This window comes from Bacillus sp. FSL W8-0519 (assembly GCF_038005585.1).
Lineage (GTDB): Bacteria > Bacillota > Bacilli > Bacillales > Bacillaceae_G > Bacillus_A > Bacillus_A paranthracis.
This window is the reverse complement of sequence record NZ_JBBOTL010000001.1, coordinates 4711011-4752500: the sequence shown is the minus strand read 5'-3', so window position 1 is coordinate 4752500 and position 41490 is coordinate 4711011. Positions and strand designations below refer to the sequence as shown.

At 35.5% G+C, this 41490-nt stretch carries 29 protein-coding genes, 22 tRNA genes, 2 rRNA genes and 2 pseudogenes (2 of these 55 running past the window's edge); 42 read left to right on the top strand and 13 right to left on the bottom strand.

Features of this window, described 5'->3' with window-relative positions; all coding sequences use genetic code 11:
• The 24 genes from NST14_RS25040 to NST14_RS24925 all read left to right on the top strand — a co-directional run.
• A 23S ribosomal RNA gene (locus NST14_RS25040) occupies positions 1-1469 on the top strand (it extends 1454 nt beyond the left edge of the window).
• Between the two features lie 103 nt (positions 1470-1572).
• Positions 1573-1688: ribosomal RNA gene (gene rrf, locus NST14_RS25035) — 5S ribosomal RNA — on the top strand.
• A gap of 4 nt (positions 1689-1692) precedes the next feature.
• Positions 1693-1768 (top strand) — tRNA-Val (locus NST14_RS25030).
• Positions 1769-1772: 4 nt separating this feature from the next.
• A tRNA-Thr gene (locus NST14_RS25025) sits at positions 1773-1848 on the top strand.
• A 9-nt stretch (positions 1849-1857) separates the two neighbouring features.
• Positions 1858-1933, top strand: a tRNA-His gene (locus NST14_RS25020).
• 22 nt (positions 1934-1955) lie between these two features.
• Positions 1956-2036: transfer RNA gene (locus NST14_RS25015), tRNA-Leu, on the top strand.
• Between the two features lie 29 nt (positions 2037-2065).
• Positions 2066-2140, top strand: a tRNA-Gly gene (locus tag NST14_RS25010).
• A 16-nt stretch (positions 2141-2156) separates the two neighbouring features.
• Positions 2157-2245: transfer RNA gene (locus NST14_RS25005), tRNA-Leu, on the top strand.
• A 3-nt stretch (positions 2246-2248) separates the two neighbouring features.
• A tRNA-Arg gene (locus NST14_RS25000) sits at positions 2249-2322 on the top strand.
• A 10-nt stretch (positions 2323-2332) separates the two neighbouring features.
• A tRNA-Pro gene (locus tag NST14_RS24995) sits at positions 2333-2406 on the top strand.
• Between the two features lie 16 nt (positions 2407-2422).
• A tRNA-Ala gene (locus tag NST14_RS24990) sits at positions 2423-2495 on the top strand.
• A gap of 20 nt (positions 2496-2515) precedes the next feature.
• A tRNA-Met gene (locus NST14_RS24985) sits at positions 2516-2592 on the top strand.
• Between the two features lie 4 nt (positions 2593-2596).
• A tRNA-Ile gene (locus tag NST14_RS24980) sits at positions 2597-2673 on the top strand.
• Between the two features lie 17 nt (positions 2674-2690).
• A tRNA-Ser gene (locus NST14_RS24975) sits at positions 2691-2783 on the top strand.
• Between the two features lie 27 nt (positions 2784-2810).
• A tRNA-Met gene (locus NST14_RS24970) sits at positions 2811-2887 on the top strand.
• Position 2888: 1 nt separating this feature from the next.
• Positions 2889-2964: transfer RNA gene (locus NST14_RS24965), tRNA-Asp, on the top strand.
• A 12-nt stretch (positions 2965-2976) separates the two neighbouring features.
• Positions 2977-3052, top strand: a tRNA-Phe gene (locus NST14_RS24960).
• Positions 3053-3066: 14 nt separating this feature from the next.
• Positions 3067-3142, top strand: a tRNA-Thr gene (locus tag NST14_RS24955).
• A 10-nt stretch (positions 3143-3152) separates the two neighbouring features.
• Positions 3153-3228: transfer RNA gene (locus tag NST14_RS24950), tRNA-Lys, on the top strand.
• Positions 3229-3241: 13 nt separating this feature from the next.
• Positions 3242-3312: transfer RNA gene (locus tag NST14_RS24945), tRNA-Gly, on the top strand.
• 10 nt (positions 3313-3322) lie between these two features.
• Positions 3323-3399 (top strand) — tRNA-Ile (locus NST14_RS24940).
• 7 nt (positions 3400-3406) lie between these two features.
• Positions 3407-3481: transfer RNA gene (locus NST14_RS24935), tRNA-Asn, on the top strand.
• A gap of 7 nt (positions 3482-3488) precedes the next feature.
• Positions 3489-3579: transfer RNA gene (locus NST14_RS24930), tRNA-Ser, on the top strand.
• Between the two features lie 5 nt (positions 3580-3584).
• Positions 3585-3656, top strand: a tRNA-Glu gene (locus NST14_RS24925).
• A 98-nt stretch (positions 3657-3754) separates the two neighbouring features.
• Here the strand turns inward: NST14_RS24925 and NST14_RS24920 are convergent.
• Positions 3755-3941 (bottom strand): annotated as a pseudogene (locus NST14_RS24920) (IS4 family transposase); the annotation flags it as partial.
• A 167-nt stretch (positions 3942-4108) separates the two neighbouring features.
• Between NST14_RS24920 and NST14_RS24915 the strand changes: the two are divergent.
• Both NST14_RS24915 and NST14_RS24910 read left to right on the top strand, forming a co-directional pair.
• Positions 4109-4585: a GyrI-like domain-containing protein gene (locus tag NST14_RS24915; RefSeq protein WP_061536578.1), complete on the top strand. Its 477-nt coding sequence runs from the start codon at positions 4109-4111 to the stop codon at positions 4583-4585.
• A 560-nt stretch (positions 4586-5145) separates the two neighbouring features.
• On the top strand, positions 5146-6090 hold the full coding sequence (locus NST14_RS24910) for an L-lactate dehydrogenase (RefSeq protein ID WP_229143068.1): 945 nt from the start codon (positions 5146-5148) through the stop codon (positions 6088-6090).
• Positions 6091-6269: 179 nt separating this feature from the next.
• Here the strand turns inward: NST14_RS24910 and NST14_RS24905 are convergent, their stop codons facing one another.
• Both NST14_RS24905 and NST14_RS24900 read right to left on the bottom strand, forming a co-directional pair.
• Positions 6270-10493 carry a S8 family serine peptidase gene (locus tag NST14_RS24905; protein ID WP_163258321.1) on the bottom strand — a complete coding sequence of 1408 codons (4224 nt, stop codon included), beginning with the start codon at positions 10491-10493 and terminating at the stop codon, positions 6270-6272.
• Between the two features lie 32 nt (positions 10494-10525).
• Positions 10526-11131, bottom strand: coding sequence for a CalY family protein (locus NST14_RS24900; RefSeq protein WP_163258320.1), 606 nt, complete (start codon positions 11129-11131; stop codon positions 10526-10528).
• 469 nt (positions 11132-11600) lie between these two features.
• Between NST14_RS24900 and glgB the strand changes: the two genes are divergently transcribed.
• From glgB to glgP, 5 genes are all read left to right on the top strand, one after another.
• Positions 11601-13538, top strand: a complete 1938-nt coding sequence (gene glgB / locus NST14_RS24895) for a 1,4-alpha-glucan branching protein GlgB (RefSeq protein ID WP_000111372.1) — start codon at positions 11601-11603, stop codon at positions 13536-13538.
• Entirely contained in the window at positions 13486-14616 is a 1131-nt protein-coding gene (glgC, locus tag NST14_RS24890) for a glucose-1-phosphate adenylyltransferase (RefSeq protein ID WP_000057612.1), read from the top strand. The genes glgB and glgC overlap by 53 nt, the downstream gene beginning before the upstream one ends.
• An 18-nt stretch (positions 14617-14634) precedes the next feature.
• Positions 14635-15669 (top strand): glucose-1-phosphate adenylyltransferase subunit GlgD, encoded by a 1035-nt coding sequence (glgD, locus tag NST14_RS24885; protein ID WP_000504157.1) that lies wholly within the window; start codon positions 14635-14637, stop codon positions 15667-15669.
• Between the two features lie 112 nt (positions 15670-15781).
• The gene (glgA, locus tag NST14_RS24880) at positions 15782-17212 is read left to right on the top strand and encodes a glycogen synthase GlgA (RefSeq protein WP_098946914.1); all 1431 of its coding nucleotides are present in this window, start codon (positions 15782-15784) and stop codon (positions 17210-17212) included.
• 18 nt (positions 17213-17230) lie between these two features.
• Entirely contained in the window at positions 17231-19639 is a 2409-nt protein-coding gene (gene glgP / locus NST14_RS24875) for a glycogen phosphorylase (RefSeq protein ID WP_000494087.1), read from the top strand.
• A 215-nt stretch (positions 19640-19854) separates the two neighbouring features.
• On the opposite strand, the gene NST14_RS24870 is transcribed toward glgP, so the two are convergent.
• From NST14_RS24870 to NST14_RS24860, 3 genes and pseudogenes are all read right to left on the bottom strand, one after another.
• Positions 19855-19989 carry a hypothetical protein gene (locus NST14_RS24870; RefSeq protein WP_000911070.1) on the bottom strand — a complete coding sequence of 45 codons (135 nt, stop codon included), beginning with the start codon at positions 19987-19989 and terminating at the stop codon, positions 19855-19857.
• 76 nt (positions 19990-20065) lie between these two features.
• Positions 20066-20788: a lipase family protein gene (locus tag NST14_RS24865; protein WP_001260123.1), complete on the bottom strand. Its 723-nt coding sequence runs from the start codon at positions 20786-20788 to the stop codon at positions 20066-20068.
• A gap of 278 nt (positions 20789-21066) precedes the next feature.
• Positions 21067-21417, bottom strand: a pseudogene (locus NST14_RS24860) (AIM24 family protein); the annotation flags it as partial.
• 988 nt (positions 21418-22405) lie between these two features.
• Between NST14_RS24860 and NST14_RS24855 the strand changes: the two are divergent.
• The 6 genes from NST14_RS24855 (at position 22406) to NST14_RS24830 (ending at position 27535) form a co-directional block, all read left to right on the top strand.
• The gene (locus tag NST14_RS24855) at positions 22406-23458 is read left to right on the top strand and encodes a hypothetical protein (protein WP_000725795.1); all 1053 of its coding nucleotides are present in this window, start codon (positions 22406-22408) and stop codon (positions 23456-23458) included.
• Positions 23459-23511: 53 nt separating this feature from the next.
• The gene (locus NST14_RS24850; protein ID WP_265096625.1) at positions 23512-23646 is read left to right on the top strand and encodes a hypothetical protein; all 135 of its coding nucleotides are present in this window, start codon (positions 23512-23514) and stop codon (positions 23644-23646) included.
• Between the two features lie 887 nt (positions 23647-24533).
• Complete coding sequence (locus tag NST14_RS24845) at positions 24534-24779, top strand: hypothetical protein (RefSeq protein WP_000605343.1); 246 nt, start codon at positions 24534-24536, stop codon at positions 24777-24779.
• Positions 24780-24863: 84 nt separating this feature from the next.
• Positions 24864-25232 (top strand): hypothetical protein, encoded by a 369-nt coding sequence (locus NST14_RS24840; protein WP_229143067.1) that lies wholly within the window; start codon positions 24864-24866, stop codon positions 25230-25232.
• Between the two features lie 290 nt (positions 25233-25522).
• Entirely contained in the window at positions 25523-26671 is a 1149-nt protein-coding gene (locus NST14_RS24835) for a type I restriction endonuclease (protein ID WP_000395714.1), read from the top strand.
• 132 nt (positions 26672-26803) lie between these two features.
• Positions 26804-27535, top strand: coding sequence for a hypothetical protein (locus tag NST14_RS24830; RefSeq protein ID WP_229143066.1), 732 nt, complete (start codon positions 26804-26806; stop codon positions 27533-27535).
• Positions 27536-27592: 57 nt separating this feature from the next.
• On the opposite strand, the gene NST14_RS24825 is transcribed toward NST14_RS24830, so the two are convergent.
• Complete coding sequence (locus tag NST14_RS24825) at positions 27593-28087, bottom strand: hypothetical protein (RefSeq protein WP_017561121.1); 495 nt, start codon at positions 28085-28087, stop codon at positions 27593-27595.
• A 444-nt stretch (positions 28088-28531) separates the two neighbouring features.
• Here NST14_RS24825 and NST14_RS24820 point away from each other — a divergent pair, with 444 nt between their 5' ends.
• Positions 28532-28846, top strand: coding sequence for a hypothetical protein (locus tag NST14_RS24820; RefSeq protein WP_000398120.1), 315 nt, complete (start codon positions 28532-28534; stop codon positions 28844-28846).
• 360 nt (positions 28847-29206) lie between these two features.
• Here NST14_RS24820 and NST14_RS24815 read toward each other — a convergent pair whose 3' ends face one another.
• Complete coding sequence (locus tag NST14_RS24815; RefSeq protein ID WP_000381928.1) at positions 29207-29587, bottom strand: hypothetical protein; 381 nt, start codon at positions 29585-29587, stop codon at positions 29207-29209.
• A gap of 337 nt (positions 29588-29924) precedes the next feature.
• On the opposite strand from NST14_RS24815, the gene NST14_RS24810 reads away from it, so the two are divergent.
• The 3 genes from NST14_RS24810 to NST14_RS24800 all read left to right on the top strand — a co-directional run bounded on the left by NST14_RS24810 (position 29925) and on the right by NST14_RS24800 (position 33247).
• Positions 29925-30770: a GIY-YIG nuclease family protein gene (locus NST14_RS24810; protein ID WP_000229986.1), complete on the top strand. Its 846-nt coding sequence runs from the start codon at positions 29925-29927 to the stop codon at positions 30768-30770.
• Between the two features lie 211 nt (positions 30771-30981).
• Positions 30982-31911 (top strand): DUF4238 domain-containing protein, encoded by a 930-nt coding sequence (locus tag NST14_RS24805; protein ID WP_000412632.1) that lies wholly within the window; start codon positions 30982-30984, stop codon positions 31909-31911.
• 442 nt (positions 31912-32353) lie between these two features.
• Positions 32354-33247 carry a nucleotidyltransferase domain-containing protein gene (locus NST14_RS24800; protein ID WP_000462437.1) on the top strand — a complete coding sequence of 298 codons (894 nt, stop codon included), beginning with the start codon at positions 32354-32356 and terminating at the stop codon, positions 33245-33247.
• A gap of 6 nt (positions 33248-33253) precedes the next feature.
• Here the strand turns inward: NST14_RS24800 and NST14_RS24795 are convergent, their stop codons facing one another.
• Positions 33254-33859 (bottom strand): Cap15 family cyclic dinucleotide receptor domain-containing protein, encoded by a 606-nt coding sequence (locus NST14_RS24795; protein ID WP_000272251.1) that lies wholly within the window; start codon positions 33857-33859, stop codon positions 33254-33256.
• A 550-nt stretch (positions 33860-34409) separates the two neighbouring features.
• On the opposite strand from NST14_RS24795, the gene NST14_RS24790 reads away from it, so the two are divergent.
• Positions 34410-35096, top strand: a complete 687-nt coding sequence (locus NST14_RS24790) for a hypothetical protein (RefSeq protein ID WP_001177512.1) — start codon at positions 34410-34412, stop codon at positions 35094-35096.
• 268 nt (positions 35097-35364) lie between these two features.
• Here NST14_RS24790 and NST14_RS24785 read toward each other — a convergent pair whose 3' ends face one another.
• The 4 genes in view from NST14_RS24785 to NST14_RS24770 are tightly spaced (each overlapping or abutting the next) and all read right to left on the bottom strand, a layout consistent with a single transcriptional unit that may run on beyond the window.
• Positions 35365-35925, bottom strand: coding sequence for a hypothetical protein (locus NST14_RS24785; RefSeq protein WP_000439122.1), 561 nt, complete (start codon positions 35923-35925; stop codon positions 35365-35367).
• Positions 35904-37778, bottom strand: a complete 1875-nt coding sequence (locus tag NST14_RS24780; RefSeq protein WP_000435834.1) for a tyrosine-type recombinase/integrase — start codon at positions 37776-37778, stop codon at positions 35904-35906. The genes NST14_RS24785 and NST14_RS24780 overlap by 22 nt, the downstream gene beginning before the upstream one ends.
• Positions 37762-41025: a tyrosine-type recombinase/integrase gene (locus NST14_RS24775; RefSeq protein WP_341119213.1), complete on the bottom strand. Its 3264-nt coding sequence runs from the start codon at positions 41023-41025 to the stop codon at positions 37762-37764. The genes NST14_RS24780 and NST14_RS24775 overlap by 17 nt, the downstream gene beginning before the upstream one ends.
• Positions 41022-41490, bottom strand: partial view of a tyrosine-type recombinase/integrase gene (locus NST14_RS24770; protein ID WP_000357774.1) — the final stretch only. The gene runs 872 nt beyond the window's last position; only the last 469 of its 1341 coding nucleotides appear in the window; its start codon lies beyond the right edge, outside the window; the stop codon is at positions 41022-41024. Before NST14_RS24770 ends, NST14_RS24775 begins: the two co-directional genes overlap by 4 nt.

Here is a 41490-nt window from a genome sequence, read left to right as displayed (position 1 = left end):
TTTATCGTTTGAGCAATGGAGGGACGCAGAAGGATAGAAGAAGCGTGCGATTGGTTGTGCACGTCCAAGCAGTTAGGCTGATAAGTAGGCAAATCCGCTTATCGTAAAGGCTGAGCTGTGATGGGGAAGCTCCTTATGGAGCGAAGTCTTTGATTCCCCGCTGCCAAGAAAAGCTTCTAGCGAGATAAAAGGTGCCTGTACCGCAAACCGACACAGGTAGGCGAGGAGAGAATCCTAAGGTGTGCGAGAGAACTCTGGTTAAGGAACTCGGCAAAATGACCCCGTAACTTCGGGAGAAGGGGTGCTTTCTTAACGGAAAGCCGCAGTGAATAGGCCCAAGCGACTGTTTAGCAAAAACACAGCTCTCTGCGAAGCCGTAAGGCGAAGTATAGGGGGTGACACCTGCCCGGTGCTGGAAGGTTAAGGAGAGGGGTTAGCGTAAGCGAAGCTCTGAACTGAAGCCCCAGTAAACGGCGGCCGTAACTATAACGGTCCTAAGGTAGCGAAATTCCTTGTCGGGTAAGTTCCGACCCGCACGAAAGGTGTAACGATTTGGGCACTGTCTCAACCAGAGACTCGGTGAAATTATAGTACCTGTGAAGATGCAGGTTACCCGCGACAGGACGGAAAGACCCCGTGGAGCTTTACTGTAGCCTGATATTGAATTTTGGTACAGTTTGTACAGGATAGGCGGGAGCCTTTGAAACCGGAGCGCTAGCTTCGGTGGAGGCGCTGGTGGGATACCGCCCTGACTGTATTGAAATTCTAACCTACGGGTCTTATCGACCCGGGAGACAGTGTCAGGTGGGCAGTTTGACTGGGGCGGTCGCCTCCTAAAGTGTAACGGAGGCGCCCAAAGGTTCCCTCAGAATGGTTGGAAATCATTCGTAGAGTGCAAAGGCATAAGGGAGCTTGACTGCGAGACCTACAAGTCGAGCAGGGACGAAAGTCGGGCTTAGTGATCCGGTGGTTCCGCATGGAAGGGCCATCGCTCAACGGATAAAAGCTACCCCGGGGATAACAGGCTTATCTCCCCCAAGAGTCCACATCGACGGGGAGGTTTGGCACCTCGATGTCGGCTCATCGCATCCTGGGGCTGTAGTCGGTCCCAAGGGTTGGGCTGTTCGCCCATTAAAGCGGTACGCGAGCTGGGTTCAGAACGTCGTGAGACAGTTCGGTCCCTATCCGTCGTGGGCGTAGGAAATTTGAGAGGAGCTGTCCTTAGTACGAGAGGACCGGGATGGACGCACCGCTGGTGTACCAGTTGTTCTGCCAAGGGCATAGCTGGGTAGCTATGTGCGGAAGGGATAAGTGCTGAAAGCATCTAAGCATGAAGCCCCCCTCAAGATGAGATTTCCCATAGCGTAAGCTAGTAAGATCCCTGAAAGATGATCAGGTTGATAGGTTCGAGGTGGAAGCATGGTGACATGTGGAGCTGACGAATACTAATAGATCGAGGACTTAACCATATAATATGTAGCAAATGTTATCTAGTTTTGAAGGAATATAAAAAAACTTGTTGACTTTCAAAGTTAAATGAGTTACAATAATTCTTGTCTTAAATGAATACAGTCTGGTAATGATGGCAGAGAGGTCACACCCGTTCCCATACCGAACACGGAAGTTAAGCTCTCTAGCGCCGATGGTAGTTGGGACCTTGTCCCTGTGAGAGTAGGACGTTGCCAGGCAAATGGAGGATTAGCTCAGCTGGGAGAGCACCTGCCTTACAAGCAGGGGGTCGGCGGTTCGATCCCGTCATCCTCCACCATTTAGCCGACTTAGCTCAATTGGTAGAGCAACTGACTTGTAATCAGTAGGTTGGGGGTTCAAGTCCTCTAGTCGGCACCAGAAATCATGGCGGTTGTGGCGAAGTGGTTAACGCACCGGATTGTGGCTCCGGCATTCGTGGGTTCGATTCCCATCAGTCGCCCCATTTTTCTTAAATAAATTAATATGCGGGTGTGGCGGAATTGGCAGACGCACCAGACTTAGGATCTGGCGCCTTTGGCGTGGGGGTTCGACTCCCTTCACCCGCACTTTTAATTAAATAACTCATACATGTCTTGCGGAAGTAGTTCAGTGGTAGAATACAACCTTGCCAAGGTTGGGGTCGCGGGTTCGAATCCCGTCTTCCGCTCCAATTTTCAATATGACATGCCGGGGTGGCGGAACAGGCAGACGCACAGGACTTAAAATCCTGCGGTGGGTGACCACCGTGCGGGTTCGACCCCCGCCCTCGGCACCATATGCGCCCGTAGCTCAATTGGATAGAGCGTTTGACTACGGATCAAGAGGTTAGGGGTTCGACTCCTCTCGGGCGCGCTTTTATTAACGGGAAGTGGCTCAGCTTGGTAGAGCACCTGGTTTGGGACCAGGGGGTCGCAGGTTCAAATCCTGTCTTCCCGATATTCCCAAAAAACATGGGGCCTTAGCTCAGCTGGGAGAGCGCCTGCCTTGCACGCAGGAGGTCAGCGGTTCGATCCCGCTAGGCTCCACTTATTTTAATATCATTTATGGCGGTGTAGCTCAGCTGGCTAGAGCGTACGGTTCATACCCGTGAGGTCGGGGGTTCGATCCCCTCCGCCGCTACCATAAAGGACCTTTAGCTCAGCTGGTTAGAGCAGACGGCTCATAACCGTCCGGTCGTAGGTTCGAGTCCTACAAGGTCCACCATTAGAAGTTTATATCTCGGAGGTATACCCAAGTTCGGCTGAAGGGATCGGTCTTGAAAACCGACAGGCGGCGAGAGTCGCGCGGGGGTTCGAATCCCTCTACCTCCTCCATTTTTTCTTAATTAAATATTTTATCGTCGCGGGGTGGAGCAGTCTGGTAGCTCGTCGGGCTCATAACCCGAAGGTCGCAGGTTCAAATCCTGTCCCCGCAACCAAGGTCCCGTGGTGTAGTGGTTAACATGCCTGCCTGTCACGCAGGAGATCGCCGGTTCGACCCCGGTCGGGACCGCCATTTTTACATAAAGGCTCGGTAGCTCAGTCGGTAGAGCAGAGGACTGAAAATCCTCGTGTCGGCGGTTCGATTCCGTCCCGAGCCACCATTTTGAAGTCGCAAGCCGGCTTAGCTCAATTGGTAGAGCAACTGACTTGTAATCAGTAGGTTGGGGGTTCAAGTCCTCTAGCCGGCACCACTTTCAAAATGAGCCATTAGCTCAGTTGGTAGAGCATCTGACTTTTAATCAGAGGGTCGAAGGTTCGAGTCCTTCATGGCTCACCATTTACAATTTAATGCGGGTGTAGTTTAGTGGTAAAACAAGAGCCTTCCAAGCTCTGGTCGAGAGTTCGATTCTCTTCACCCGCTTTTCAATTATGGGCCTATAGCTCAGCTGGTTAGAGCGCACGCCTGATAAGCGTGAGGTCGATGGTTCGAGTCCATTTAGGCCCACCATAATTGTTCCGCAGTAGCTCAGTGGTAGAGCTATCGGCTGTTAACCGATCGGTCGTAGGTTCGAGTCCTACCTGCGGAGCCATATTTATAGAGAAGTACCCAAGTGGCTCAAGGGGCTCCCCTGCTAAGGGAGTAGATCGCGAACGCGGTGCGAGGGTTCGAATCCCTTCTTCTCTGCCAGAACTGGCCCGTTGGTCAAGTGGTTAAGACACCGCCCTTTCACGGCGGTAACACGGGTTCGAATCCCGTACGGGTCATATTAAAAGAGATAGCATAATCTGCTATCTCTTTTTTGTTGTGTAAAAGTGGACTTTGGATAGTCTGCTTTTTTTATGGAATAAAAGCAGGATGAAGTATTCGCTGTTATAGTTGGGAATACAGAGAGCCGTAAGTATAATCATATTGTTTACCTTGACCTGTATGAATATGAGGGAATGTTCACTTAACAAATCATACTCAAGTTGAATTTTTATCTCAGCCGTATGGCTACAACCTCCTACACTTGGATACACCGATAAAAATACATCTGGGAGTCGAAATGCTTATTAGATACAGAAACGCTATCCTTTCCTATGATTTTACAGAAAGAATAGCGTATTTTTTATTTTAGGGAATATTTTGTTGGATAAGAGAAATGAAACATAAAAAGGAAAATAAAAAAATTTGCTGAAAGTAATAGGTAACTAGAAGAATGAGGAGGTTTACTGTTATGTCTGAACAATTACTACAAAATATGGCGGTTAAGGAATTGGATGAGATGAAGTTAGTAGGATTTCGAGTATTATGCCCAGAAGACCAATTTATAAAAGAAATACCTAAAACATCAATGCTTTTGAATAAACGTATTAACGAAATTAAACAGGTAATGAATCCATCTATTCAAGTTGGAGCTTTTGTTGTAAATGAATGTTCTAATGAAAAAGAAGGTTATTGGGTTTGTGTTCAGGTTAAAGGGTATAAAGATATTCCGAAGGGGATGGTAATGTTAACGGTTCCTCCCCAAAAGTATGCCGTATTAAAGTATAAGGGTCCAAATACTAATATCATGAGTGCTTATAATGATTTACATAAATGGATAGAAAAAAAGGGATACTCAAGGTCATTAACGAAATGGCACTTAGAAATATATCATAGCTGGGAAGATCCTAAGAAATTAGTTGTAGAGTTATTAGATACAGTTGAATAATAAAAATTGAAATATGGGGCGCTCAACTAAAGGATGCTTTAATTGAGCTTTTTAATATTGAAATTGCTGTATTAGGCGCTACCACGGAAAACAAATAGTATAAATAGAAGAAGCTGTCTTTCAATAGATGATCTACTGGAGACAGCTTTTTTATGATGCTAACGTTGTCGAGTTTTGTCGGTAAGTCGATATATTGCAAAAATCGCCGATATAATTTGAGTTACGGTCGATAAATTTCAATAATCGCTGATATATTTGGAGTTACAGTCGATATATTCTAAAAATCGCCGATATAATTTCACTTACTGACAAAAACATAAGAAAATCCCTTTCACAATCTAAAGAAAACGCCTCCATTGAAATGGATTCCACACCTATTCCAATAACTTTACACTCTATGTGAAAAAGTTCACAAATAGGTCATAATTTGTGAAGTAATTCACAATAATACGTGCTACAATATGAGTGTAAAGAAGTTAAACAACATTAAATTAGTATTTTAATTAATTACTTAAACAATCATAAAAAATATATGTGAACAATAGAGAGGGGAAATTACCATGAAAAAAGGTATCAATCGTGTAGTATTAGTAGGAACAGGAGCTGTAGGTTGTAGTTACGCTTACTCAATGATCAACCAAGGTGTAGCTGAAGAATTCGTATTAGTAGATGTTAATGAAGCAAAAGCAGAAGGGGAAGCAATGGACTTAAGCCATGCGGTACCATTCTCTCCATCACCAACAAAAGTTTGGAGCGGTAGCTATGCAGATTGTAAAGATGCAGATTTAGTAGTTATCACTGCTGGATTACCACAAAAGCCAGGTGAAACTCGTTTAGACTTAGTTGAGAAAAATACAAAGATCTTTAAACAAATCGTTCGCGGTATTATGGATAGCGGATTCGATGGAATCTTCTTAATCGCAACTAACCCAGTTGATATTTTAACTTACGTAACTTGGAAAGAATCTGGTCTACCAAAAGAGCGCGTAATTGGTTCTGGTACTACTTTAGACTCTGCTCGTTTCCGTTACATGTTAGGTGACTACTTAGATGTAGATCCACGTAACGTTCATGCTTACATCGTTGGTGAACACGGTGACACTGAACTTCCAGTATGGAGTCACGCTACTATCGGTGTACAAAAACTAGAAACAATCTTAGCTAACAACGAACAGTACAAACAAGAAGACTTAGACAAAATCTTCGAAAACGTACGTGATGCAGCTTACCATATCATCGAGCGTAAAGGTGCAACTTATTACGGAATCGGTATGTCACTACTTCGTGTAACTAAAGCAATCTTAAACAACGAGAACAGCGTATTAACTGTATCTGCATACCTTGAAGGTCAATACGGTGAGAAAGATGCTTACGTAGGTGTTCCAGCTGTAATTAACCGTGAAGGTGTACGTGAAATCGTAGAGCTTGAGTTAAATGAGGATGAAAAAGCGAAATTTACTCATTCTGTAAAAGTATTAAAAGAAACAATGGCACCAGTACTATAATAATAATTGCTAAATAATCCAGAAGTGGGGAACTACTTCTTACTTCTGGATTTATATATAATTTAATATAAATTCCTTTTCCAGTTTCCCTTGTATATCCCCAATATACCCCTTTTGCTGGATCAGGGTCGTTTATAGAAAAGAGCACTCTACTTTGCGTAGAGTGCTCTTTATTATTATCATTTTTTAGGCGTTAATCCCAATTTCTTTAAAATATCTGCCAGTGTACCGCTTTTTGATTTTTCAACAGGTGTTTGTGATTTAGATGCATCGGGACCTTTTTTCAAGAAGTTCTTTTCAACGAAGCGAATATCTTTTTCGTCAACAATACCATCTTTATTTAGGTCACCGTCTTTCACAGATACTCCTTTTTTACCATAGTTGCTAGCGATAATTTCAGCATCTTTTATATCAATTACTTTATCGCCATTTACATCACCTGCAAGGTTTTCATCAAGGCGTGCATAATAATATTGGCCAATTAGCTTACCGTCTTTTTCAGTACCAAGTTTCGTTGTTAGTCGGCTTGTTAAATGCCCTGGTACTTCTACATATAAGTTATAGTCGCGTTTATTAACAGGAAGTCCATTTAGTTTGAAGTATCCGTATTTATCTAGTGAGCCTTCAAACTTATGACGGTAAGAATCTGTTGCATATACTTTTACGCCAAGCTTTGTATAATCGAATTTCTCATCTAAATAGCCACGTTCATTTAAGAATGCACCAGGTTTAATATTTCCTTCTACTAGTGAGTTTAAAGACATAACTGAGAATGTTTGATCTTGAAGGACACGCATTCTATTTGGCTCTGATTCACCTTGTTTCCAGTAAGCGAACACTGATAAATCGAATTGAGCATTTGCTTCATAAAACTCATCGTTTTCTACTTTGAACGTTACATCAATGAACGGGAAATCACCATCTAATCCAGCGAAGTTTTTATCATCAATAGCCCCGCCTACTGTAACAGAACCTTCTTCTAGTTTTGATTCATTTATTTTTGCGGTTACCCCTTTTTCAGAAAGGAGTTTTTCAAAAGCAGGATTCAATTTTACATTTGCAAATTTGAAGTTCTTCTCTAGGAATTTTACGTTAAATGCCCCAGCAACGAATTGTTTTACGTGTTTCGCGTTTAGGGTTACTGTGAACTCGTCCCCTTTATATACTTCTTTTTTATCATAACTAGCCTTTGCATATTGAGCTCCTTGCGGGATAAACCAATAATTATTTACACCGCTTGGATAGTCAGGACCTGCAGTTGCATAATCGAAAATATATACGCCTGTGTTCATTGGACCTTCCACTTTAAAGGATTCAGGAGTAATGCCAACTTTAAAGTCTCCGTTTGCATTAATAGGTAAAAACTTATGCAAGTATGGAGAATAGTCATAATACATAACGCCATTCGCTTCTTGCGTAATGTTTAATCCTTTTCCTTTTAAGTAGTCAACGTTTGAATCATACACATTTCCTTTAATCCATAACGCTTTTTTACCATCTTCTACTGTGTAATTTTCTTCATTTAATTCATAAATACCAGGTTTTAATCCAGTTAATTTTACTTCTGGCGGTGTATTATCAATTACGACATAATCACCTTTCACACGTGCTTTCCCAGCTTTATCATAGCCAACAAACTCAATTGTGTAGTCTCCTTCTGGTAAGTTGATTTTCTCATCACCAATTGGTTTTGCAGGGTCATTTGTGAAAGGATACACTTTTCCGTTAAAGAATGAATCTAAGTAGTAATACACATCCGTTTTTAGTCCAGTTGTGTTTAATGTCCCAATGAAGCCGAGTGCTTTATTTGTTTTCGAATCTTTCACGATAAGGTCTAACGTTTCAAGTTCGCTATTTAATTGGAATGCCCCGTGAACATATGATTCACCATATGGATTAAACTTTGATGTATCAGTTGAAATTGCTTTTCTTGATAATATTGCATTTTCAATACCAGGTTCTGATACACGAATAGAGAACGGAATTTGGTACGTTTCTTCTTTATTTTTCGTATTTGTAATATGAATATATCCTTCATATCGGCCTTGTTTTACACCGGCTGGAACATTAATTTTTGCTTCAATTTCATCTGCTTTCCCAGCATCAAGTGTAATTGTTTCTGGAACAGAAACTTTTACACCGTTTGCGGTAGCATCGTTAATAGAAGAAGATGCTGGTGTATAAGAAATTTCTGTTTTAAATTCTTTTTTCTCTTGTTTATTATGGTTTTCCACTTTTATATTTCGTTTTTGTTCAAGAGCTTCACCGTCTTTTTGATAGAACTTCCCGAATGCAATGGATCCAGTTTCTTCAGGGACTTCAATTACTTCATCATTTACAACTGTTTTTGTTGTATCTAGCACTTTAAAACTAGTTTCCGTATGAACGGCGTTGTACGCATCTACTCGTCCAGCTCCAACTTCATATACGGAATACTTTTCTTTTAAATCATCAGCTGTGTTCATAAGAGACGCCTTTACATCGAATGGAGAGTATTCTGGGTGTTCTTGTAAAATAAGAGCAGCAACGCCCGCGATATGAGGAGAAGCCATAGATGTTCCTTGCATACGCTCATAGGAAACGTCATAGTTTTCGCCCTCTTGTGGGTCGTTAATATATTCAGGTACTGTTGAAAGTACAGCAACACCAGGCGCTGTAATATCTGGTTTAATATCATCATTTGATGTAACAGGGCCGCGTGAGCTAAAGTCTGCAAGATGATCGCCTTCTGTTTGAATATAACTAAGTTCGTCAAAAGTAAAGGATGTATTACCTTGTTCGATTTGAGCTTTTAGTTTTTCACCGTCTTCTTTCGTTAGGCGGAATGCGGGAATGTATTTTGTACTTTCGCCAACGTAGAAAGGAATTTCTCCGTCCACATTGTTATAAATAATAACGGCTTTTGCACCAGCTTGTTTTGCGTTCGCAATTTTTTCATCAAATGAGAGTGTACCGCGTGCAACGAGAGCGATTTTTCCTTTTACATCTTTTTTACTAAATTCATCAGGCGTACCGATTCCTACCGATTCGATAGATAACGTTTGTCCCTTGAAATCTTCTATTTTATCAGTGAAGTTTTTGCCAAATAAAATTAAGTTAGGGAATTGCACTTGTCCAGCATGACTTGATAGTTTCGGTAAGGAAATAGAGCTATCACTTGCTCCAACCGTAATTGCAAAGGGAGAAGCACCTGGTGATCCGAGTGTTGCTGGATTTGGACCAGAGTTTCCAGCGGCAACGACTGTAACAACACCGGAAAGCATTGCGTTGTTAACAGCGATAGACGTTGGATCAAGCGGATTGTTGCTCTCGTCACCTAACGATAAGTTAATAACGTTCATACCGTCAGAAATAGATTTATCGATTGCAGCAATAATACCTGAACTATCGCCACTTCCGTATGGACCGAGTACACGATAGTTATACAGTTCAATGTCAGGTGCAACACCTTTTACTGCGGAATCTGATTTGTTTTTCTTTTGCGCAGAAACGATACCTGCTACGTGAGTACCGTGGGCTGTGTAGAAGGAAGAGCCACGATCATCAAATTCAGGAGCGCCAGATTGTTGCCACTCTGTATAAGTTGTTTCCATCGGATCTGCATCGTTATTAATAAAGTCCCAACCTTTTACTGAGTTTGGATCTACCTTGCTAGAGTCTTCGCCAGGTTTTGCGCGATAGCCCTTATACACGTCTTTTAGGTCAGGATGATTGTAATCAATACCTGTATCTAATACACCAACTTTAATTCCTTTTCCGGTAATGCCTTCGCTATGTAACTTATCGACCCCAATTTGCGGAATACTATCTGTTAGTTTTTGAGGTGCTTTCTGCTCTGCTTGTTTTGGTAAATTTAGTTTCACTTCATAATCTTTCCAAATACGCTTTACAACGCCAATTCGTAACAATTCTTCTACTGTATTTGCAGGTAACGTCAGCGCAACACCATTTATCGCATGTTTATAAGAACGTTTAATTTGTACAGACTGGAAATTCCCTGACTTTACTGATGGGCTAAATTGATAAAGACGTTTTAGTCCTTTTTGAAATTCCTCATGCTCTTGATCAATACGCGCTTTTATATTTTCAGGAGCAGCTTGTAATCCTTTTTCTTTTTGTTTTAATTCATTAATCTTTACTGGAGCTGTTTGAAATTCTACAATGATATTTACTGGTTCAGAACTACTTGTATTAATATCTGGAGAGATAGTAAAACCAGGGTTGGCATCTAACGTTTGTAATGCCTGACGCTGTTCTTTAGAAAGTTTTGATAGTAAAGACTGGGCGTTTGAAGAGTCAATTTGGTTAATAGGATTTTCAGCAAGTACATTGAACGGAAGGGCAGTTGAAAGCAGAACGCCAGCCGTTACAATTCCGGTAACAAAACGATTTTTCTTTTTCATGTATAAGCCTCCGATAATTTATATTTTAAAAATTATTTTTCCGTGCCTGGTGTTTGCTCTGCATGGAATGTCCAGTTTAGCTGTAAGGAATCACCCTGGAATTTATTTTGATCTTGTTCGTTGTCTTCGAAGGAGAAGAGCACGTGTAAATAATCTGTTTCACCAGATTTAATACCGTCTATTAAGTTATGACGTTCTAGAGAAGTAGCCACATCTTCAGGTTTCATAGTTTTTAATTCTGATAGTTTTGTTTCCCACAAAATTTCATGATCATCGTTTGGATTAGATGGCTTTCCATCATTCACTAAAAATTTGACGATGATGTGATCGCCTAAATCTTCACCATCATTATTTTTCTTTGCATCTGTAATTTCATAGGATGTTTCAAGTGCTACTTTTGCAATATCCAATGACCCTTTATTTTCAAGCGTGAAATTTTTTTCAATAAAGTCGCCTGGTTTTAAATCTTTCACATTAACAATTACACTTGGATTAATAGAAAGGTCTAGTGTTCCAGTTTGAAATGAGTTACTAGATGTTTCTGAATCACTGAAGTAGGCGAATACACCGCCGAATGTAAGGGATAAGCCAAGCGTTGCGGTGACAACTCCCATTCCAACCTTTTGTTTTAATGACATAAGAAAGCCCCCTAATTAAATTTTTATAGCGACTGTTCGTAACAAGGATAAATAAGTAAACATAGTAGTCCGCTATGAATTGTAGTTACGAAAAGTCTTTGTTCTTTATTGAGAACAAGTATATGCTTATCAATTTTCCATTTCAATACAATTGTGACGAAAAATGTTGAGAAACATTTTTTTATGACAGATTATTTTGTTGCGATTTTAAGTGGAAAATAGGATGAAAAAGAGGATGAAGCTAATAAAATAGAGGTTGAGAAATAAATAGTAAGATGAAAGACTAGTGAAAAATGAAGCGTTTTCAATGAATATTCGTCAAAATTCGATATTTTATATAGAAATGTGAAAAAAATTCAACATTTTTAAGAAAAAAACGTATATTTTTTATAAATTAACAAGGATATTTCAGTTTTTCGCAGAATTGGTAAAGTATAAAAAATTCTGTCATCTTAGTGAGGTGAGCATATTGAGTGTAATAAATTGTGAAGAAGTGAAACGAGATGAGTTTCATACAGAAAAGTACTATGACAGTTATAACATCTTTGGCGCACATATTGTGACGGAAGATGAGATGCGAGGTGTACGATTTACAGTATGGGCTCCTCATGCGAAAGCAATGAGTGTTGTTGGAGATTTTAATGAATGGGATTATGAGCAACATAAGATGCTGCAAGTGACAGAAGAGGGAATTTGGTCCCTATTTATACCGCATATAGAAGAAAGAGAAATATATAAATATGCGATTGAAACGATGGCTGGTGATGTCATTCTTAAGGCAGATCCGTATGCTGTGTATGCAGAAGTAAGACCGAATACGGCATCTGTAGTTTTTGATATAAAGGGATACGAATGGAATGATAAAAACTGGAGTCGTAAGAAAAAGAAAAAATCGGTTTATAAAGAAGCGATGACAGTTTATGAATTACATTTCGGTTCTTGGAAAAAGAAAGAAGATGGAACACTGTACTCTTACAGGGAAATGGCAGAAGAACTCATTCCTTATGTGGTGGAACATCAATTTACACATATTGAAATTATGCCGCTTGTTGAGCATCCATATGATCGTTCTTGGGGATATCAAGGAACGGGATATTATGCAGCAACGAGTAGATTCGGCACACCACATGATTTGATGCATTTTGTCGATGAATGTCATAAATATGGAATCGGTGTCATTTTAGATTGGGTGCCGGGGCATTTTTGTAAAGATGCTCACGGTTTATATTTGTTTGATGGGACACCGACTTATGAATATAAAGATAAAGATGTGCAAGAAAATCCAGTATGGGGAACTGTCAACTTTGATTTAGGAAAGAGGGAAGTACGTAATTTCTTAATTTCAAATGCGTTATTTTGGATGAGATATTTCCATATTGATGGTTTCAGGGTAGATGCAGTTGCGAACATGCTGTACTGGAATAAAGAAGGACAAGAGCAAAGTAATGAGCACGCTGTTTCATTTTTACGAGAGTTAAATGAAGCTGTGTTTGCAGAGGATGAAGATTTTCTTATGACAGCAGAGGATTCAACAGCTTGGCCACTTGTAACAGCTCCAACGTATGAAGGTGGGCTTGGATTCAATTACAAATGGAATATGGGCTGGATGAATGACGTGCTGAAATATATGGAATGTGCGCCAGAGTATAGAAAATATATTCATGATAAAATGACGTTCTCTTTACTATATGCTTACTCTGAAAATTTCATATTACCGCTTTCTCATGATGAAGTCGTTCATGGGAAAAAGTCGTTATTAAATAAAATGCCAGGAGACTACTGGGATAAGTTTGCTCAACTTCGTTTATTATATGGATATTTCTTTACTCACCCAGGAAAGAAATTACTTTTCATGGGAGGAGAATTCGGGCAGTTTGATGAGTGGAAAGACCTTGAAGATTTAGATTGGAATTTACATGATTTTGAAATGCATCGTTATATGCATGATTACTTTAAAGAGCTCATAGCATTGTATAAGCGCTCCAAACCACTTTGGCAGCTTGATCATTCGCCTGAAGGTTTTCAGTGGATTGATGCTAATAATAATGAGCAAAGTATTTTCTCTTTTATCCGCCAAGGGGATAAACAAGAAGATGCGTTAGTTGTCGTATGTAATTTTACGAAAGCTACATATGAAAACTATAAAGTAGGTGTACCAGATTTTGAGTATTATAACGAGATTTTAAACAGTGATGCTGAGCAATATGGCGGATCAGGGCAAGTAAATAAGAAACGTCTGAAGGCGATTCAAGAACCGTTTCATAATCAAGCAGCACATGTAGAAATTACAATTCCACCATTTGGCGTATCCATATTACGACCAGTGAAGACGAGAAAGGGGAGCAAAAAACAAGATGGCTCAAAAACAAAAGTGCGTAGCAATGTTACTAGCAGGGGGAAAAGGTAGTCGATTAAGTGCATTAACAAAAAATTTAGCCAAGCCAGCTGTTCCATTTGGTGGTAAATATCGCATTATTGATTTTACGCTAAGTAACTGCGCAAATTCTGGTATTGAAACGGTTGGGATTTTAACGCAATATCAACCGCTAGAACTTCATAATTATATCGGAATTGGCAATGCGTGGGATTTAGACCGAGTAAGCGGTGGAGTCACAGTATTACCTCCTTATGCGGAGTCTTCAGGTGTGAAGTGGTACACAGGTACGGCAAGTGCCATTTATCAAAACTTAAACTATTTAAGTCAATATGAACCAGAGTATGTTCTCATTTTATCAGGTGACCATATTTATAAAATGGATTACAGTAAAATGCTAGATTACCATATTGAGAAAGAAGCGGACGTTTCCATTTCTGTTATTGAAGTGCCTTGGGATGAAGCGAGTCGCTTTGGCATTATGAATACGAACGAAGAGATGGAGATTGTTGAATTTGAGGAGAAACCGCAATTTCCAAGAAGTAATCTTGCATCAATGGGAATTTATATTTTTAACTGGGCGATTTTGAAAGAGTATTTAGAAATGGATGCAAGAAACCCTGAATCTAGTAATGATTTTGGAAAAGATGTGCTTCCGCTTTTATTAGATGAAGGGAAGAAGCTAATGGCGTATCCGTTTGAAGGATATTGGAAAGATGTTGGTACAGTGAAGAGCTTATGGGAAGCGAATATGGATTTACTGCGCGATGAAACATCACTGAATTTAAACGACCGTGACTGGCGTATTTATTCTGTTAATCCAAACGAACCGCCTCAATATATTGCTGAAAAGGCAAGAGTAGAAGAATCACTTATTAACGAAGGATGCGTCATCGAAGGGGACGTGAAGCATTCTGTATTATTCCAAGGGGTGACGGTGGAAGAAGGTAGTATGGTTATTGATTCTGTCGTTATGCCAGGAGCGAAGATTGGCAAAAATGTTGTGATTGAAAGGGCAATTGTTGGATCGGAAATGGTTATTGAAGATGGAACAATTATTCGTCCGGAAAAAAATGTTGACGATGTAGTACTCATTGCTGAAGGGAAATAGAAAAGGGGGATGAAATGAATGGGAGAAAAAATGTTAGGAATTATTAATGCAACGGGAAGTTTTCCTTCCTTAAAGAAAGTAACAGGGCATCGTTCACTAGCGGCGTTACCGTTTGGGGGCCGTTATCGACTCATTGATTTCATGCTTTCAAATATGGTGAATTCTAATATTCATAGTGTGGCAGTTTTTACAAGCCATAAAAACCGTTCACTAATGGATCACGTTGGTTCAGGCAAACAGTGGGATTTAGATAGAAAACGAGACGGACTGTTTTTATTCCCGCCAAATTGCCAATGTGATCAAGATGAATTTGGATCTTTTGCACATTTTAGAAGACATATTGATTATTTTCTAAGAAGCAGAGAAGAGTACGTCGTGATTACGAATAGCCATCTCGTAACAGCATTAAATTTTCAAGCAGTGTTAGAGCGACATATACATACGGCAGCTGATATTACGGAAGTTTGCCATGAAGGGGTTTCGCTTCAAACATACGTGTTAAAGAAACAATTATTGTTAGATTTATTTGAGTCATATAAAGATGTGGAGCAATATAGCTTGTTCGATGTAGTGAGAGAAAAGCGCGGAAAATCACTACATATTGCTACATATGAGCATACAGGATATGTAGCTATTATTGATTCGATTGAAAGTTACTATAAACATAGCTTAGAAATTTTGCAACCTGCTATTTGGAAGCAACTATTTAAGAAAGAAGCACCGATCTTTACGAAAGTAAAAGATGAACCACCAACTCGTTATGTAAAGGGTGCAGCTGTGAAAAACACAATGATTGCAAACGGCAGTATTATTGAAGGTGAAGTAGAAAATAGCGTTGTCTCCCGTTCTGTTAAAATTGGAAAAGGTTCAATTGTTCGTAATAGCATTATTATGCAAAAGAGCCAAATTGGAGATAATTGTATAATAGACGGTGTTATTATTGATAAAGATGTGAAAATTGGTGACGGTGTTGTCTTAAAAGGAAACGCCGATGAGCCATACGTTGTAGAAAAAGGAAGCGTTCAAAACAGTACGATTAATAGTTATTCTTAAGAAATCAGTGGGGGTTTTTCCTCCACTGATTCAAGTTTTAATTTAAATGAAAACTCGAAGGGAGGAAGCTGCAAGGGAAGTAGTATAAGCTTTTCGTGCAGTGGGACAACAAGTGAATATTTTATTTGCAGTATCAGAATGTGTACCATTTGTTAAATCGGGAGGATTAGCTGATGTAGCAGGTGCGCTCCCAAAAGAGCTAAAAAAATTAGGTGTGGAAGTTCGCATTATACTCCCGAATTATAGTCTTATTCCGCAAAAATTAAGGGACGGATGTACGCTACATAAAGTAATTAACGTCCCGCTTGGCTGGAGAAATCAATATTGCGGAATTTTAAAAGGTGAGCAAGACGGGATTACGTATTACTTAATAGATAATGAATATTATTTTAAGAGGGATTCTCTGTATGGTCATTATGATGACGGAGAGCGTTTTTCTTATTTTTCGAAAGCAGTTTTAGAGTGTATTCCTCATCTTGATTTTGAAGTGGATGTTCTTCATAGCCACGATTGGCATACAGCTATGGTAAATTTCTTACTACGTGAAAAGTATCAAGATAACCCATTATATGAGCATATTAAAACAGTATATACGATTCATAACTTGCAGTTCCAAGGTGTATTTCCTCCTGAAGTGATGTACGACTTGCTAGAACTTGGTGATGAATATTTTCATAGTGAGCAGTTAGAGTTTTATGGAAATGTGAACTTTATGAAGGGCGGTATTATCGCTTCTGATCAAATTACAGCAGTTAGCCCGACATATAAAGAAGAAATTCAATATGAATTTTTCGGTGAGAAGTTAGATGGATTGTTGCGAAAATATAATGGTAAGCTTAGTGGCATTGTAAATGGAATTGATACGAGCGTGTATAATCCAGAAACGGATTCGTATATTACTGCTCAGTACGATGCAGATTCATTATATGAAAAGAGTAAAAATAAACGCGCGTTGCAGCGTTATTTTGGTTTGCCAGAAAAAGAAGAAACGCCGATTATTTCAATGGTAACGAGATTAACGAAGCAAAAAGGTCTTGATTTAGTACGTACTGTATTCCGTGAAATAATGGAAGAAGATGTACAATGTATTATTTTAGGATCAGGTGATTCGGAATATGAACAATTCTTCGAGTGGATGGCATATGAGTATCCTGAGAAGGTAAAAGTGTACATCGGTTTTAATGAAGAATTAGCTCACCAAGTATATGCGGGAAGTGATTTATTCCTAATGCCATCATTGTTTGAACCGTGTGGACTTGGACAACTTATCGCATTAGCGTACGGTACGATTCCAATTGTAAGAGAGACAGGCGGATTAAATGATACGGTACAATCTTATGACGAAGAAACTGGAGAAGGAAATGGTTTCAGTTTCACGAACTTTAATGCACATGACATGTTACACACTGTTCGTCGTGCAATTGAATTTTATCATGATAAACCGGTATGGGAGCAGCTTGTAAAACAAGCAATGACTGAAGATTATAGCTGGGAAAAATCAGCCCTTGCTTATAAAAAATTGTATAAAAGTCTCATGGAATAACATGTAGGTGGTGAAGAGATGTTTACTCATGTTGAAAGTTTCAAATCAGCTTTTCTAGAAAAGTTAGAGACGATGTATGGTAAAAGTTTCAAAGAATCTACAACTCGTGATCAATACAATACGCTTGGATACATGGTACGTGAGTATATGAATAGTCAATGGATTGCAACGAATGAAAGTTATCGGTCTGGAGAGCGAAAGCAAATGTATTACTTATCCATTGAGTTTTTACTTGGGCGTTTGCTTGGAAGTAACATATTAAATTTAGGCATCAAGGATGTATGTGAGCAAGGGCTTTCTGAGCTTGGAATTTCGTTGCAACAATTAGAAGAGGTGGAAGCAGATGCAGGTCTTGGAAATGGTGGACTTGGACGGTTAGCAGCCTGTTTCCTTGATTCACTTGCATCTTTAAACTTACCAGGTCATGGGTGCGGAATTCGTTACAAACACGGCTTATTTGATCAAAAAATTGTTGATGGTTATCAAGTTGAATTTCCAGAACAGTGGCTTCTTCATGAAAATGTATGGGAAGTAAGAAGGCATGATCAAGCTGTAGAAGTAAGTTATTTCGGCAATGTTGAACCGCTCTACATTGATGGGCGTTTAGAATTCAGGCATACAAATGCAGAAGTAATTATGGCCGTACCATATGACGTTCCAGTAGTAGGTTATGAGACGAGTACTGTAAATACACTTAGACTTTGGAATGCGGAACCAGTTCCTTTCCCACAAAATTGCAAAGATATTTTGAAATATAAGCGTGAAACAGAGGCGGTATCGGAGTTTTTATATCCAGATGATACGCATGATGAGGGGAAAATACTTCGTTTGAAACAACAGTATTTCCTCGTATCAGCAAGCTTGCAAAATATCGTTCGTATGCATAGAGAAAGATATGGTGACCTTCGTCAATTACATGAGAAAATTGCGATTCATATTAATGATACCCATCCAGTTTTGGCGATTCCAGAACTGATGCGTATTTTATTAGATGAAGAAAAACTAGCATGGGAAGAAGCTTGGCACATAACGACGCAAACGATTTCTTATACGAATCATACGACGTTATCAGAAGCACTTGAAAAGTGGCCAATTCACATTTTTAAACCGTTATTACCGAGAATTTATATGATTATTGAAGAGATTAATGAACGTTTCTGTCATGAACTTTGGGAACGTTATCCGTATGAATGGCATCGTATTGAAGAGATGGCGATTATTGCGCATGATCTCGTGAAAATGGCTCATTTAGCAATTGTCGGTAGCCATAGTGTAAACGGTGTAGCAAAAATTCATACGGAGATTTTAAAACAGCGTGAAATGCGATTGTTTTATGAGTTTTATCCAGATAAGTTTAATAATAAAACGAATGGAATCGCTCATAGACGCTGGTTAATGAAGGCGAATCCGCAGCTGACGAACCTTATTTCAGAGGCGATTGGAACAGAGTGGAAGAAAGAACCGATTAAGCTTCAAGAGCTACAATTAGTTCAATACGATGCGAGTTTCCAAGAGAAATTTGCAGAGGTAAAACAAGAGCGTAAAGAGATTTTAGCAGCGCGCATTCATCATACAATGGGGATTACAATTGATCCTAATTCTATTTTTGATGTGCAAGTAAAAAGGCTACATGCTTACAAGCGACAATTATTAAATGTTCTTCATATTTTATATTTGTATAACCGTTTGAAAGAGGATGCTAGTTTTACATTTTATCCGCGTACTTTTATTTTTGGAGCGAAAGCATCACCTGGCTATTACTATGCGAAAAAAATTATTAAATTAATAAATGAACTTGCAAGGAAAGTGAATAACGATCCGTACGTAAGCCAATATATGAAAGTTATCTTTCTAGAAAACTATCGAGTGTCTGTAGCGGAAGATATATTCCCAGCGGCCGATGTAAGTGAACAAATTTCAACAGCGAGTAAAGAAGCATCTGGAACAGGCAATATGAAATTTATGATGAATGGTGCGATTACGCTCGGCACGTTAGACGGAGCGAATATTGAAATAAAAGATAGAGTCGGTGATGATAACTGTTTCATTTTCGGCTTAACGGCCGAAGAAGTTCTTCATTACAATCAAAATGGTGGATATCGTGCAAGTGATTATTATCACCACAATGGGCACATTAAAAAGGTAGTAGATCAGCTAACGAATGGTTTCTTTGCACAGTCGGGAGCTGAATTTGAAGCAATTTACGATTCTCTCGTTATTCAAAATGATGAATATTTCGTTCTGCGAGATTTTGGCCCATATGCGGAAAAGCAAGAAGCTGTTGGTAGAGCTTATGAGAACCGAACGAAGTGGCTCGAAATGTCGATTTTAAATATTGCACAATCTGGTCATTTTGCGAGCGATCGAACGATTTTACAGTATAGTAATGAGATTTGGGGTATTGGTAATACAGTTACGCAAATTTAAAGAGATTGCTACGTTGGAAAAGATTATATGAAATTTATATCGGCGATTTTTAAGATATATCAGCGATTCTTAACTTTTATCGGCGGTTTTCACATTTTATCGACCGATACTTAAAATATATCAGCGATTTTTAAGATATATCGATTTACCGACAAAAAATGACACTGATAAATAAACCGAGCTTAAACTTATTAAGCTCGGTTTTCTTTTTTTGCTTAAGAAAGAAATGGGATCGCAGTATATATGATACCTGTTCCATCATATTCTCCTGTCGCAAAGTATGAAAATGTAAAGAAACCTGTAAACGTAAAAATTACAATGAGAAAAAGTGCAAAGATAAATTTTAGCATGTAAGGTCCCCTCATCCAAAAGTAAATTCATATATTATTATAGTATAAGGATATTTAATTTCCAATTGTTTACTGGTTAAAAATGAGAAGTCAGACATGTTTTGTATGTTGTCATGGCATGATTATTTGTAATAGATTTTGTGTTTTTTGTAAAAGTCATGTTGTGATGAACGTGTGCATATTCCCAGTCTTGGTCATTAAAATTTATGTTTCGAGGAGGAAGAAGTGGAACGACATCAAATAAATTGACGAAACGAAAGCTACTAGCTACTTGCAGTTTATAATAATTCCGAAAGGCGATATCTCCCACTTTTGGGGAGGCAAATGTATACAGACCGTACTGTGCGAAGGCAGTGTTTATACGCGCATCGAGTATATGTAGTGTAGCGAGTGCGCCGCCTAAACTATGACCTGTTGCAAGAAGTTTCTTATGGGCTGGTAATGATACGAGCATATCCATAATAGAATCTCGGCAAGATTCATAAATGGAAAGAAAGCCGTTATGGACATTTCCGCTATTTAAAGCATATGGGTATGGTTTTTGGTTAACGAGTGAATCGATAATCCAGTCTGTATCTGTTTGTGTTCCGCGAAAAGCTACAATAACGGTATCCTCAGATTCTAGTATGAATCCGAACCATTCTGTCGTTTGAATGGTTTTTCCTTGAAAGCCTTGTACATATTGAAAACCATCTGGTATTTCAAAAATCCCATTTTGTTTATATTGTTCATACGTTAACTCACAACAAGAAGCTAACAGTATGGCAGTATCTTTATCAAAGGATAAAGGAGTACGCATTAAGGGAGCCTCCTTAAGAAAAGGTATAGTTCAATATATGCAGTGAGGGACTTGATTCATTCTTTTAGAAAAAAACCTTGAAACTACAGTTACGTGAGGGAGTATGATTTTTGTAAACATACTGTTAGGAGGAGTGTAAGATAAGCAAAAGAGAAGGCTATCCAATTGGTGAGTTTTCAAGGAGAAGAGGCGTGGCTTAACGAAGTGATGGAGTATTATATGATTCGAAGTGGTTTGTATAGTCCACCTAAATAAAAAGAGCCCTATAAGGGCCCTATTTACTCTTTTCCATCTAATAAACGACCAAGTCCACCTAAAACACTACCTTCACCAGTGCTTTGTGCTGCTGGGCTTGTCAGGCGTGCTGCTAAGCGGCTAAGTGTTAAGGACTGGATCCAAACTGTTCCAGGGCCTTCTAACGTTGCGAAGAATAAACCTTCGCCGCCAAATAGAGCTGTTTTTACTTTTCCAACGAACTCGACATCGTAATTAACGTCTTTTGTCATGGCAACGAGACAACCTGTATCAATGCGAAGTTTTTCGCTAGGCTTTAATTCACGTTTGTATACAGTTCCGCCTGCATGCATGAAAGCAAGTCCATCACCTTCAAGTTTTTGCATGATGAAACCAGCTCTTATGCTATCTTAAAATATGTCCACGCAAACAAATGTAGTAAAACATTGAACTTTTTTAATGTAGTAAGTTGGACACTATCTTTATGTGGAAAAAGATAGGAATTAGGTGATTTGTTTATTCTCACGAGCAGCAGTCTCATATTTTAGCAATTTTAATTGGACACTTTCATTTGATTATGTTTGGTGCAGATCCAGATAACTTTTTAATTGAACTACCGTTTTTCCCTACGGTATACGGTCTGAAATAGGATTTTAATTGTCTAGGTAATAAAGTACATATTGTCTATCTTAATTCGGAGATGATGCTTTTGGAGATTGTTAGAGAAATGGAGATGCCCTTTAGGGGATCCTTCTAATATTTTCCGGTTATCTATACTTAAGAGTAAAAAATCTTGATTTGATAAGGGTTTTACTACGAGTAAGAAAAAAAGACGCTCATGCTAGCGTCCCGAGTTACACTTGATCCCTGCATTTTGTGCGGGGATTTTTTTATAGAACAGACACCCATATGAGTGCCTGTTCTGTTCCGTATTATTTATTAATAAGCTTTAAAATTTCTTTCGTAGCTTTCTTAGAAGTATCTTCTTTTTCACAACCTACAACAAAAGAACTAACTAATAGAGATGCTAAAATCGCTTTTTTCATAAATCACCCTCCACATTACTATGTGTTTATTAATCTTTAAACGTAAAAATATTATATTATACAGAATTTTTCATTACCACTTAAAGCTAAGTCTTTAATACTATAAATATCGACACATTCCTCATTGGAAATCCAAGTTCAAACAACTGTGAAACATTTAAATAATCGTTGTTATGGAAACGTAGTTTTAAGTAGATTTTTATCTTGTGCTTAAAGTAAAATTAAGACAATTGTTCTAAGCGAAATCTTCAATATAGAACGAATCTGATGTTCTATAATGTAATATTTCAACTTAGGATAAGAAACAGATAAAAAAATTAGGAGAGGCGGAGGACAATTGAAGAAAAAAGCATTATTTGTTATGGGGGCTGCTGCAATTTTAACATTATCAGCATGCAGTGACGAAAAACCACAACCTGTAATTAATGTGGATGAAGTGAAAGAGAAAGTATCCAAAAAAGAAAGTAAAGAAACTTCTGGAGACAAAACCGGATTTAATGTAATTGAGCAACAAAAAAAGTTTGGTGGAGGCACATTTAACGTAGACAAATCTCAATCTAGTATTGATGCAATTGATGTTACAGAAATAAAAGATGGGATAGTATTGGCCACTGAGTCTGGAGATTTCTATAAATATGTATTTAGTGATAAAAAGAAATGGAAAAATCCCGTAACATTCGATGACTCAAGTTACACCAGTGATGAAGTCAAAGGGAATAGATTTTTTGTAAGAAAAGAACAGAAGTTATCTGTAAAAGAGTATTCTGTGGGCGATCCAACAGGTAATACTATTACTAAGGATGGTATTCCATTTGATGAACACAAATCACGGATTGACCTTATAAAAACTTCAAAAGGAGCGGGGGCTTTAGTAAGTGACTCAAGAACAAATAAGTATGAATTTTACTTAAACGACAAGCGTGTTGCAGAATTCACAGATGAGAAGGGCTTACTTCCAGAATACTTAGGATTAAGAGATAATCCTCTTGAAAGTAATAAATACGTAGACATTGAAAATAAGAAATTATATGTTGCGTACCAACGTACAGATAGAAGCTACATTTACCAATTTGACATGAAAACTGGCAAACCACTATTTGCTAAAAATGGCGACCTAAAAGAAATCCTTGTTGGACCGAATGCGAAGATTCTAGGAGATAACAACGGGAATATCTATGTAATGGAAGAGAGTGAAACAATTACAGTAACAGCATACGATAAGAACTTAAATCCTTTAACAAAGAAATTTGAAGTGCCTGTAAAAAATCCAGCACTAACAACATTTACTGTTACGAATGATGAACTACACTTCTGGAGTTCTTACAAATATGAGCTGGAACCGATGTTAGAATTAACGAGAGTATCTATTCCTAGCTTCGGAAAAAAATGATATGAAAATACTAAGTTGAAACGTAAAAAAACCTTGTAGAGGTTGCTAGAGAAGTGGAGATGGATTCTCGAGTTCGTGAGCGTTTGGTGAAGGCATGGAATGACAACATTCAAAATCATTTATTTATGGATGAGTATATGCAGTTTTTAGATAATGCATATACAAATACCACTTCCGATTCTTGGTAAGACGATAGTGGTGCTAAAGGAACAGGAACAATAACTATTAATGGTAGTAATGTTACGATTGAACTCAAAAGCGAGGGTAATAATACGGCAGAAGGAAAAGGGATTGTTTCCCACAAAGCACAACTTACAAAAACATCTTAATCATAACGTTCTAAAAGATAAGAAAAGTCCCATCTAATATTTATAGATAGGATTTTCCTTATCTGTTTTTTTAGGGGTACAGACCGCAAATACACGTTATCTATACTTAAGAGTAAAAAATCTTGATTTGATAAGGGTTTTACATTGAAGGCATGTATACAATGTACTTGACAACGATCCTCGAAGCATCGAATTCTACAACCTTTCGTTACCTTCAAGGCAACGAAAGGTTTATCCAAGCAAGGTTATTCGATACTTTCTCATTGCAAAGACATCACTATTTCGAATACGTTAAATACATTGTTTACTTAGTTAAGATATCAAGTATTTAAAGTAATTTTTCACTCGATTTTTCTTCTTAGAATACTTTAAATACTCCTGATTTTCATAGTACAGATAATTCCAAAATGCTGACGATATCCCTAAGAGAGGAAAACAAGGGGGGAAATTTATGTTAGTAATATTAGCAACAATTATTGCAGCAATTTGGTATGTTTTCGATTTGCCGAATGTTACACCTGTGTTATTAGTTTGTGGTTTGTTAATTACATTTTATGCATTAATAAAAAAGGTAGTAAGTAGTGTATTGTTCTTTTTTGGTTCAATTATCCTCTTTATTTGGGCCATGTCTAATTCGCTTCTTTATGGATTTATAGCTTTCTTAGGTGTGTTATTTGCGGGTGCAGTATTGGTAGCTGCATCGAAGCAACAGGGGAGCAATAAAAACAGTAATGAGGATAATACCAATGATTATGATTACGAAGAAGATGATGAAGATGAAAGACGTAGGAAGCCGAAAAGAAGAGCTAAGGATGATGGATATCATGATTATGTTAATGATTATGAAAATGAGTCCAATCGAAAAGCATCTGGATTTACTCAATCGAATAAAAAGAGTAAGTACGATGAATCTGAAGAAGAGTACCGTAAAAGAAAAGCGGAAGATGATGCATACTTTTACAGACAACGTGGTGGTTTCAGACACAAGGTAGATGAGGCAGACGATATTTTAGGTCGCAACCAACGAGAAAGAGATTACAACGACGAAAAGTATGAGGCTCGTTGTAGAGGATGTAATGAACCTGAAAGTCACTGTAAATGCTGTGATACTTGTGAGCAATATCCATGTCGTTGTTGTCGAGAGTGTGATGATTATCCTTGTAAATGTTGCAGAAAGTGCAGCAGTTATCCGTGTGAATGTTGTGACGAGTGTGGAGAGGCAAACTGTCGTTGTTGTAGACGGTGCGACTCATATCCATGCGAATGCTGTGATGAATGCGGTCAACCGGAAAGGTATTGTAGATGTTGCAGAAAGTGTAAAAGTTATCCATGTGAATGCTGTAATAGTTGCGGTCAACCGGACAAATATTGTAGATGCGGTTAATATGAAAAAACACCATCAGTATATTAACGGGTTCGGTATAAGGGGAGAAAACAGTAAATAACAATACTTTTGGAGGTGCAATTAACAATCTAATTCGCACCTCCTTCTTTATCACCCAAATTAGCAACCTAATTAACTAGACCGCATAAATTTATGTGTTGTCGCTAGTTTTAATGTCAATTTACCCACTTTATTCATCTAGATCCTTGCGCCTTCTTTTTTTTTTGTCAAAATTCAAGAAAATAACCTACTTATTTTTATTTAGAACGTCTGTTATATTATGGATTTTTATAGTAAAATATCTTTAATATTCAAAAATATAAAACATTAAAGGTAAGGGGGAAATTTAATATGGAGTTCAGAAACGATATAAACAAAATAGCTAACCAAGTTTTAGAACGAAAAGAGTACATAACTAACGAAGAAATGACAAAACAATCCTTAATTATTCCTTTTCTACAAAAGTTGGGTTATGACGTTTTTAATCCTTTAGAAGTTAGACCAGAGTACATTGCAGACTTTGGAGCAAAAAAAGGTGAAAAAGTGGATTATGCTGTTTTTAAAAACGGGGTTCCAATTATTTTAATTGAAGCAAAGTCTGTAACGGAAAATCTCCTTAAACATGACGCGCAATTATCTAGGTATTTCAATGCCTTACCAGATGTCAAAGTAGGAGTGCTTACTAATGGTGTAGAGTACAAATTTTATACTGATTTAACAAATGACAACGTGATGGATGAAAAACCTTTCTTTACATTTAGTATGGATAATTTAAGTAATGTTGATATTGAAACAATTGAAACTTTTACAAAAGAAAATTTTGAAGCTGAGGGAATTGTAAAATATGCTGAAGAGCTTATCTATATGACTAATTTAAATTCTACAATTAAAGAATTATTTAAAAACCCTTCAGATGACTTCCTTCGTTTTCTAATTAAAGACTTTAGCTCAACTAGAATTACAAATAACGTTTTAGATCGATTCCGACCAATTGTTAAAAAAGCAATTAATCAAACACTATTAGAAATAATCAGTGATGGTTTAACGCCAAAAGAAACGAAAGTAACTGAGACAGTCGAAACAAGTTTGGTTGCGACAGCTTCTGTTGAAGTAATTGAAGATATTAACAGAGAAGACAAAACAGATAGAATTTCCACTACCGATGATGAACTAGTTGCCTTTAACATTGTTAAAGAAATTTTAACTGAAAATCAACGAGACATTAGCGATCTTAAATATAAAGATACCATTAGTTATTTTGGAATCATGAATCGTGTAATCACAAAATGGTTTATACGTCTATTCCTTGATGGCGAGGCAAAATCCTTAGTTGTAAGATTAGATTTAGAAACTACTAAACAGCTATGCCCTAATTTTGTGGTTGAGCAAGCACCAAAATCACAGGGAGTGAGTAGAATTTTCATTGATAACGTTAATGATTTAAAAGATTTAGAACCACTTGTTATTTCTTGTTATGATCAAATTTTAGCTAATGTTTAAAAGAGAGCAAATTGCTCTCTTTTTTATTTTCTTTCGACAAAATATGATAAAATTGTTGTAACTAAATCTGTTATGTGAGCACTCGAAAGAGTACTTTTATTTTACTCGCTGACATAAATAAAATTAGGGGGGATGTGCTTGAAGAAGATATTTATAGCGATATTATTGGCTGCTGCATGTATCATATTTACCGGTTGCTCAGCAAATATGAAAGCTGTGGAACAAGAGACTAAAGATAAATTAGAAAATAGTAAGTTAGAACCATATATTGAAAATGTTACTTACGAAGCTGGAGAAAAAGAAGATGGTGAGACCCCAGTAAACATCAAAGTAAACGTTAATGAAAAGTTTTCTGATTTATCGAATATGGATAAATACGCTATCATGAATGATGTATTTAAAAAAATTACAGAATCTTATAATCTAGTTTCTTGCGGAGGTAATAACACATGCCGTTACCAAAATCTCCAATTGTCCTATGATGACGATACATTTTTTATGAATATCTTCGACGAAGTACTTGTTATTAATGATTTGGAGACTTATACCAAAGGCGATTATGAGTTAGATATCGATAGGAAAAATCAAAAAACAAAATCATCCAATGATACTTATAAAGCTAATTCAAATAATGCATCAACATCAGCACCACAAAACGAACAGTTTGCAAGTAATGGGATTAATTACAAAGTTATCTTCGCATTTATGAAAGAACAATATAATATCGTCACTAATAACGACGAAAATTATATACCTGAAGTACATGATCCACAAGTGGCTAAACTAGCTGCGAAAAGATTCGGAATTTCAGAACAAGAAGCTGGAGATATTTATGTGAATGTTCAAATGGATGCTTTTAGATAAAATACTGATTTGATTTAAATTTATAATACAAAAAAGACGCCAGTAACAGCGTCTTTTTTATTTCTCATAATATTTACCTAGAATCTCATTTTGTTTTTGTACATTTTTATTTAATTTATCTATCTCTTCACCTAATTGATTCCACAATAAATTAGAATTACTGTCTTTATAAAATGTATTTATATCTTTCAAATTCGTTTCAATTAGAGCAAGCGAATTTAAAACATTCTTTTTAAGTTCTAATGTATCTTTATATTTTACATCTGTATTCACAATTCTTTCTCGTATTGCTTTTAGATCTTTGTTGAATTTAAGATTATCATCCATTCCCTTTTCTAAAAGATACCATTTCTCTAAATCATATGATTCACCTTTCTCAATCACAGTAGTGAAATATGTATGCGTATCTTTTAATAAAGGGAAAAAATCTTTATCTAATTCTTCTCTAAAACTAGTAAATTCATTTGCTTCTTTACTTACTTTATAACCTAAAAATGCAAAAGTTGCCACTATGATTCCAATTACAATTCCGATTAATAATTTTTTTTTCATTGATGTCCCCCAAATTATGTTTAATATATTAATAATATTACTATATTATTAGGCCGTTATTTAATATTTGAATAAGTTAAAAAATCTCCACATAATGCGTAAGGTCAAATGTGAAAAAAATCCATTGCTACACAACCCACATATTTAGGGTCTGTGTAGCAATGGAACCGAATCACGCAACAAATATTTTATCAAGACTAAAGGTGAAAATTCCTTGATTTTAAAAGACCCCTATAAATTAGATATATAATTGAATTGTTCCGTTTAATGTGTATATGATGTTAAATTTTCACCAAAAAGGGCACATTTTGAACATAATGTACCCCTTTTTGGTCTGCTAAAGGTACAAGTTTTTATTTTTTAAAATTTTTGTAACGCAATCGCAGTTATTCTTTGTTATTTTTTTTCATTAATGCTACATTTGTCAGGAGGAGTGATGAACACATGGAATTCTATTATTGGATAGCGATACAAATAATACTCCCTATCCTAATTATTTTGTATTTAAGAAAAGAAATGATGAAAATTGCTGATGGAAAACCAAAACAATTTCTAAGTTTTTCACTTGGCTTAGCAATGTTTTCGACAATTGTATTAGCATTGGCCTTGGGTGTATTTTTATTAGTACCTTCTTTAATACCAATTGCTTTTGATACAATCGAAACTGCGCAAAGATACACCGTTTTAGGTTGTATATTAATGGGGGTCGCGGTCATTTTATTCGCTGATAATATAGAAGATCAAGAGTTGAAGATGTGACACGTAAATATTATTTATAAATAGATTAGTATTCTTTTTATAATCAAAAACCAAAATATAATTTTGCTAAATACTTACTATTTTAATTAGTGTAAAGATGATGCCGAACATCATCAATTAAGAAAAACCGAATTACTCAATTTAGAATAAATCGGTTTTTCGTTATATTAAGAATTATAAACTACCCATCCAAAACTCCTCTTTATAAAATTCATAAGAATAATAGAGAATAAGAAAAAGGAACCCAGTAGTTATCTCTTTATAACAGACCTACATAAAAATAGTTACACCAAATAATTTTTTAGAAGTCATATCTAGCTTGTTTTTTGTAATCGTCTTTATTAAATACAGTGAACAGCATTATTTTGTAGTAGCTTTTAAAATATCAATTAATTCAACAAGATCAATGAACACTTCAAATCCCTCGTTTAATTCAGGAGTAGCAGTCCCTTTATGGGATGAATTAATATATTCTAAAAAATTTTCTTTACAATTTAATTGTTTTCGAGGTTTAGTATAATTAAAATTAGTCTGATAAAAATATGCTGGGTCTTTGATACCGAATAATTTATTTATTTTAGCTACGTGTACATGTACATCAATTTTTTCTTTACCACTTAATATATCATCAAATATATGTTCTTCAATATCTGCTCTCTTCCTTACCCAGGCTTTATTCAAGTCTCTAGATTCTAGAAAACTTTGTATGTTCCGCCCAATAATTTTGTTAACAGTATCCATGAATTTGAACCTCCAGTAAATATCATTAATATTGCATTTCATAATTAATCAATATTGGTTTTCCCTATAATTGAGAGTGATTTTATATTAGTCTAATTTAATTTTAAATAAACAGAATTGAATTTGAAAGGCTGTAACTATAATTTTTACCAGTTAGTAAAACATAGCAGTATAATGAGGATAAAAATGAAATTTTCGATATTGTATATTAAGGAGAGGACAGACGGTATATGAAAATAAATGAAATAGTACATGGAGTCGGATTTTATGCTGATAAAGCTTTAATTGGTGGTGTTTCATCTTATATAGACAATAACAACTAAAAGGAGATGTAAAAATGGTTGAACTTTATTTATCGGATTTATTGAAGCAATGTAACTATGACTTGAAAAAAACTCTACTAATACGGCATTCAATGAAACATAAACGCTTTATACAAGCTTATAGCGAGGGCTCTTTACGTGAATACACCCAACATCAAGACCCTGGCTTCTTTGATAGGTATGATAAGGTGATAGTATTTTCCGGAGATAAGGCTACAACAGCGAAGTATTTAAAATCGTATGAAGTAAGACATGGTGAGGAGCCACATATTTCAGATGAATGCTCGAAATTATTATATGAAAATTATAAAGAAAACATGATGCACCCTTTATTTGAAATCGATAACGATCCATTAGCCCCTTATGAAAACAAATTATTTATTGAATGGGGAGGGGCAGCTGTTAAATGGAATCAAAAAGCAACAAATCAAAAACGTATTACACAACTAATAAATACGAGCAAAGCTGCTTTCCCTGGATTTGAAAATGTGATATTAAAGTATAATCAGTTAAAGCAAATGTTTGAAGATAGTGATACATATGCAGATTGGCACACAGCGCTACGTTCAATTAATGCTATATATGCGATAACAGACTGTTCTAACGGTAAAATCTACATAGGTTCTTCTTACAATAAGGGTGGATTATTTGGTCGATGGAAAGATTATGCTAATAAGATACACGGAGGTAACAATGCACTTGAACGACTACATAAACAAGATGGTAATGCACATTTACAATTCCAATACTCTATTTTGAAGGTCTTACCTAGGGATATCACACCATTAGAAGCAATTGAAGTCGAAACTAAGTTGAAGCAAAAGCTACAAACAATTAAATATGGTTATAACGAAAACTAATTCTCGATAATAAGAGTATTAGAAAATACAAGATATACCAAGTGCTGCCGTTAAAGAACTTGAAAGATTGATACATAAAGAAATCAACAAGTTAAAAGATGAATAAATTAGTGGATTATTAATGCAATAAATTTGTCAAGAAGTGGCTTTTTTATTGAGTATGCACTTTGTTGTTTGCAGATTTTATCTAAATAATGCGGGGTGAACCAAAATGGAGAAAAAACGAGGACAGCATTATGTCTGGAGATATTATCTAACCTCATGGACTGATGATTCGGAAAAATTATCTTGTTTAAGAAATAATAATTTATTTCCAGCAAATCCAAAGAAAATCGCCAAGGCTCGAGATTTTTATAGACTAAGAGATCTTAGCCAAGATGAAATAGCTATTATTGAACAAGGCTTTATCAATGGTTATCATACTGAAGAGATTCAAAAAATAAATAGAGAATGGATAAATGTGTTTACATCCATATTTAGAGATAAAAAGGTTTTAGAGCAAAAAGGGGAGTGGGATGATAAAAAAGAAGCAGAATTGGATGTGCATATGAATAACCTTGTAGAGGATTTTCATAGTAGAATAGAAGATTTAGCTCTGCCGTATTTAGATTCTCTAAAAAATAGTAATTTAGATTTTCTTGATAGTGAAATTAGTAAATTTGATTTCATGTTTTTCTTATGTTTACAGTATTTCAGAACCAATATGATGAAGAATAACATACTCAAATCTTTTGAGTCAGGTTCAGTACCTATACCTTCTACTTTTATTGAAAATGTTTGGAGTGTACTTTATTTTATATTTGCTACAAACTTAGCTGTTACTCTTAGCTCAAGTAATTCATTTCGTTTCTTGATGCTGAAGAATAATAGTACTATACCTTTTATAACTGGTGACCAACCGGTTATTAATACACATGCAAACTACTCTGTATATGAAGAAACAAAAGAATTTGAATTATACTACCCACTCACTCCATCATTAGCTTTACTAATAACTGATTCAAACAATTACAACGAAAATCAGTCTATATTCGAAGTTCAAGAAAATGAAGTAACATTGTATAACAATTTAATTTTTAATGCATCTTATGAACAAATATTCGCAAATAATGAGACTGTCTTGAAAAGTTTTAAGAAATAATACTGTGTCCGTTTCACATTAGAAAACAATTGGGCGCTTTTCTGAGGGAAGAAAATTATTTATAGACGAACGGTCAAAAAACGAGCAATCTATTTTTATCAGTAGGGTACACACTATTAATAATAGAGGTTCTGATGCATTGCCATCAAGCCAATATTTTAAAGTACCTCCATGTTATCAAAATGGTTATAAGAAAGAATATGGCATTCGCCATCTTCTTTCTTATATTAAACATAATTTCACATTAAATTAATACTAAAAATTATTTTAATAGATAAGGAGCACCATGTTGGCCAGGGTGTATCGATGATTAACGATCATACAGTTGGTGTTAAATAGTAAAGAAAAAATAATCTTTAATTTATGTATACATTCGAAAAATGTTATATAATCTTATATAGAACTTTTCCATATTTAACCTATAATAGAACGGAGGAAAACAATGTTTGAATTAAAATCTAACGTAGAAGATACATGTCAAAATTGGTGTAAGCCGGCCAGTAAAACTGAATCACAAAAATGTGAAAATGCTTTGAGAATGATTAAAGATGCTATACGTGAATCTGATGAATTAAAGGAAATGAACATTCAAATAGTTCCTAAAGGATCCTATCATAATAATACCAATGTTCGTTTAAATAGCGATGTGGACATAGCGGTTGTTTTAAAAAATCCTTTCTTCGCTGATTATCCTAAGGGTAAGGATAAGGGTGATTTTGGAAATTTTACTAGTTCCTATAAATTTAGCGATTATCGCGATGCAGTTGAAAGGGCTTTACATAAAAAATTTGGATCTGAAAATGTAAACAGAGGAAATAAAGCCTTCGATCTTCATTCAAATTCTTATAGAGTGGATGCAGATGTAGTACCTTGTTTAGAACATAGAAGATATAAGGATGATGGGGCATACACAACCGGAACAGCCTTCGATGCTCGTTTCACTGGTGAACGTGTTGAAAACTATCCCGTACAACATTATGAAAATGGAACTAATAAAAACACTCAAACAAGTCGACGATACAAAAGAGTAGTTCGAATCCTAAAGAGACTTAGATACAAAATGAAAGAGGATGGACATGAATATGAAACAATTTCTTCTTTCCTTATAGAATGCTTAGTATGGAATGTTCCTAATGGTTACTTTGGAAATGCTAAATTATCCGAAGATGTGGAAGCTTCATTGGATTATTTAATATACAATACAAGCAATCCAGATCTTTGTGGAAAATGGGGAGAGGTTTCTGAACTTTTATATCTTTTCCATTCTGGCAGAAAATACACTCGTACTGAAGTAAATGATTTTCTAAAACATGCAAAAACATATTTATTTAATTGACCTCCCTTATACAGGGAGGTTTTTTTTAGATTTTCTTGTGAAATTCATAGACCCCGTTGTTTCACGACCTGTCCAATAATGACCTTCTAGCACAAAATCACCATCATGTTTGATTCTTAGACGTGTTGCACCATCGTGCTTAGGATTGATTTCACGGTCTTTATCAGCATCGTTACCATATAAATAACATAAAAATTTCTGTTTACCTTCATCTTCAATAATGCCACTTACGTAACTACTACTATAAGACTGATTTGTTTCCATTTTAATATGTATACTATCAAATTCATGGCGTATTTCAATTTTTGCTGGTATTGGTGGGAGTTTAGTAGTCGTCCCAGGAGCCATATAATTTGATTCAAGCGTACCTTCCCAACACCCACCTAGAAATGGAATATTAGTTATCTTACAAGAGTAGAATAAATCTGGGCATAACTTCCATAGAATTGTTTTAAAAATAAATTTATCTAGGATAATAGTTATACCAGCAGCAGAAGACGCTGTTAACAGAATAGAGGGATCAAATTTACCACCCTTTAAGTAAAAAATAAAAACAAATATAACAATTCCTAAACTAATTAAGTATCTATAATACAATTTCTGATCGTACATCATTCCTCCTCCTTTCTTAATAAGATTAATAATTAGTATATGGGATATAAGAAAAAAAGTCATTAATATACATTTGAAGAAAGTATTTCATCATGTTGATAAAAAAGGATTTTTAATTTGTTTAAAAAAATCCACTAGAGAAAGGTCCCCCTTTTACGTAAGTATTTTTTATTTTGTTCTGGTGAAAAAAAATTAAAGTTTTTGTAAGTAATCTTTTGGATTTAGATATACTTATATTATGAATCTAACAAAGGCGTGTTCAGGTGGAAGCATTATCAAACGAATATGATTTATAAATAGAAGCTCCATAAAATGTATTACAGCGGTTATAGAATACTATAAAAGAAGAATATGATTTTAAAGTAGCATGGGAGTTAAATTTAGATCAAAAATTTCTCCCTATTTTAATCCTGCTCAAAAAAATTAACCTTTCTGTATTGATGTAAATGATATGTGATCATAATATTATTTTGATTTTAATTGAGAGAGTTCGTATAATAGGGACTTGTTATTTAAATTGAATGTCTAAGTATACAAAGGAGCTTTATCAATGCAATTAACTGATGATCAATATTTAAAAAGAGAATTTTTTTGTCCACATTGTAAAGACGTTGCGGAACAATCATGGTTTACAATAAAACGAGAGCTTATTGAAGATCCTAGGGTATATCCTATATTTCAGGAAAACAGTTCTTGGGATCAGATCGCTGATATCATAGCTGATAGGGATGACGCTTCTAAATTTATAAATTGGAGCTTTGACATTAGTACTTGTGGTTTATGTACGGATTATGTAATTTGGGTTGATAAAACTCCATTACGTAGAAACTCTAGTATTATTCCACTACCACATGAAAGTATGCCAGATCATATTCAGCAAATATATAATGAAGCGGAAAATGTATTTTTTACTTCTCATAAAGCAGCTAACATGTTATTAAGAATAGCGCTAAAAGAACTTCTCCAATACATAGAGGAGAACGGATTAACTAATTGTAATTCTGATAAGCAATCAATGAAATTAGATGCTAGCATAAGTCATGTATTAAAGTACTTGAAAATTTTTGGGGATGAAAGTCATTTAAGCTCTTGTCTTAATGATGGAGAGGTAGTGAGGACAGAAGAGGTTACCTTAATTATGTTTGACTTAGTAAATCTTATTGTAGGAGATAAACTTCATACTGGGAAAAAAGCGAAAGAAATTAAACAAAAATTAACTTTATTAAGGAGGAATTAGCTGGGGTACGTAACAAATAAATTTAATATGTCATAGGTTTATGTATAATTTAAAATTATTTTATGCTAAAAATAAATCAATTTCTTATTATAGGAATTGGTTTGTTTTTAACATAAAATAAAAATAATCGGAAGTTCCTTTGTATTAATTAAAGCCAGTAAAATAAACTGCACTCCAATTTTTAGTTTTATCTTTAACAATTGGAGTGCAGTTTTGTTAGGATTCAATTAGGAACAATGTTTATGGAAGTGGTTTAAATAAATTAAATTTAATCCTGATTAAATGAAACGACATTTTCTTTTTTATTTCGTAACTTCCTAAGTTCTAAATCCATATCATTTAGTCTTCTAACAAGCTTAGCACGTTCTAAGCCTAATAACTCATTTCTTTCGGTAAGTCTATTAACCTCATCTTGCAAACATTCATTATGCACTTTCAAATTATTAAATTCTATTTGGTCTATAATGGTTCTATCAAGAAACTTCTCAAGTTCTGATATTCGTATTTGCTGTTTACCTTGTTTGTTTTTGGATAATAGGTCTTGATTTTCAATATCATTAATACGTTCTTCAATATATAAACGCAATGTATTTGGGTTATTGTAAACGGTGCTTTTAGAGATATTTATCGTATTACATATCCCTCGAATATTGAAGTTTATGGATTTGATTTCTTCAAGTGCTTTATTGATCCGTTCTTCGGTTTGAAGAAAGTATTGTTCGATTGTAATAAATTGTTCTTGTGTACTTTCCTTATAACGATTTAAATCACCTAAGTTAAACTGCTCTAAACGTTCCTTAGTTGCAGCTATAATGTTTTCTCGTTCCATACCTGCACTTCCTTCTCAATATCACTAATGCTCTCGATGATTTCCGTCAATTTAGGATATTTATTTTGAACTCCTTTGAAACCAAGCTTACCTACCTCATCTTTAAGCAATTTTAACTCTGGACATAATTTTCGCTCAATATACTTTTTGATACCTTTTAATTCTCTTTCAAATTCGTTACGATACTTTTGATTTTTCCTATACAAGTTTTGATTGTGTGCAATGATGCTCGCTTTTTCCTGGAATCGTTTTATTGAATATGGTAAATCATCTAACGAATGAATCTGAACACCGATATAATAAGCATCATTAATACTTGATATATATTCATTTCGTTTACAAATTTTATCAAAAGCTTTTGCGCATAAACCTAATTCCATATCAGCAATTGGATTATTAGTTCTTGAAAGTCTAGATATAATCTCCTCTATATCTATGAAAATGTTAAGTTTATTTTTTTTCAAAAACTTATTTATTCGATCGTAAACGCCCTGATATTCTTCAGATTGAAGTTCTTCTTTTATATATTTATCAGATGTTGCATCTATATCTGTGATAAGCGTAGAACCGTCCTTTGATGACCTTTTGTGTAACGTTTCGATTGCATTCACGTTGAATTTTTCCATCTCTTCAAGCCGAATATAATGATTGGTCATTTCTTCGGTTAAATGGTTCATATGTTGGCGGATGAAATCTAGATGATAACCTCTATTGTATAAAATGGTAGCTAGTACAACTCGGTATTGATGGAAAGTAACATAATATATATATCTATCCATTTCATCATCTGGAATAAAATTTGCAATTTTAAAATTTCTCTTTCTCGTTACGGCAAATTGCTTTACTTCGTGGTCGGCAATTTTATGGAGTTGTAATACATTTTGATGTCGATAAAAGAATTCCACTAGACGGAGACGTAATAACGTTTTTGATACATTAGTTCCTTTATTGTTAACAAATAAGTATCGAGAATTTCTTCTTTCTCTGTATAACTCAGTAAGCGTTTTATAAGCAAGTAGGGCATTCTCCGTAATAAAACTTCTAGTCCATTTGAAATTTTTTTCTTTAACTGTCTTGTAAGTCTTAAAGTTTAAATAGTAAAAGGATTCATTTTCACCCTTAACACTTATTTCGTCTAACATACCTACTTCCAATATTCTAAATTCGCCAATACGCATTCCAGTTTCCGCACATAAAACAATCATACAAGCCGCAGCACGTCGATTGATTGATAATTCCTTATTGCGTATATCCTGAATGGCAATAGAAATTATGTTGTTGTGTACTTCTATCGGAACAAACTTATGTTTCCCTTTTTCTCTCTCAATTTTAACTTTTCTTGTGTTATGTGTATTAAGATACTTATATACCTCCGAAAAGTTAACTTCTGGTACTCTAAGTTCAATTTCCGATAAAAAGTTCCTAATGGCTGTTTTTTTGTCAGATAGAGCACGTTCAGTTTTAGTGTCGCTTAAAAACTCTTCAAGAAAAGGAATATCAATAAGATTTGGATAGAACGTATGATTTTCAGTTAAATACCTAATTAAACCTTTTACGACATAATATTTAGCTTTTACAGTGGTGAACCGATTATGGTGGTTAAATAGTTGTCTTAAAATCATATATTTAGCGTAATTTTTATATGTTGCATCAAATTGGGAAAAATTATAAGTATATGCCCAATCCTCACCGGAAAATCTTTTAAATTCGTCAAACACCCATAAATCATCCGAGAAATTTAAAGAAGGGGTTACAGGGAAATCCACAAATGTCTTGGGTTTTATATCGATAAGTTCTACTTGCACATCTTCATAGGTTGGTAAGTTTCTTATGAACTCAAGCTTCTGCTCCATCTTGCTCGCCTCCAATTTTTTCGAGTAACTTTACATAATAGGCTGTATATAATTTGAGTTGAGCATCGATGATGTTTCGTTCTTGGCTATTTAACGTAATCTCTTTAAGTGTTTTTAGCCTCGTAATTTGCTCCTTAAATAACGGTATTCTATTCGTGGTGGTAGCAAAATGGGGGCAAATAAGGCATTCGTATTGCTCCTCGTCAGTTACACAACCTTCCTGTTTACATCCACCAAGCCCATCCTCTACTGGATTAAGATCCTCAACATTTTTTTTATCTAAAATATTTCCATAAACATCGACCCCTGAAATTGTAACCCCTGCAAAAATTTCGCCATATTTTTGGGCTTCGGTTGTTTTACGGTAATACCTCCTAGCGGTATGAACACCATTACCTGCCATTTCTGCGATTACGGCAGTTGGTAGTCCATCATTTATACCTTCGGTATATAAATTGTCTATATAAGTAGCTCGAAGGGAGTAAGGACGGTATTTGTTATGAAGTTGTCCTTCTAATTCTTTTTGAATCTTGGAAAAGGTGTGTATAAACTGCCAGACTATCTCTATGATCCTACCTTTCCTCCAAGTGTCTTCTTTCAAAAAAATATATTTTGCAGAATCTGTATTTGCTTTACTATGTGCATCTTCTGTGAGACGTATGGCCTCTTCAATAAGGTTAATTTTCTCCATTGTTAGAGTTGCTTTTATTTTTTGGTTGCCAGATGTTTTTGAATGATATTGAATTACGCCAGTTTGGTCAGACTTCTCTAAAATACAGTCTCTTTCCAGGGCTAATATTTCTCCCGAACGAAGTTTGGTTGTTGTAGCCAAGTCGAAAACTATATAACAAAGCTCCCCTATAATTCCTTGTGATCTTTGTTCTTGAAACTTTTTAGTAAATAAATCTACATCATGTTTAGTCATAGGTGTACCACCATCATAATCTATCGGTGTTTGCTTGAGTAAATCGATTAACAACTCTGGAATTTGATATTTATCTTTATAAAATTTCAAATAAGCTCTACTACGCTTGACATATTGATTCATAGTACTTGGTTCCTTAGTGCCTATGTAGAACCCCCATTGTTCCAAGGAATCCGCATTAACAAGACCAGTGAAATTGCTTGATTGCTTATAGCTAGAAATAAAATTCAGTAAATCAAAGTTCGTATAAATACCTCTTGTCACCGTGCTTACCGACATACTAGACTGTTTCCAAATGTAATATTTCAAATCTTCACGAAAAGATTTGTCTTTAACCTTTGTAAAATCAATCCCCACAGGCTTGAATTTTAAAACGCTTGCATAACCATCATGAGGTATTAGATGCCATCTATTTTCTAACGGGACATCTTCAAATGAATTATATGATATTAGTTTATATCCTCTGTCATACATAAGAGAAAAGGAGTTGCTGCTTAACATATTTTCGTTGTAGAGTGTTCCTTCGAAGATATTATGTTGAATATTTTGCTCTTTAATAATTTTACAAAGATACACATAAAAACGAATAAGGGAAACAGAAAAATTCCTTATTTTAGTAGTGTTGATAATATTCGCTTTCTGATAAAACCTGTACTGCTTTTTTAAGACCTCGAATGTGAAATCAGTAATGGATTGGGGCTCTTTTTCCACCGCCAATAAACTATAACGAAATAAATAAATGAATTGTCTTATAGGATTGTGTTGTTTACTGTTAGCTTCACTTGCATAAAATCCCAAGAGCAAGTTTTTAATTTCGTCATTGCAGATATTTAAGTTAAATAAGATAGGAAACCTTTTATCGTCACCTGGAATTAAATGTAGCTGATTTGGTGAACTTTCAAGAGGAAAATTAGTACCTACTTTATCCAACCAATAATCACTCAGTAAATTGTTCATTTTAGAGGACTTTCGTTCTTCATAAAGTAGAAACTCTTTATATTCTCTGAGTTCAGTGAGACCTTTTGTATTTAAATGTACATTTTCTATGATGTATCGATATAATTGCGACAACAATTTTCTCGCCATTTTTTGGCCCAGTTCCCCAAAGTTTTGAACACGGATACTCTTCATGCTTAAACAATACTGTTTCCAAGAAATAAGTTCGATAGTATAGTTCTCAAATATGGAAATTAACCATTGCTCAAAATATTTATGAACTGCTCCACGGTTGCTCTCTGTAAAAGCCTGTTGGGAATATACCTTCTCAAAAAAATTGAAAAATATGAACTTAAACTCTTCGTCCTTTAGGTGGTTTTCTATATGCTGTTCTAAATTCTCTTTTACTTCATTTAATAGGTTAACAGTTCTTACTACCTCACTTTTATATTTTCCACCATAGAAAGTTATATTACGTTCGTTGTAGTTTGTCCCCTCAAAGATATTATGTTGAATATCCTGCTCTTTTATAACCGTACAAAGATACGAATAAAATCGAATTAGATATTTAGTGAACCTAAAATTTTCACTACGTTTTTGTGTGTTAGCAACATTTTCTTTATTCGCACTCTTATAAAACCTATACTGCTTTTCAAATACTTCAAATGTGAAATCAGTAATGGATTGGGGCTCTTTTTCTATCGTCATTAAACTGTACCGAAACAAGTATACAAAGTGGCTTAATGCAAGTTCTGGTCGACGTTCGTTCAGAAAAAATCCTATAAGTAAGTTTTTAACCTCACCTTTGGACATGTTCAAGTTAAGTATATTAGCGAAACTACTCTTATTGTTTCTTATTTTTAATTGACCTTCTGAAAAAAAATGCAGCTGATCTAGTGAACTTTCAATAGGAAAGTTAGTGCCAATTTTTTCGAAGAGATCCTCGCTCATCCAATCAGCACTTCGCTCTTCCCAAATTAGAAATTCTTTATGCTCTTTGAGTTCAGTAAAGCCTTTTGTATCCGAATGTACATTTTCTATAATGTAATGATAAAATTTTGATAACAATTTTCTTGCTGTTTTTCGTTTTGAAAGATCCCAATCTTGAGTACGGATACTCTTCATGCTTAAACAATACTGTTCCCAAGAAATGAGTTCGATAGTGTAGTTCCCAAATAGGGGAATTAAGATGTCCTCAAAATGGCGTCGGAAATCCCGAATTTCTCCAGACGGAAAAGCTTGTTGTTCATAATTGTCCTCAAAAAAACTCCAAAATAAGGACTTAAACTCCTCGTTTTTTAGGTGGTTTACTATATGCTGTTTAAAAAGTCCTATTACTGTACTCGATAATTTAGTGGTTTTAACTGGCCTTTTAACTGTTATCATAGATTTAATCCCCGCTTAGTGAGTTCATCTTGCTTAATAGCGAAATCTATTAAATCGTCTTCCGTAGGGTTAAAGTATTTCTTAACGCTACTCGTATATGAATGCCGCATAACGTGAGCTAACTTAAGTTCATCAAACCCTTCTGATAAAACTTTAAACATTGCAAAACCGTGACGAAAGCGATGGTTCAAGTTGTCAGTTTTCTTTCCTGTGTCAATTTTAATTCCAACTTCTTGAAAAATTTTTTTCATAATTTTATTCCAAGCTCCACTAGTTATTGGCGTGTAGTTCTTACTAATAAAAATATATGCGTTTCTATCAATATCAATTGAGCTAACTTTATCGGCTATATTTTTCAATGAGTAATTTTCAAATGTTTTATCACTCATTGAAAAAGGGGAGGTAGTTTCATCAATGTATTCTTGAATCAAGTCAAACGTTTCAGGTGTAATTTTGACAATTTGG

Coding starts and splice junctions, on each gene's coding strand:
- NST14_RS24835 (WP_000395714.1), top strand. CDS start 25,523: ATGGAGTTCAGAAACGATATAAACAAAATAGCTAACCAAGTTTTAGAA.
- NST14_RS24865 (WP_001260123.1), bottom strand. CDS start 20,788: ATGCGTACTCCTTTATCCTTTGATAAAGATACTGCCATACTGTTAGCT.
- NST14_RS24825 (WP_017561121.1), bottom strand. CDS start 28,087: ATGAAAAAAAAATTATTAATCGGAATTGTAATTGGAATCATAGTGGCA.
- NST14_RS24795 (WP_000272251.1), bottom strand. CDS start 33,859: ATGTACGATCAGAAATTGTATTATAGATACTTAATTAGTTTAGGAATT.
- NST14_RS24780 (WP_000435834.1), bottom strand. CDS start 37,778: ATGGAGCAGAAGCTTGAGTTCATAAGAAACTTACCAACCTATGAAGAT.
- NST14_RS24900 (WP_163258320.1), bottom strand. CDS start 11,131: ATGTCATTAAAACAAAAGGTTGGAATGGGAGTTGTCACCGCAACGCTT.
- NST14_RS24790 (WP_001177512.1), top strand. CDS start 34,410: ATGCAATTAACTGATGATCAATATTTAAAAAGAGAATTTTTTTGTCCA.
- NST14_RS24870 (WP_000911070.1), bottom strand. CDS start 19,989: ATGCTAAAATTTATCTTTGCACTTTTTCTCATTGTAATTTTTACGTTT.
- NST14_RS24830 (WP_229143066.1), top strand. CDS start 26,804: ATGTGCTTGAAGAAGATATTTATAGCGATATTATTGGCTGCTGCATGT.
- NST14_RS24905 (WP_163258321.1), bottom strand. CDS start 10,493: ATGAAAAAGAAAAATCGTTTTGTTACCGGAATTGTAACGGCTGGCGTT.
- NST14_RS24820 (WP_000398120.1), top strand. CDS start 28,532: ATGGAATTCTATTATTGGATAGCGATACAAATAATACTCCCTATCCTA.
- NST14_RS24805 (WP_000412632.1), top strand. CDS start 30,982: ATGGAGAAAAAACGAGGACAGCATTATGTCTGGAGATATTATCTAACC.
- NST14_RS24840 (WP_229143067.1), top strand. CDS start 24,864: ATGAACCTGAAAGTCACTGTAAATGCTGTGATACTTGTGAGCAATATC.
- NST14_RS24910 (WP_229143068.1), top strand. CDS start 5,146: ATGAAAAAAGGTATCAATCGTGTAGTATTAGTAGGAACAGGAGCTGTA.
- NST14_RS24785 (WP_000439122.1), bottom strand. CDS start 35,925: ATGGAACGAGAAAACATTATAGCTGCAACTAAGGAACGTTTAGAGCAG.
- glgC (WP_000057612.1), top strand. CDS start 13,486: ATGGCTCAAAAACAAAAGTGCGTAGCAATGTTACTAGCAGGGGGAAAA.
- NST14_RS24915 (WP_061536578.1), top strand. CDS start 4,109: ATGTCTGAACAATTACTACAAAATATGGCGGTTAAGGAATTGGATGAG.
- glgP (WP_000494087.1), top strand. CDS start 17,231: ATGTTTACTCATGTTGAAAGTTTCAAATCAGCTTTTCTAGAAAAGTTA.
- NST14_RS24775 (WP_341119213.1), bottom strand. CDS start 41,025: ATGATAACAGTTAAAAGGCCAGTTAAAACCACTAAATTATCGAGTACA.
- NST14_RS24800 (WP_000462437.1), top strand. CDS start 32,354: ATGTTTGAATTAAAATCTAACGTAGAAGATACATGTCAAAATTGGTGT.
- NST14_RS24810 (WP_000229986.1), top strand. CDS start 29,925: ATGGTTGAACTTTATTTATCGGATTTATTGAAGCAATGTAACTATGAC.
- NST14_RS24815 (WP_000381928.1), bottom strand. CDS start 29,587: ATGGATACTGTTAACAAAATTATTGGGCGGAACATACAAAGTTTTCTA.
- glgD (WP_000504157.1), top strand. CDS start 14,635: ATGGGAGAAAAAATGTTAGGAATTATTAATGCAACGGGAAGTTTTCCT.
- NST14_RS24845 (WP_000605343.1), top strand. CDS start 24,534: ATGATTATGATTACGAAGAAGATGATGAAGATGAAAGACGTAGGAAGC.